52 protein-coding genes and 2 pseudogenes (2 of these 54 cut by a window edge) are annotated in these 56765 nt (G+C 61.9%); 27 read left to right on the plus strand and 27 right to left on the minus strand.

Features of this window, described 5'->3' with window-relative positions; genetic code table 11:
* From ACQK2M_RS00875 to ACQK2M_RS00935, 13 genes are all read right to left on the minus strand, one after another.
* Positions 1 to 15: the start of a carbohydrate ABC transporter permease gene (locus ACQK2M_RS00875; protein ID WP_223479003.1), read on the minus strand. Its footprint begins 912 nt before the window's first position; 15 of the gene's 927 nt are visible here — the first part of the coding sequence; its start codon is at positions 13 to 15; its stop codon lies off the left edge, out of view.
* Positions 16 to 31: 16 nt separating this feature from the next.
* Positions 32 to 499, minus strand: a complete 468-nt coding sequence (locus tag ACQK2M_RS00880; RefSeq protein WP_425416225.1) for a hypothetical protein — start codon at positions 497 to 499, stop codon at positions 32 to 34.
* A 7-nt stretch (positions 500 to 506) separates the two neighbouring features.
* Positions 507 to 2105 carry a GMC family oxidoreductase gene (locus ACQK2M_RS00885; RefSeq protein WP_425416226.1) on the minus strand — a complete coding sequence of 533 codons (1599 nt, stop codon included), beginning with the start codon at positions 2103 to 2105 and terminating at the stop codon, positions 507 to 509.
* A 43-nt stretch (positions 2106 to 2148) separates the two neighbouring features.
* Positions 2149 to 3375, minus strand: coding sequence for a mandelate racemase/muconate lactonizing enzyme family protein (locus ACQK2M_RS00890; RefSeq protein WP_425416227.1), 1227 nt, complete (start codon positions 3373 to 3375; stop codon positions 2149 to 2151).
* A gap of 183 nt (positions 3376 to 3558) precedes the next feature.
* Entirely contained in the window at positions 3559 to 4914 is a 1356-nt protein-coding gene (locus tag ACQK2M_RS00895; protein WP_425416228.1) for an ABC transporter substrate-binding protein, read from the minus strand.
* Positions 4915 to 5469: 555 nt separating this feature from the next.
* Entirely contained in the window at positions 5470 to 7362 is a 1893-nt protein-coding gene (locus ACQK2M_RS00900) for a bifunctional sugar phosphate isomerase/epimerase/4-hydroxyphenylpyruvate dioxygenase family protein (RefSeq protein WP_425416229.1), read from the minus strand.
* Positions 7359 to 8261, minus strand: a complete 903-nt coding sequence (locus tag ACQK2M_RS00905) for an isocitrate lyase/PEP mutase family protein (protein WP_425416230.1) — start codon at positions 8259 to 8261, stop codon at positions 7359 to 7361. The genes ACQK2M_RS00900 and ACQK2M_RS00905 overlap by 4 nt, the downstream gene beginning before the upstream one ends.
* The gene (locus ACQK2M_RS00910) at positions 8258 to 8965 is read right to left on the minus strand and encodes a GntR family transcriptional regulator (protein ID WP_425416231.1); all 708 of its coding nucleotides are present in this window, start codon (positions 8963 to 8965) and stop codon (positions 8258 to 8260) included. The genes ACQK2M_RS00905 and ACQK2M_RS00910 overlap by 4 nt, the downstream gene beginning before the upstream one ends.
* The gene (locus ACQK2M_RS00915) at positions 8962 to 10473 is read right to left on the minus strand and encodes a tripartite tricarboxylate transporter permease (RefSeq protein ID WP_425416232.1); all 1512 of its coding nucleotides are present in this window, start codon (positions 10471 to 10473) and stop codon (positions 8962 to 8964) included. The genes ACQK2M_RS00910 and ACQK2M_RS00915 overlap by 4 nt, the downstream gene beginning before the upstream one ends.
* Positions 10473 to 10940, minus strand: coding sequence for a tripartite tricarboxylate transporter TctB family protein (locus tag ACQK2M_RS00920; RefSeq protein WP_425416233.1), 468 nt, complete (start codon positions 10938 to 10940; stop codon positions 10473 to 10475). The genes ACQK2M_RS00915 and ACQK2M_RS00920 overlap by 1 nt, the downstream gene beginning before the upstream one ends.
* Positions 10941 to 11006: 66 nt before the next feature.
* Positions 11007 to 11987: a Bug family tripartite tricarboxylate transporter substrate binding protein gene (locus tag ACQK2M_RS00925; protein WP_425416234.1), complete on the minus strand. Its 981-nt coding sequence runs from the start codon at positions 11985 to 11987 to the stop codon at positions 11007 to 11009.
* Between the two features lie 46 nt (positions 11988 to 12033).
* Positions 12034 to 13440: an FAD-binding oxidoreductase gene (locus tag ACQK2M_RS00930; RefSeq protein WP_425416235.1), complete on the minus strand. Its 1407-nt coding sequence runs from the start codon at positions 13438 to 13440 to the stop codon at positions 12034 to 12036.
* A 405-nt stretch (positions 13441 to 13845) separates the two neighbouring features.
* The gene (locus ACQK2M_RS00935) at positions 13846 to 14313 is read right to left on the minus strand and encodes a DUF3237 domain-containing protein (protein ID WP_425416236.1); all 468 of its coding nucleotides are present in this window, start codon (positions 14311 to 14313) and stop codon (positions 13846 to 13848) included.
* A gap of 420 nt (positions 14314 to 14733) precedes the next feature.
* On the opposite strand from ACQK2M_RS00935, the gene ACQK2M_RS00940 reads away from it, so the two are divergent.
* The 13 genes from ACQK2M_RS00940 to ACQK2M_RS01000 all read left to right on the plus strand — a co-directional run bounded on the left by ACQK2M_RS00940 (position 14734) and on the right by ACQK2M_RS01000 (position 28421).
* Positions 14734 to 15753, plus strand: coding sequence for a TRAP transporter substrate-binding protein (locus ACQK2M_RS00940; RefSeq protein ID WP_425416237.1), 1020 nt, complete (start codon positions 14734 to 14736; stop codon positions 15751 to 15753).
* 46 nt (positions 15754 to 15799) lie between these two features.
* Positions 15800 to 16354 carry a TRAP transporter small permease gene (locus ACQK2M_RS00945; protein WP_425416238.1) on the plus strand — a complete coding sequence of 185 codons (555 nt, stop codon included), beginning with the start codon at positions 15800 to 15802 and terminating at the stop codon, positions 16352 to 16354.
* Positions 16347 to 17642: a TRAP transporter large permease gene (locus ACQK2M_RS00950; protein WP_425416239.1), complete on the plus strand. Its 1296-nt coding sequence runs from the start codon at positions 16347 to 16349 to the stop codon at positions 17640 to 17642. The genes ACQK2M_RS00945 and ACQK2M_RS00950 overlap by 8 nt, the downstream gene beginning before the upstream one ends.
* Before the next feature lie 8 nt (positions 17643 to 17650).
* The gene (locus tag ACQK2M_RS00955; protein WP_425416240.1) at positions 17651 to 19360 is read left to right on the plus strand and encodes a dihydroxy-acid dehydratase; all 1710 of its coding nucleotides are present in this window, start codon (positions 17651 to 17653) and stop codon (positions 19358 to 19360) included.
* On the plus strand, positions 19357 to 19812 hold the full coding sequence (locus tag ACQK2M_RS00960; RefSeq protein ID WP_425416241.1) for a nuclear transport factor 2 family protein: 456 nt from the start codon (positions 19357 to 19359) through the stop codon (positions 19810 to 19812). The genes ACQK2M_RS00955 and ACQK2M_RS00960 overlap by 4 nt, the downstream gene beginning before the upstream one ends.
* Positions 19813 to 20076: 264 nt before the next feature.
* A complete protein-coding gene (locus ACQK2M_RS00965) occupies positions 20077 to 21105 on the plus strand; it encodes a LacI family DNA-binding transcriptional regulator (RefSeq protein WP_425416242.1) in 1029 nt (342 codons plus the stop codon).
* Positions 21106 to 21223: 118 nt separating this feature from the next.
* Positions 21224 to 22546, plus strand: a complete 1323-nt coding sequence (locus ACQK2M_RS00970; protein WP_425416243.1) for an ABC transporter substrate-binding protein — start codon at positions 21224 to 21226, stop codon at positions 22544 to 22546.
* A gap of 78 nt (positions 22547 to 22624) precedes the next feature.
* Positions 22625 to 23572 (plus strand): carbohydrate ABC transporter permease, encoded by a 948-nt coding sequence (locus ACQK2M_RS00975; protein WP_425416244.1) that lies wholly within the window; start codon positions 22625 to 22627, stop codon positions 23570 to 23572.
* Positions 23569 to 24504, plus strand: coding sequence for a carbohydrate ABC transporter permease (locus ACQK2M_RS00980; protein ID WP_425416245.1), 936 nt, complete (start codon positions 23569 to 23571; stop codon positions 24502 to 24504). Before ACQK2M_RS00975 ends, ACQK2M_RS00980 begins: the two co-directional genes overlap by 4 nt.
* Positions 24501 to 24689: a hypothetical protein gene (locus ACQK2M_RS00985; RefSeq protein ID WP_425416246.1), complete on the plus strand. Its 189-nt coding sequence runs from the start codon at positions 24501 to 24503 to the stop codon at positions 24687 to 24689. Before ACQK2M_RS00980 ends, ACQK2M_RS00985 begins: the two co-directional genes overlap by 4 nt.
* A gap of 4 nt (positions 24690 to 24693) precedes the next feature.
* Positions 24694 to 25809, plus strand: coding sequence for an ABC transporter ATP-binding protein (locus ACQK2M_RS00990; protein ID WP_425416247.1), 1116 nt, complete (start codon positions 24694 to 24696; stop codon positions 25807 to 25809).
* Complete coding sequence (locus tag ACQK2M_RS00995; protein ID WP_425416248.1) at positions 25802 to 26806, plus strand: ABC transporter ATP-binding protein; 1005 nt, start codon at positions 25802 to 25804, stop codon at positions 26804 to 26806. Before ACQK2M_RS00990 ends, ACQK2M_RS00995 begins: the two co-directional genes overlap by 8 nt.
* 1 nt (position 26807) lies before the next feature.
* Positions 26808 to 28421, plus strand: coding sequence for a dihydroxyacetone kinase subunit DhaK (locus ACQK2M_RS01000; RefSeq protein ID WP_425416249.1), 1614 nt, complete (start codon positions 26808 to 26810; stop codon positions 28419 to 28421).
* A 203-nt stretch (positions 28422 to 28624) separates the two neighbouring features.
* Here the strand turns inward: ACQK2M_RS01000 and ACQK2M_RS01005 are convergent, their stop codons facing one another.
* From ACQK2M_RS01005 to ACQK2M_RS01025, 5 genes and pseudogenes are all read right to left on the minus strand, one after another.
* Complete coding sequence (locus ACQK2M_RS01005; protein ID WP_425416250.1) at positions 28625 to 29620, minus strand: dihydroorotate dehydrogenase-like protein; 996 nt, start codon at positions 29618 to 29620, stop codon at positions 28625 to 28627.
* 10 nt (positions 29621 to 29630) lie between these two features.
* Complete coding sequence (gene nifJ / locus ACQK2M_RS01010) at positions 29631 to 33230, minus strand: pyruvate:ferredoxin (flavodoxin) oxidoreductase (RefSeq protein WP_425416251.1); 3600 nt, start codon at positions 33228 to 33230, stop codon at positions 29631 to 29633.
* Positions 33223 to 34863 (minus strand): NAD(P)-binding protein, encoded by a 1641-nt coding sequence (locus tag ACQK2M_RS01015; protein ID WP_425416252.1) that lies wholly within the window; start codon positions 34861 to 34863, stop codon positions 33223 to 33225. Before ACQK2M_RS01015 ends, nifJ begins: the two co-directional genes overlap by 8 nt.
* 101 nt (positions 34864 to 34964) lie before the next feature.
* Positions 34965 to 35345, minus strand: a pseudogene (locus ACQK2M_RS01020) (nucleotidyl transferase AbiEii/AbiGii toxin family protein); the annotation flags it as partial.
* Positions 35338 to 35955: a type IV toxin-antitoxin system AbiEi family antitoxin domain-containing protein gene (locus ACQK2M_RS01025; protein ID WP_425416253.1), complete on the minus strand. Its 618-nt coding sequence runs from the start codon at positions 35953 to 35955 to the stop codon at positions 35338 to 35340. The gene ACQK2M_RS01025 and the pseudogene ACQK2M_RS01020, both read right to left, overlap by 8 nt.
* 332 nt (positions 35956 to 36287) lie before the next feature.
* Here ACQK2M_RS01025 and ACQK2M_RS01030 point away from each other — a divergent pair.
* A pseudogene (locus ACQK2M_RS01030) lies at positions 36288 to 36914 on the plus strand (FAD-dependent oxidoreductase); the annotation flags it as partial.
* 1380 nt (positions 36915 to 38294) lie between these two features.
* Here the strand turns inward: ACQK2M_RS01030 and ACQK2M_RS01035 are convergent.
* A complete protein-coding gene (locus tag ACQK2M_RS01035) occupies positions 38295 to 38771 on the minus strand; it encodes an RrF2 family transcriptional regulator (protein WP_425416254.1) in 477 nt (158 codons plus the stop codon).
* Positions 38772 to 38813: 42 nt separating this feature from the next.
* Positions 38814 to 38969: a hypothetical protein gene (locus ACQK2M_RS01040; RefSeq protein WP_425416255.1), complete on the minus strand. Its 156-nt coding sequence runs from the start codon at positions 38967 to 38969 to the stop codon at positions 38814 to 38816.
* Positions 38970 to 39095: 126 nt separating this feature from the next.
* Here ACQK2M_RS01040 and ACQK2M_RS01045 point away from each other — a divergent pair, with 126 nt between their 5' ends.
* Positions 39096 to 39455 carry a DUF6522 family protein gene (locus ACQK2M_RS01045; protein WP_425416256.1) on the plus strand — a complete coding sequence of 120 codons (360 nt, stop codon included), beginning with the start codon at positions 39096 to 39098 and terminating at the stop codon, positions 39453 to 39455.
* A gap of 71 nt (positions 39456 to 39526) precedes the next feature.
* The gene (locus ACQK2M_RS01050; RefSeq protein WP_425416257.1) at positions 39527 to 40216 is read left to right on the plus strand and encodes a 5-formyltetrahydrofolate cyclo-ligase; all 690 of its coding nucleotides are present in this window, start codon (positions 39527 to 39529) and stop codon (positions 40214 to 40216) included.
* Between the two features lie 204 nt (positions 40217 to 40420).
* Here the strand turns inward: ACQK2M_RS01050 and ACQK2M_RS01055 are convergent, their stop codons facing one another.
* Positions 40421 to 40666 (minus strand): hypothetical protein, encoded by a 246-nt coding sequence (locus ACQK2M_RS01055; protein ID WP_425416258.1) that lies wholly within the window; start codon positions 40664 to 40666, stop codon positions 40421 to 40423.
* Positions 40667 to 41566: 900 nt separating this feature from the next.
* Here ACQK2M_RS01055 and ACQK2M_RS01060 point away from each other — a divergent pair.
* Both ACQK2M_RS01060 and ACQK2M_RS01065 read left to right on the plus strand, forming a co-directional pair.
* Positions 41567 to 42244, plus strand: a complete 678-nt coding sequence (locus ACQK2M_RS01060) for a FadR/GntR family transcriptional regulator (RefSeq protein WP_425416259.1) — start codon at positions 41567 to 41569, stop codon at positions 42242 to 42244.
* Positions 42241 to 43521, plus strand: a complete 1281-nt coding sequence (locus ACQK2M_RS01065; protein ID WP_425416260.1) for a CynX/NimT family MFS transporter — start codon at positions 42241 to 42243, stop codon at positions 43519 to 43521. The genes ACQK2M_RS01060 and ACQK2M_RS01065 overlap by 4 nt, the downstream gene beginning before the upstream one ends.
* 311 nt (positions 43522 to 43832) lie before the next feature.
* Here the strand turns inward: ACQK2M_RS01065 and metB are convergent, their stop codons facing one another.
* The 4 genes from metB to ACQK2M_RS01085 form a co-directional block, all read right to left on the minus strand.
* A complete protein-coding gene (gene metB / locus ACQK2M_RS01070) occupies positions 43833 to 45041 on the minus strand; it encodes a cystathionine gamma-synthase (protein WP_425416261.1) in 1209 nt (402 codons plus the stop codon).
* A 2-nt stretch (positions 45042 to 45043) separates the two neighbouring features.
* A complete protein-coding gene (locus ACQK2M_RS01075; protein WP_425416262.1) occupies positions 45044 to 46072 on the minus strand; it encodes an XdhC family protein in 1029 nt (342 codons plus the stop codon).
* Complete coding sequence (locus ACQK2M_RS01080; RefSeq protein ID WP_425416263.1) at positions 46069 to 46662, minus strand: carboxymuconolactone decarboxylase family protein; 594 nt, start codon at positions 46660 to 46662, stop codon at positions 46069 to 46071. Before ACQK2M_RS01080 ends, ACQK2M_RS01075 begins: the two co-directional genes overlap by 4 nt.
* 442 nt (positions 46663 to 47104) lie before the next feature.
* The gene (locus ACQK2M_RS01085) at positions 47105 to 47512 is read right to left on the minus strand and encodes an RrF2 family transcriptional regulator (RefSeq protein ID WP_425416264.1); all 408 of its coding nucleotides are present in this window, start codon (positions 47510 to 47512) and stop codon (positions 47105 to 47107) included.
* Positions 47513 to 47599: 87 nt separating this feature from the next.
* On the opposite strand from ACQK2M_RS01085, the gene ACQK2M_RS01090 reads away from it, so the two are divergent.
* From ACQK2M_RS01090 to ACQK2M_RS01120, 7 genes are read left to right on the plus strand one after another with little or no spacing between them, the layout of a single operon-like run.
* Positions 47600 to 48049 (plus strand): group III truncated hemoglobin, encoded by a 450-nt coding sequence (locus tag ACQK2M_RS01090; RefSeq protein ID WP_425416265.1) that lies wholly within the window; start codon positions 47600 to 47602, stop codon positions 48047 to 48049.
* 16 nt (positions 48050 to 48065) lie between these two features.
* The gene (locus ACQK2M_RS01095; protein ID WP_425416266.1) at positions 48066 to 48554 is read left to right on the plus strand and encodes a hemerythrin domain-containing protein; all 489 of its coding nucleotides are present in this window, start codon (positions 48066 to 48068) and stop codon (positions 48552 to 48554) included.
* Positions 48547 to 48957, plus strand: a complete 411-nt coding sequence (locus ACQK2M_RS01100; RefSeq protein WP_425416267.1) for a DUF488 domain-containing protein — start codon at positions 48547 to 48549, stop codon at positions 48955 to 48957. The genes ACQK2M_RS01095 and ACQK2M_RS01100 overlap by 8 nt, the downstream gene beginning before the upstream one ends.
* On the plus strand, positions 48957 to 49955 hold the full coding sequence (locus tag ACQK2M_RS01105; protein ID WP_425416268.1) for an NAD(P)H-dependent flavin oxidoreductase: 999 nt from the start codon (positions 48957 to 48959) through the stop codon (positions 49953 to 49955). Before ACQK2M_RS01100 ends, ACQK2M_RS01105 begins: the two co-directional genes overlap by 1 nt.
* A complete protein-coding gene (locus ACQK2M_RS01110; protein WP_425416269.1) occupies positions 49952 to 50659 on the plus strand; it encodes a 5-formyltetrahydrofolate cyclo-ligase in 708 nt (235 codons plus the stop codon). The genes ACQK2M_RS01105 and ACQK2M_RS01110 overlap by 4 nt, the downstream gene beginning before the upstream one ends.
* Positions 50656 to 51855 (plus strand): NnrS family protein, encoded by a 1200-nt coding sequence (locus ACQK2M_RS01115; protein ID WP_425416270.1) that lies wholly within the window; start codon positions 50656 to 50658, stop codon positions 51853 to 51855. The genes ACQK2M_RS01110 and ACQK2M_RS01115 overlap by 4 nt, the downstream gene beginning before the upstream one ends.
* A gap of 3 nt (positions 51856 to 51858) precedes the next feature.
* The gene (locus tag ACQK2M_RS01120; RefSeq protein WP_425416271.1) at positions 51859 to 52530 is read left to right on the plus strand and encodes an NnrU family protein; all 672 of its coding nucleotides are present in this window, start codon (positions 51859 to 51861) and stop codon (positions 52528 to 52530) included.
* Positions 52531 to 52593: 63 nt separating this feature from the next.
* On the opposite strand, the gene ACQK2M_RS01125 is transcribed toward ACQK2M_RS01120, so the two are convergent.
* Positions 52594 to 52842: a carboxymuconolactone decarboxylase family protein gene (locus tag ACQK2M_RS01125; RefSeq protein WP_425416272.1), complete on the minus strand. Its 249-nt coding sequence runs from the start codon at positions 52840 to 52842 to the stop codon at positions 52594 to 52596.
* Between the two features lie 10 nt (positions 52843 to 52852).
* Positions 52853 to 53587, minus strand: coding sequence for a helix-turn-helix domain-containing protein (locus ACQK2M_RS01130; protein WP_425419962.1), 735 nt, complete (start codon positions 53585 to 53587; stop codon positions 52853 to 52855).
* Positions 53588 to 53809: 222 nt separating this feature from the next.
* Here ACQK2M_RS01130 and ACQK2M_RS01135 point away from each other — a divergent pair, with 222 nt between their 5' ends.
* Positions 53810 to 56533, plus strand: coding sequence for a nitrate/nitrite transporter (locus ACQK2M_RS01135; protein WP_425416273.1), 2724 nt, complete (start codon positions 53810 to 53812; stop codon positions 56531 to 56533).
* 63 nt (positions 56534 to 56596) lie between these two features.
* Positions 56597 to 56765 carry the start of a nitrate reductase subunit alpha gene (locus ACQK2M_RS01140; RefSeq protein ID WP_425416274.1) on the plus strand. Its footprint extends 3566 nt past the window's final position, so only the first 169 of its 3735 coding nucleotides appear in the window; it begins with the start codon at positions 56597 to 56599; its stop codon lies beyond the right edge, outside the window.

Genomic DNA, 56765 nt, shown 5'->3' on the forward strand with positions numbered 1-56765 from the left:
TTTCTCGGATGTCATCTCTCTTTCTCCCTGCCTATCCGGCATCGCGATAGATCTTGCCGCGCGCCCTTACGGGGTCGAGCAGCGACAGGTCGCCCTGCTCCACCCTGTAGCCCTTCGGAAAGGCGGGGCGCGCTTCCATTCCGATGGAAGCCATGACCCGATCGTCGCGATAGTAACAGCGAGCGACCACCGACTCGATCACGCCCGCAAGATCCGCATGCCGGGTGCGAAATTCGGCAAGCCGCTTTGCCTGCTCGGCTCTCGACAGCGCCAAGATCATCCCGTCCGAAAGGTCGTTCACGACCTGCAGCGCCTTTCCCAACGCCTCCCTGTCACGATCGATGGAGCGGGTGATATCCGCAAAAATACGCAGATCGTCTGCCCCGGGTACGCCGTACTCCACGCTCGCCGGGATCATGTGTCCCGCGACGCATAGCAGCGTCACCCTTTCGATATCGGTCAGCGGCGCCGGAGGCTGTTTGTCGCTCATCGTCGTCATTGATGCCTCAATCGAAGAGTTCGTATATGCGCGACTTGATCTGGTCGGCGACGTAAAGCGCAACCGCCTGGATCGTGGATGTGGGATTCACGCCGCCGGACGTGACGAAAACACTCCCGTCGACGATGAAAAGGTTCTTCACGTCATGGCTCCGGCCCCATTCATTCACGACGGACCGTTCCGGATCCCGTCCCATGCGCGCCGTTCCCAGAAGATGCCAGCCCGCATATGGCACCGGCGCTTTCGTCGTGATGTCGTGCGCGCCGGCTGCCTCGAGGATTTCCACGCCCCGCGCAACGGAATGCTCAAGCATTTTCCTCGTGTTGTCGGACAACCGGTAGGTGATCCTGGGTGCGGGGATTCCATTGCCGTCCTTCAGGTCGGGGTCGAGCGTGACGCGGTTCGTCTCTTCGGGAAGATCCTCGCATACCGACACCATTCCCGCGCTGCGCTCGAAGAGGCGCCGGAACGCGGCATGATGACCTTCGCCCCACGGCACCATTCCGTCGGCAAAGCCGTTGATCGCCGTGCGCGCCGGCCCGATACCCCGGGAAAACTGGTATGAATAGCCGCGCAGGAAATCCCGTGCCGGATCGGTCTCGTAGAACTCCATGCTCCAGACGCAGATCGGCGGGCCGCGATAACCGTCCAACCGTTCATCAAAATGGCCGCGAATCTGGGCATAGGGGTGAAGCATGAGGTTCTTGCCCACCAACCCGCTGGAATTGGCGAGCCCGTCCGGGAAGCGGCCGGAAGCGGAATTGAGCAGGATGCGCGGCGTACCGATCCCGTTGCACGCCATGATGACGATCTCGGCCGGCTGAAAGACCTCTTTGCCATCAGCGTCGAAATAATGGACCCCGGTCGCCATGTCCGCGTCATTGGTCTCGATGCGGCTGACACGGCATTTCGTGCGCACCTCGATCCGCGAGCGGATTGCCTCCGGCCAGTAGGTCACGTCGGTGCTCGCCTTGGCGCCCTGGGCACAACCCGATCCGCATTGGCCGAGATTGATACATGGCGCGCGGCCTTCATACTCCTCGGTGGCGATGGCGGCGTCCGACGGCCACCAATGCCAGCCAAGGCGGTTCATGGCGGTTCCGAGCACTTCGCCTGTCCGGCCCATCGCGATGGGCGGCATCACCGCTTCCTTTTGCGGATAGGCCGGATCGCCGGCCAGCCCGGAGACGCCCATCATACGGTCATTGAGCGCGTAGAAAGGTTCAAGCGTGCCGTAATCCAGCGGCCAGTCGTCCGCGACGCCATCCAGGCTTTTAACGCGGAAATCCGACGGATGCAGCCGCGGGAAATGCGCGGCGTAGAACACGGTCCCGCCGCCGACGCCGTTGTAGTTGGCGATCTTGATCGGCGAGTCGTCGTCATTGACCGGATAGTCCGCTTCCAGCGCTCGCCGGTTCGGACTGATCGCGTAGTCTTCCAGGGCCCTGGCTTCCCAGTCCGTTCCCGTGCTCGGGAAATCGTTACTCTTCGGCCAGTCGCCCTGCTCCAGGCAGACGATGCGCATGCGCGTCTCTGCGAGGCTCCAGGCCACCGCCGCGCCGGATGCTCCGGCTCCAATGATGAGAACGTCGACAGGCTCGTTCATGACACTCATGCAAGCTTGGGGTGACCAGATACGTCAGACATCGTCACACAGACAGACGCGGCACCGAAACACGTTTCGGCATACCGACATCCGGCAAGGGCGGGTATTTCGCAAGCGCCGCCTCGATCGGCTCCGTCCCCCAACCAGGCCGGTCGGGCACGACCATGTAGCCGTCCTTGATTTCAGGCACATGGGTGAAAAGCTCACTGTCCCATGCGATCCGATCGATATCGGTTTCCATGATGCGCATGTTGGGTACGACGGCGCTGAAATGCGCGTTCATCATCGTGCACAAGTGACCGTAGAAATTGTGGCTCGCCACGTTGATTTCATGCGCCTCCGCGGCCGCAGCGATCTTGAGCGACTGCCAGACACCGTTCCAGGGTGTGTCGATAATCGCAACATCGATTGCCTGTTCGCGGAAGAACGGCAGAAACTGCTGCAGGCCGATCAGCGTTTCGCATGAGGAGATCGGGTGCCTGCTCTTGGACCGGATATAGGCCAGCGCCTTGGGATCGAGCGTGTCGATCTCAATCCAGAAGAGGTCGAGGTCCTCGATCTCGCGGATCATCGACAGGAAGCCCTCGGTCTTGCCGTTGAAATTCAGATCGAGAAGGATATCGATATCCGGACCGGCTTCCTCCCGCATGATCTGGAGGTGCTTGCGCAGATCCTTGCGTGTCTTGCGCTCGACATTGCGCCCCGGCTCGTGCGGACGGCTGAAGCCTGGCGACCAGCCTTCGATCCGGCCTTCGTCGTCATAATGGAAAATGTTCGTCTTGAGCGCCGTGAAACCCTTTTCGCCGACCTCGCGGGCGATCTGACGGACGCCGCTTTCGTCTGTAATACCGGGCGGGAAATGTTCCGTCCGCGTGCGGTAAGACACGCAATGCGACCAGTAGACCCTGATCCTGTCGCGCACCTTGCCGCCGAGCAGGACGTGACACGGCACGTCCAGCGCCTTGGCCTTGACGTCGAGAAGAGCGTTCTCGATCGCACCCAGCGCCTGGCCGATCACGCCGCCCGATCCCGGCCGCGTCACGTTGCGCAGGTCTTCCCTGACATGCTCGTGATGCATCGCGCTCTGCCCGATCAGGCGATGCGCAAGTTCACCGATGACGGCGGAGACGCCGGGCGACCCGAAGTTCTCGTCATATTCGCTCCAGCCGACGATGCCATCCTCGGTGACGATCTTCAGGAAGTGGTAGTTTCGCCAGGAGTTGCTGCAAGAGAATGTCTTGACTTCGCTGACAATCGCTTTCGTCGGCATCGGGTTCCCCAGTCAAAATCGGGCACGGGCAATCCGTCCCGCAAGCGCGATGCGCAGTGCATCGCCAGGTTGGCGCCGCATTGCGTGATGCGGCCGTAATCTGTCGGTTGAAGAGCCATCCGGCGCTTCGCCCGGATGGGGCATGGGCGCGCGGGACGCCCATGCCAGTTATGCAGCAGCCGGTTATTTCAACGCTTTTTCGATTTTTCCGGCGGCCGTATCCAATGCCTCTTCGGCACTGGCCTGTCCGGCAAGACCGCGTGCGATCTCGTCTGCCAGGATCTGCTGAGCAGCATCGGATTTCGGGCTGCGGATGCGCCACATTTTACCCTTGGCGGCCACATCGTAAGCCTGCTGCAGCGTCTCATAGACAGGCCCGAGCCAAGGTTCGGCCGGTTCGCCATTGAGCGTCGACTTGCGTGCCGGGAAAGACCCCACCAGCGAGGCGTTGATGCTCTCGCCCTCTTTGGAGGTCAGCCATTCCAGAAACGCCCAGGACGCTTCAAGCTCCTCGGTCTTCGAGCTGACGCCGGCAATCCAGATACCGCGGTGCGCGCCGGCCTGGACGTCTCCAACGGGGAGCACCTGAATACCGACCTCATCCACTGTAAGCGTCGTGGACTTCGGGTCGACAGCCGTGGACTTGTACACACTGCCCCAGTTGAACATGTTGGCGACCAAGCCCTGGCGGAAAGCCTGAAGCGATTCCGAAAAACCGTGGCCGAGCGCGCCGGGCGGCGCATAATCCAGCAGGCGCTTGTGGGTTTCCAGAGACTTCGCGCCGGTCTCGTTGGCGAATGCCGGCACACCGGATTCATCGAGCAGGCTGCCGCCATTCGCGTTGAGGATCGATTGCCAGATCGTCGGCGTCAGCGGCTCGCGAACGAAATAGGTGTCGATTGCCCAGCGGTCGTCCTTGCCGTCACCATCGGCGTCGCGCACCAGTTTTTCGGCATCGGCGAAGAACTCGTCCCAGGTCTGTTCCGGCGTCGGCTCGGGCAATCCGGCTTCCTCGTAGAGCGTCCTGTTATAGAAGCGCAGAAGCATGTTCGAGCGCACGGGGACGGCGTACTGGACGCCCTGCCACTCGCCCGCCGCCAGAGGCGCGGCGTTGAAATCGCCCCAGTCGTAATCGTCGCCGGTCAGCGCGGCCACCTTCTCGCCCTTCAGGTCCACGAGCGCGCCGATTTCGGCAAGCTGCGGAACCCACGGATCGTCAACCAGAAGCACATCGTACTCCGGATTCGGGCTGGTGGCGTCCAGCATCATCTTGGCCAGAAGCTCCGTATAGGGCACGCCGTCGAAGACAACGCGCACGTTCGGATAAACCTTGTTGAACTCCGGGACGAGCAGCGTCTGCCAGGTGTTGGCAAAGGCCTCGTTGGCCATGATCCTGACTTCCACGGGATTGCCCGCGGTACCAAGCCCTTCCTGCGCATGCACAGAGGCCGCCGGCCCTGCCGCCAGCACCAGAGAGCCGGCCAAACCGGCCAGCATGCTCCGACGACTCGTCAATTTTCCGATCTGCGTCTTTTTCACGATTTCCTCCTCGTTGGTCGCAATGAAATGCAATTTCTATATTCTATAGAATATGGAATCGTTCGCGCTGTCAAGAACGGGCTTCGGCGTCTCGGGGCGCCAATTCATGAGGCTTCATGGGCAACCAATTGTCAGGGCCGCAATCCCGGCAAGGTGTTGGAGTCTCGATTTTCGAGTGATCCAGACTCGGTATTCTGTCCGGCTTCAGCGCCAATGAGTCAGTTTCGTCCTGACGAACGGAGGAGGATTCTGGAAAACGTTAGCTGTGGCTTACAAAATCAAAGATTGGATAAAAAGTGGGTCCTCTTAATGCCGGCGCAGTCGAAGGGCTGAGAGGATAGCCAAGACGAGCGGGATTTCCCTGTTATCGATTTTGAATCATTTCACGACGTCATGAATGTGGAGCAAACCGTCATCCAAGCGCCATCCCGAGAGCAATCATTCGTTCAATCGGGATGAGGGTTCATCGCCTGTTTCCCGTCGAAGGGAACATGATCGGTCCAAGTGCGCGATATCAAACACGGTTTGATAACCGTGGTCCCGCCTTGAAGGACCCTACACTTTCGGCATGCCCTTCGGGCGCATTTGACGTTTCTGGGCGGCGGTCCGGAATTGGGCGTTGGCCGCGCCGTAGCCGCGATAGCCGTTTCGACGCTCGACGATCTCGAAGAAGAAGCCCTCGCCGTAATTCGGGCTGTAGAGCTGGAAATATTCGCCGTTGTCGTCGCGGTCGTACAGGATGTTGTGGTCGCGCAGCCGGGTCAGGAAATCCGCTTCCAGGCCGAAACGGGCGTCGAGATCGTCATAATAATTCGGCGAGATGACGAGCGGCCGGAAGCCTTTCGCGCGCAAGGCGGTCGCGGTCGCGAAGATGTCGTCAGTCGCAAGGGCCAGATGCTGCACCGAAGAGCCGAAGCTTTCGGCCAGAAAATGCCCGGCCAGCGTGCGCCTGTTCTCCACGCCGTTCAGGGTGATGCGGAGCGAGCCGTCCTCGCTCTCAATCACCTGGCTGCGCACGAGCCCCGCCGGATCGACCACATCAACCATCGGCGATTTTTCGGTTGCGAAGATCGACGTGTAGAAAAGCACCCAGGTCAGCATCTCTTCGTAGTTCATCGTCTGCGCGACATGATCGATCCGGGTCAGGCCGGCATCGGCGGGATTATCGTCATCTGTGGCCGGCTCGAACTCGATCTCCCACACCCGCGCCAGATCGCTCTTTTCGTCGATGAAATGAACGATGCCGCCGCCGACGCCGCGGATCGCCGGTATCTTCAGTTCGCCCGGCCCCGCCGGCTGGTCGAAGAAATTCGCGCCGAGCGCCCGCGCCCGCTCCACTGTCGCCGACGCATCCTCCACCTTCAGTCCGATATCGCAGACATTGGCGCCATGCACGACATAGGACGAATGGGCGAAGCCCTCCCGCTCGGTATTGATGACGATATTGATCGCGCCCTGGCGCCACAATTCGACATCCTTGGCAATATGACGGCCGGCACGCCGAAAACCGAGCGTGTGGAGCAACCCGCTCAGTTCCACTCCCTCCACCTCGTCGGCGGCAAACTCGGCGAACTCGACGCCGCTCACGGGAATACGGTCCGGCATGTCGGGCACCGGGATTCGAATGTCCGGCTCGGCGCGGCGCACCTGATCCATCAGGTAGACCAGCGAGCGGTGGCCATCGACGGAGATCGATTTGGGCGATCCGCCGCGGAACTGGTCGTTGAAAATCTCCAACGACAGCACGCCGCCATAGCCCGTGGCGGCGACGGCGCGCATGAAGCCGGTGACGTCGAGATCGCCTTCGCCCGGCATGTTGCGGAAATGCCGGCTCCAGTAGAGCAGGTCCATGTCGATCTTCGGTGCGTCGGCGAGTTGGATGAAGAAGATGCGGTCGCCGGGGATGGAGCGGATTGTCTCGGGGTCGATCTTCTTTGCCAGCGTGTGGAAGGAATCGAGGATCAGCCCGACATTCGGATGGTCGGCGCGGCGCACGATCTCCCACGCATCGCGGTGATCGGACACATGCTTCCCCCAGGCGAGCGCCTCGTAGCCGACGCGAATGCCGCGTTTCGCAGCCCGCTCGCCCAGTTCGCGGAAATCATCGGCCGCACGGTCGATTCCGCCGAGCGAGATCGGCGAGACGTTGGAGCAGACCAACACGAGGTCGGTGCCCAACTCGCCCATCAGGTCGAACTTGCGCTCGGCGCGATCGAAAGCGCGGGCGCGTTGCGGCTCCGGCATGCCCTCGAAGTCGCGGAATGGCTGGAACAATGCGATTTCCAACCCGTGATCGCGCACTATCTGCCCAACTTCGCGCGGACCGCCGTCGAAGGCGAGAAAATCGTTCTCGAAGATCTCGATGCCGTCGAAACCGGCGGCGGCGATGGCCCCGAGTTTTTCTCGCAGGTCACCCGAGATCGAAATGGTCGCAATGGCGGTTTTCACGGGTGATCTTCGGTTTCATGGGTCTTAGCAAATGCCTGAAATCGGCCGAGATCGACGACGTCGCAGAATTCCGCGTAGCTCATTTGCCCGACGAGACCATCGGGCGTCCCCGCGTCGGACAAATGCGCCAGCGCTTCGCGGATCGCCGCTCCGGCGGCGAACAGGGTGGTGACGGCGTAAAGGACGATCGAGAACCCCATCTCGGCCAATTCGGCGCGGGTCAGTTGCGCCGCGTCTGTTCCATCGACCAGCGAGACGACCTTGGGCCCATCGAGCCCCGCAGCTATCCCCTCGACCTCGCTTCGCGTCTTCACGCCATCGACAAATGCGAGGTCCGCGCCAATATCCCGGTAACGCCGAGCGCGATCGATCGCCGATTCGATACCTTCGGACTGGAGCGCGTCGGTGCGGCCGATGATGATCATATCGGCGCCGATTTCGGCACGGGCGGCAACAGCCGCGGCAATACGCAGTTCCGCATCGCACCGGGGAACGATGCGCACGCCGGCGAGTTGGCCGCATCGTTTCGGGCTTTCCTGATCTTCCAGATGCAGCGCCGCCACGCCGGCCTGTGCATATTCCTCGACTGTCCGGCGCACATTGAGCGGCCCGCCGTAGCCGGTATCCGCGTCCGCGATCACCGGAATTTGCACGGCGCGCACCATGGCGCGGGCGTGGTCCGCCATCTCGGTTTGCGTCATCAGCCCGAGGTCCGGCTGGCCCAACCGCAGGGCGGTCGCGCCCAGACCCGTCATATAAACCGCTCCGAAACCGGCGCGTTCAACCATTCGCGCGGTCATGCAATCGGGCGCGCCCGGTGCGGCTAGCAGTTCGCCGCGCACCAGCAGATCCTTCAGGCGGCGCGCGCCGCCCATAAGCGTCGGTGCATTCGCGGTCATCGGGCCACCTTCCGTGATGCTTTTCGATCGGGGCCCAGATGGCCGTCGGCCAGCGCCTTCTGATAGACGTCGGCCGTGCGTTGAACATGCGCCGCGAGCGCGGCGTCAAAGGCAGCGAAGTCCTCGCGCGCGAGCATGTCGAGCATGCTCCTGTGCTCGTTCATCGATTCCTCGCGCCGCGCCTCGTAAGGCGCGGTGATGTTGGCCCTCAGGGTGGCGATGCGTCCGGCGACGAGAGCATAAGAGTCGCGCAAATAGGAATTGCCGCAATGATCGAAGGCGGCCTGATGGAAGGCGCTGTCGAGCTGGCCGTATTCGACGATTTCGCCATTCGCCAGCGCGGCCGCCATTTTTTCGACCACTGCGCTCAGCGTTTCGAGAAAACCGGTTCGATCCGTCCGCATCGCGGCGCGCGCGCCCTGCGCCTCAAGCATCTGGCGGTAGTCGCAGATCGCGGCAAGATCCTCCAGTGAGGTCTCGAAAACGAACGATCCGCGTTTGGGCCGCACATTCACCAGGCCTTCACGCGAGAGAATCGCCATCGCGTCTCGTATCGGCGTCCGGGAGATCCCCATCTGCGCCACCAGGCGATCTTCCGAAATGTTCTCCCCGAGCTTGAAAGCACCGGTCAGGATCGCTTCGCGGATCTCTTTCGCGGCGATCTCCGCCAGTGTTTTTTGTGGAGCGATCCTGCGCACATTCATACAAACGTCTCCCCTGACTTTTTCCGCCGCCGTCTGATCCATAGCACGACCGGCACGATCCAGATTATCGCGACCGTGAGGGCGAGGCCGGCCGCGATGGGGCGTTCGAAAAAACCGAGAGGCGATCCGTCGGACTTGATCAGCGACGTGACCAGATTCCGTTCGACGAGGAGACCCATGACGATACCGAGGATCGTCGGCGCGACCGGAAAGCCATTCTCCTCCATCAAGTAAGCCAGAACGCCGAGAACGACCATGATGACGACACCGGAAGCGCTGGCATCAATCGAATAGGAGCCGACGATGCAGAAGCCGAGGATCATCGGCGCAAGGACGAGTTTGGGAACCCGCAGAACCTGCGCCGCAAATCCAATCGCCAGAAGGCCGAGGGGAACGATGAGGATATTCGCCAGCAGGAACACCAGAAAGATGGCGGCGATCGTATCGGCGCTGGTCAGGAAGACCATGGGTCCCGGATTCAGGCCCTTGATATACAGAACACCGATGACGATCGCGGTAATGCTGTCGCCAGGGATACCGAACACCATGGCGGGCACATAGGCGCCCGACAGCGCCGAATTGTTGGCGGCACAGGCGTCAACCAGCCCTTCCTCGCTGCCATCGCCATAGACCTCAGGTTTTTTCGAGAACCTCTTGGAGACTGCGTAAGAAATCCATGACGCAATATCGGATCCCGCGCCTGGCAGGATTCCGATGATCGTCCCAATAGTGGAACTGCGCGCGAGGTTGGTCTTGTGCCGCCACAGCACACCGCCGAGGCCACGGAAGAGCGAGAATGGATTGCCAATCGGCGCGGCCGGAGGCGGTAGATCGCGATGCACGAAAGTACGGATCAATTCGGGAATGGCGAACATGCCGATGAGCGCCGGAACGAAGGCAACGCCGTCAAGGAGCGAGGTCAGCCCGAAAGTGAAACGCGGCAGGCCGGAGGTCGTATCCATGCCGACGCTGGCGATCATGAGACCGATGCAGAGCGCGATCAGGCTCTTGAGGATCGACGCCGAGCCCAGCATCACTGCAGCCGTGAGACCCAGAAGGGCCAGCCAGAAATACTCGAACGAGGTGAAATTCAGCGACACGAGAGCCAGTTCAGGTGCCGCGAAGATCAGGACGAGCGAGCCGAATATGCCGCCGATGGCCGAGGCTGTGACCGAAATGCCGAGGGCCCGACCGACTTTGCCGGCGCGCGTCAACGCGTTGAGGTCGCTCACATAGGCCGCGGAGGCGGCGGTTCCGGGAATGCGGATCAGAGCCGCCGGAATGTCCGACGCGAAGATCGCCATCGCCGCCGTGGTCACGATTGCAGCGATTGCCGGTACGGGATCCATGAAGAAGGTCAGCGGTACGAGCATCGCCGTCGCCATGGTTGCCGAAAGGCCCGGGACCGAGCCGACGAACAGGCCAAACAGGGCGCAGGAGAACATGATGAGGAACATGTTCCATGTCAGAACGAGTTCGAATGCAGCGCCGAGATGCTGGAAGATCATCACAAAATGCCTTTCAACAGCCCGGCCGGCAGAGGCACGTAGAGGAGACGCGTCATCGTCAGGTAGACCGCCAGAACGAAGACTGCCGACGCTGCGATCCAGGTCGGGCTTCTGTACCCCGACAAGATGAACAGCGCGGTCAAGAGCAGGAAACCTCCGATGGGAAAACCGACAGTTTCGAACACGATCGCGAAAACCACCACGCCGGCGGTCGCGAGAATCGCAGCGGCAAACCGGGCCGGAAATCGCCAGCCGGGATCGATCATAACAAGTCCCATGCCGCGCTCGCGCAATCCCGCGATCGCCAGCAGAACACCGCCGGCCATGAACAGGGCGCCCAGCACGCTGGGAAAGGTTCCCGGCCCGATGCTCTGACCGGGCATTTCCGGATAACTCCACGCCGTCGCCAGCACCCAAAGGCCGAAGGCGAACAAAAGCGCACCGATCACGCTGTCATGAACCTTCATGGCTATCAAACCCTCCCTGGCAACGAACGACGGCAGGGGAGGACGTGAGTCCTCCCCGCGCCTTCTTTACTGCTTGGCCAGTCCGACGGCCGCGAGGCTCTGCGCCAGCGCCTTGTCCGAATTCTCCATGAACGACTCGAACTCACCGGACGGCGTCCATTGCGTCGCGTAACCCCGATCCTTCATGAAGGCCAGATATTCGGGATCGTGGACCACGTTGTCGACAGCCTCCACCAGCTTGGCTGCAACCTCATCGGATACGCCGGCGGGCGCAACAACCCCGCGCCAGGATCCGAGAGAGAAATCGTTGCCCGTCGCCTCCTTGAATGTCGGCAGGTCCTTTGCATCGTCGAGGCGCGCATCCGCAAAGACGGCGAGCGGCTTGATCAGCCCGGCCGACATCAGGGCGGCGGCTTCAGGCAGCGACGCCGTCGCGATCTGGACGCCTCCGGCAGCAAGGTCCTGCAGGCCGGGAGCGGCACCTTCCGAGGGAACCCAGGCAACGCGCTCGACGGGCAGACCCGCCGCAAGAAGCATACCGGCCAGTGCCAGATGGTTCACGCCGCCCTGCGCCGAGCCGGAGGCCTTGAATTCACGATCCGGCGCCGCTTCCAGAGCCGTCAGCAGGCCCGCCATATCGTCATACGGGGCATCGGCGCGCACGAAGATTGCGGCGGGATCGGAATTATAAAGACCGATGGGCGTGTAGGCCTTGTAGGTTAGGTCGGTCAGACCGAGCGTGTGCATCGACCCGATCTCAAGGGTGGCCACACCGATAGTCTGGCCATCGGGAGCGGCATCCGCAATGGCCGAATGACCGATAACGCCGGACCCGCCCGTGCGATTGACCACCGGAACAGGAACTCCGAGTTCTTTTTCGAGCAGCGTGCCGATCATGCGCGCCGTGGCGTCGGTGCCGCCGCCCGCGCTCCACGGCACGATCAGTGTGACCGGACCGCTCGGCCAGTCCTGCGCGACGGCCGGAGCGGCCACGCCAAGCACCACGGTTGCCGCGAGTGCCAGAATATTTCGTCTGTTGAAGCTCATGCTTTCCTCCCAGGGTTAGCCCTTCGCGACACATGTCACGACAGGGTCAGTCGAAAATCTTAGTCGGATTGAGGGTCAGAGCCGGGTCGATGCAGCGCTTGATGCGCCGCATCAACTCGATTTGGGCCTGATCGCGCGTGTGTTCGAGATAGGGCTTCTTGAGAAGTCCTATTCCGTGTTCGGCTGAAACCGTGCCGCCGAGATCGCCGACGATTTCGTAAACGACCCGGCTGGCGTTCGCCAAAGGCTGGATCTTTGCGCCGGGTACCCACGCCACGATGTGGATGTTGCCGTCGCCGACGTGACCGTAATGCACCGAATGGCATCCAAGCTCGTCCTTCAGTGCCTGCTTGGACCGGTTGACGAATTCCTCGATCCTGCGGATTGGCAGCCCGATATCGAAGGATATGTGCGGGCCGATCACATCCGGATTGGCGAACTCGACCGCGGCGTCGCGCGTGCCCCAGAAATCGGCCATGTCGGAGAGGTTTTGTGCGATGGCGCCGTCACCGATCACACCGCTCTCGAACATCTGCTCCAGCCATGCGCTGAAACGCGCGCCGTCGATCTCCTCGTCCAGGCCCTGCATCTCGACGAGGACGACATGCGTCCCCTCACCAATCCTTACAGGCGCCTTTGCGTTGGGCACCCGCTCGGTCGCCTGGGTCCAGTAATCGGCCCACATGACCTCGAAGGCCGAAAGGAAGGGTCCGAGATTGCGGCGGGCGGTGCCGAGCAATTCGAGCACTTTGTCATAGCCAGTCACCACACACATCGCGGCGCATACGCATCCAGGTTTGGGATGCAAGCGCAGCACCGCGCGTGTAATCACGCCGAGCGTGCCTTCAGCTCCGACGAATAGCTGCTTGAGGTCGTAACCGGCGTTGTTCTTCAACATCCGGTTGAGCATTGGCAGGACGGTTCCGTCGGGAAGCACAACTTCCAGCCCGAGCACGAGATCACGGGCCATTCCGTAGCGAATGACGCGATTTCCACCCGCGTTGGTGGAGAGATTACCGCCGATCACGCAGGAGCCGCGCGCGCCAAGGTCGAGCGCGAAAAAGAGGCCGGCGTCATCCGCGGCCTTCTGAATGGTTTCGAGCGGCGTGCCGGCGCGCACGATCATCATCATGCCGTCGCTATCGATACTGTCGATACCGACCATCCGCTCCATTGAAAGGCCGACACCGCCATCGAGCGGCCGCGCCCCGCCGCACAGACCGGTCATGCCACCCTGCGGGGTCACGGCAATGCCGGCCTCATTGCAGGACCGCAGGATCAAAGCGACTTCTTCGGTGGAGGACGGCCGGAACACCGCGAAGGGCGCGGTTGCGGGAAGGAAGCTCCAATCGGTCCGGGCGCGATCCGGAATGTCCGCACCGGCAAGAACCGCGTTGGGGCCGAGCTTCGATGCGAGATCCTCGACAAGCTTGCCGCGCGCCTGGACCTCCATCATTTTTCTCCCAATCTCTGTTATATGTAACACATAACAGAATTGAAGCGACATGCAAGACGGTGCATTGACTCACGTGTCGGTTCACGGATCGACGCAGGAGATGGGGGGAATTTTTGGGCGAATGCACTGTCGGCGTTGAACCGGCACGTTCGCGACGAGGTGTCAGAGATCGAGGGGATTATTAGGTTGAGCGGGGCCGGTCGTCAGGAAGCCCACACGACGCTGAACCCACACGAAGAAATGGGGAAAGCGTTAAGTTTAGAAAGACGGAGGATCGAGGATGCCCAACGAGCGGCACAAGCCGTACGATACAGTCACGAAGTCAGGGCAGGTTGAGGCGCTTGTCGGCCGCCGGTGATCGTTTCGTCACAGTGCTCCAGCGACCATAACGGCTCGCGACAGCTATCCAATTGCATAGAGGGTGACGACGACCTTCTCGGCAAATCGAGCCCCTGAACCCACGAACAGTGTCCGGTTTACCCAGTCATAGCGGGAATCGCCGGTTTCAAGCCGCGCATGCGTTCGCATGTAGTAGTCGTCGGTCGCGACAGCCTCACCTCTTGCGAGCGCAGAAATCACTTCGGGCGGACCATGGCGATAGCCGTAATTGACGATCTCTATCGTCGCACCGTCGTTGGTTTCGATCGCGTAGCGGGTATCGAGCTCAGCGAGACCGTCAGCGAATATCGTTTGCCAGTCCGCGCCGAGGTTAAGAATGCGACCATTCAGACGCGGCCCTTGAACTGTTCCGCCGACGATCGGGATAATACGGCGCTTTCCAGCGCGTCCCATGCCCATTTCGCGGATTGGATCGAGCTCAACGGTGAGATCGCATATGTGCTCGAGTCTCGGTTCCGGGGGTTTGTTCATGAAACAGCGGCTCCATGTCGATGGTTGGCTCTATTTGCGTCTATCAATTCAACATCAAGCGTAACAACAGCAAGTATCTCGCTCTGCAGGAAAGCCGGCCAGGACATAGCCGCGACGAACATCAATGGTTGGGTCGTGTTCAGCGCGATTTCCTCACCGCAATTTGTCCGGGCGCGGGACTTGGAGCACCTCCGGAACGTTCGCCGTCGGAATTTTGCCCGCTGCACTGCATCTTGTCCATCCAAAGGGCGCGCTGTCTCGCGCAAACCGGGTTCGTAAGTATGCATGAAGGGCCTAAGGCATAGACAAACATGCCAATACCATGGCTAATTGCATACAGAGAGAGTCAACGGAGTGATCGTGCCAAGGCACGACACCTCGGCTGGAGGATTGCCTCTCTCGATTGACAGGGAGGAAAACATGAAAATCAGTCAATTCATCACCGGTGTGGCAGCATTTGCGCTTTCGGCGGGCATGGCGCAGGCCCAGGAGGTCACGTTTCGTCTCGCCCACTGGGTGCCGCCAACGCATCCGATCCAGACACTCGGTATCGAGCCGTGGGTCGAGTCGATCAAGGAAGCCTCGAACGGCCGCATCGACATCACGATCTTTCCGGCTCAGCAGCTCGGCGCAGCGCCGGACCATTACGACATGGCCCGCGACGGTATCGCGGATATCAGCTACGTGAACCCCGGTTACCAGGCCGGCCGTTTCCCGATGTACAGCCTGATCGAAATCCCGTTCCACATGAACGACTCAATCGCCGGTGCGCAGGCCATGCATGAATGGTACGCGCCGATTGCCGAAACAGAGATGTCGGACGTCAAGTTCTGCATCGCCAATCCGCACGACCCCGGCACCATCCACTCCAAGGACCCGATCATGGTCCCGAGCGACGTCAAGGGCAAGAACGTGCGGCCGGCGCACGCGACGATGTCGCGCTTCATCAGCATGCTCGGCGGCGGCCCCGTCCAGGTGCCGGCACCGGAAGCCCGCGAGGCGATCGCCAACGGTACAGCCGATGCCATCACCTTCCCGTGGAACTCGATCTATATCTTCGGCATCGACTCGGAAACGAAGCAGCATCTCGACATGCCGTTCTACGTGTCGGCGCAGCTCCTGCTGATCAACAAGGCAAAATACGAGGGCTTGCCGGACGACCTGAAACAGGTGATCGACGACCACTGTACGCCTGAATGGTCGAAGAAGTTTTCAGCCGGATGGGCCGAGAACGAGGCGTCCGGCCGGCAGAAGATGCTCGACTCGGACGAGCACACGGTGAATGTCCCGACCGCGGAGCAGGTGCAGATGTGGCGCGACGCCGCAGCGCCGCTGATCGACCAGTGGAAGGAAGACGTGAAGGCTGCCGGCGGTGATCCGGACGCGATCTACCAGAGCTATCTGGACGCGCTCGACCGTCACAGCGCCCGTTTCGACTAGCACAGGAAAGGCCGGGGCGGCGCCAAGCCGCCCCGGCTCCGTCATCTTGTCCAGTTTACAGAATTTCCTCGAGTGGTTTTCTCTGGCCATCGAGAAGGTCGCAGGGGTGCTGATGGCCCTGATCACGGTCGTCGTCGTGGTCTCGGCGGTCAGCCGCTATATGTTCTCGTTTCCGATTCCCGACGCTTTCGACCTGTCGCGGCTGTTGCTTGGCGCGGCCATCATGTGGGGCTTTGCCAGCGTCGGCTATCGCGGCTCGCACATCAAGGTCGATATCGTTGCGGAGTTCCTGCCGAAAAGCGTGCGCCGATGGATCGACACCTTCGCCTGGACGGTCCTGCTCATCTTCACATGCCTGCTGACATGGAAGCTATTCGACCGCGTGCTCAGCGCCAGCCGTAGCGGCGAGGCGACGATGGATTTGCGCATTCCGGCCTGGTGGCTGATGGCGCTGATCTGGGCGGGCGTCGCCGTCAGCATCCTGACGATTCTCGCACGCCTGATCCTGGTTGCCACCGGGCGCGGCACGCTTGACCATTTCGACGCCGTCGATACCGAAGAGAACGTCGCCGCCGAAACAGGGAAAGTCAGTCATGATTGATGGCGACCTTATCGCGGTAGCGGGTTTCCTCGCACTCTTCGCCATGATGATTCTGCGCGTGCCGATCGGCATTGCAATGGGCCTGGTCGGTATCGGCGGCTTCGCGGCCGTTGCCGGTTGGGGCCCGGCGTTGAACCTGCTGGCGCAGTCACCGATCCGCACGGTCACGGACTTCAACCTGACGCTGATCCCGTTCTTCGTTCTGATGGGCGTGCTGGCAACCAATTCCGGCATGTCCGCGGAACTGTTCCGGACGGGACAGTCCTGGTTCGGGGTGTTCCGCGGCGGCATGGCCCTGTCGACCATCGGCGCCTGCGCGGGGTTCGCGGCGATCTGCGGCTCTTCGGTCGCGACCGCGGCCACCATGACCAAGATCGCGTTGCCGGAAATGAAGCGGGTCGGCTATCGCGACGACATCTCGACCGGCGTGATCGCTGCCGGAGGTACGCTCGGCATCCTGATTCCGCCGTCAGTCGTGCTCGCCGTCTATGGCTTCATCACCGAGCAGGATGTCGGCAAGCTCTTCATTGCCGGCATATTGCCCGGCATGCTGGCCATCATCATGTACATGCTGGCGCTTCGCATCGCCTATGCGCGCAGCCTTCCGGAAGGCACTCGGTTTGACCTTGGTGAGGCGCTCCGTTCGCTGGGCGGCGTCTGGGCCGTCATGCTGCTGTTCATCGCGATCATCGGCAGCATCTATTTTGGCGTCGCCACCGCGACCGAGGCTGCCGCCGTCGGATCTTTCCTGACCGCCTTGATCGGCATCCTGCGCGGACGGCTGAACGCGCGGAAACTCATGGACAGCCTCGTCGAGGCGCTGCGGACATCCGTCTCGATCTACACGATCCTGATCGGCGCGATCCTGTTCGGCTATTTTCTTGCGGTGACACAGACACCGCAGAAGATCACCAAACTTCTGACCAGCCTCGATCTCGGGGCACACGGCACGCTGGCGCTGATCCTCGTCTTCTTCGTGCTGATGGGATGTATCCTGGACGCCATGGCGATGATCATCCTGCTCGTGCCGATCGTATATCCGGTGATCGTGCAGCTTGGCTTCGACCCGATCTGGTTCGGCGTCATCATCGTCATGACCGTCGAACTGGGACTGATCACGCCGCCGGTGGGCATGAATGTCTTCGTCATCAACTCGATCGCGCGGGATATCAGCCTGCCGACGATTTTCCGCGGTGTGCTGCCATTCGTCGGTGCGGACCTTATCCGGCTCGCGCTGTTGATCATGTTTCCCTGGATCGTTCTGTACCTGCCGACAACAATGCGATGAGGGAGTACATGAGCCGCCAACGCCGCCGATTTCCAACGATCTATTCGACCCTGATGCGGGAGAACTCCAAGGCCTTCCTGAAGGGCATGGGACTGACGGACGAGGAGATAGAGCGCCCGCATATCGCCGTCGTGCATACGGGCGGCGACATGAGTCCGTGCAACATGAACCTGCGCGACCAGGCTCAGCACATCAAGACGGGGATCTATGGCGCCGGCGGTTTTCCGCACGAGACCCCCGTCGTCTCCGTCTCCGACGGTTTGACAATGGCGCATCCGGGCATGCGGTTCTCGCTGGTGTCGCGCGAACTCATCGCCGACAGTCTCGAGACGACGATGCGCGCGCACTGCTTTGACGGCGTGATCGGCCTTGGCGGTTGCGACAAGAACCTGCCCGGCCTGATGATGGGAATGCTGCGCGTCAATGCGCCGGGCGCTTTCGTTTTTGGCGGGGCCGCCATGCCCGGCCGCGTCGGCGGCAAGGACGTTACGGTTCTCGACGCATTCGAAACCGTGGGCCGGATGATTGCCGGGGACGCGACCAGGGACGAACTGGAAGACTTTCAGTGTCGCAGCATCCCGACGGCCGGCTCCTGCGCAGGGCAATTCACGGCAAACACCATGGCGATGGTGGCCGAGGCATTGGGGCTTTCCCCTGTTGGACTGTCCATGATGCCGGCGGTCTACACTGACCGGCAGGGGCGGCTGCGCCAGATCGGCAAGCTGGTCATGTCTGCGATTGCGGGGGATACGCCGCTACCGCAGGAGATCGTCACCCGCACCGCACTCGAAAACGCCTGCGCGCTGGTTGCCGCGACGGGCGGGTCGACAAATGCGGCGCTGCACATTCCGGCCATCGCGCATGAAGCGGGAATAGATTTCGGATTGGATGATGCGGCGAGGGTATTTGCGAGAACCCCACTGATCGGAAACCTGTCGCCAGGCGGCCGGTATCTCGCGCGCGACGTCTATGAGATCGGCGGTACCGGTGTGATCATCGCCGAGCTCATCCGAAGCGGCCATATCGACGGGTCAGCCTTGACGCTAACCGGTCGGACGCTGGAGGAGGAAGTTTCCGGCTCAGATGCGCCGGATGGCGAGGTCGTGCGCGGCACCGACAATGCGATCGCACCCAATGGCGGGGTCATTGTGCTGAAAGGCAATCTCTGCCCCGAGGGTTCGCTGATCAAGGTCGCGGGCCTGAAGAAACTTCGCCACCGCGGCCCGGCCCGCGTTTTCGACGGCGAGGATGCCTGCCAGAGCGCGATCGAGAACCGGAACTACGATCGCGGAGACGTTATCGTCGTACGCAATGAGGGACCGAAGGGGTCTCCGGGCATGAAAGAGATGCTCGGCATCACCGCGCTTCTCTACGGTCAGGGCATGGGCGAAGAGGTCGCGCTTCTGACGGACGGACGCTTTTCCGGTGCGTCGCGCGGGCTGTGCATCGGGTATGCATGTCCGGAGGCCGCCATCGGCGGGCCCATCGCGCTTGTACGTGACGGAGACATGATCGCCATCGATGCGTCTCCCGATGCCGCATCCATAACGCTGGAAGTGGACGAAGAGACGCTGGAAAGGCGACGTGCAGAACTGCCTGAACCAGATTTTCGGCGCCTGGGCGGCGTCCTGGAGAAATATGCGGCTGTCGTCGGCGGCGCCAACAGGGGCGCGGTCACGCATTCCGGCGCAGTCGATACGAGCGGAGACATCGATTGACCGAACCGAACCCCTATGATCCGTGGCAAAGGACCGACCTGACGGCAAATGAACGGACCTTGCTGACCTTCATGCGCGACTGCATGCACGGCGACGATCTTTCGCTGATCGACACGCTTGTCGCCGAGGATTACATCCAGCACACACCCGGTATCGCACAGGGCCGCGAAGGCCTGCGGCGCTACATCATGGAGGTGGCGCGCAAGAGGCCGAACCGCACGCAGTGGCGCGCAGTTCAGATCTTTGCCTCCGGTGACATGGTGATCCTGCACAAACTGATCTCCAGCCACGCGATCGCCGATTTCGTCCGCTTCAACGCGGACGGCCAGATGGCGGAGCACTGGGACGTCGTCGCGCCGCTGTCAGAGCCGGACTATGACCCCATGCGTACCTCCAAAGAAGATCTTTCAAGGTTCAGCGCCGTGTTCGACTTCGATTCCGGACGTGACTGAAAAAGAGGTGACGCGGCAAATCACTGCGCCGCGAAACGTTCGCTTTTTTAAACCCAAGCGGACATTTCTTATGAACAAGTCTGAGATGCGAAACGATGGCCGATCAGCCTTCACGCATCTCGATGGGCGGCGCCGCGAGCATTCATGATAAGCACGCATGGCGCGTTTCAACTCAAAATGCCCTCATGCGGTTTGACGGTGAACGCTCCGAATACTGATTGACGTACCTCAGAAGCTTTCCCTATCTAAGGGCAGGAGGAAGGTATGTCACGCCCGACCGTCAACGACCTGGCGAAAGCGGCCGGTGTAAGTCTTGCAACAATCGATCGGGTGCTCAACTCTCGGCCGGGCGTTCGCGAGCAGACAATCAGGCGCGTCAATGAGGCGATCGAACGCATAGGATTCGTGCGCGATGTCACTGCGGCCAATCTTGCCCGCCAACGTCGCTACAAGTTCGCATTCGTGCTCCCGGACGCGCCGGGCGAATTCGTGACGCTACTGCGCTCTGCGGTGAACGAGGCTGCCGCGGGCCCGATCGTCGACAGGATGGATCTGACCGTTGCGACGGTGCCGCCCAACGATCCCCATTTCCTCGTGAAGACCCTCCGGCGGTTGGGCGCCTCGCAGATCGACGGTATCGCGATTTTCGCACCGGAAACTCCGCATGTGCGCGACGAGATCGCACATTTGAAGGAGAGCGGCGTCGCGGTCGTCGCGCTGGTGTCCGATCTGCCGAACACGGGCCGCGATCATTTTGTTGGCATCGACAACATCGCTGCTGGCCGCACCGCCGGGGTTCTTATGGGCCGATTCATGCGGAAAATCAGGGGATCCGTCCTTGTGCTGGCAAGCTCCATGCAGGCGCGGGCCAACGCGGAGCGGCGGCTCGGTTTCGATCAGGTGATGGCGACGCAGTTTGGTGCGATCGAGGTGTTGCCATCGCTTGAAGGGCACAATGATCCGGAAACAATCAGGAGGATCGTTTCCGCCGTTCTGGATAGCAGGAAAGACATCACCGGCATCTACTCGGTGGGAACGGGAAATGGCGTGCTGGTCGATCTGCTCAAGGAAATGGGCCGCGACCAGGATCTCGTTGTTATCGGGCACGAACTGACCCGGAACACACGGCGCGCGCTTGAGGACGGCGCACTCGATGCGGTGATCAACCAGGATACCGGCCACATTGCGCGCAGTGCATTGCGGGTGTTGCGCGCGAAGACTGACGGCATAGACATCTTGTCGTCACAGGAGCGCATCCGCATAGAAATCATCATTCGCGAAAACCTCTACTGACGGCCGGATTTCCACCGGGTCCCGTTTTCAAATTCCGCCATGATTGACATGAGGTACGTACCTCATTTAGGATTGCATCCGGATCGAACGATCCCGCTATCGATTTGGGAGGAATAAGATGAAATCCATTGGATTGGCGTCCGTCGCCGCTGCATCCCTTGCCGTCGCCTTTTCGGGCTCCGCCAAGGCAGAAGACCTCACCCTGTGCTGGGCATCCTGGGACCCGGCGAACGCGCTTGTCGAACTCTCCAAGGATTTCGAAGCCGAATCCGGCCACTCGATGAGCTTCGAGTTCGTGCCGTGGCCGAATTTCGCCGACCGCATGCTCAACGAGCTGAACTCGGGCGGCAAGCTGTGCGACCTGATGATCGGCGACAGCCAGTGGATCGGCGGATCGGCGGAGAACGGCCATTACGTGAAGCTCAACGATTTCTTCGATGCCGAGGGCATCAAGATGGACGACTTCATCGACGCGACCGTGACAGGCTATTCCGAGTGGCCGAAGAACACGCCGAACTATTGGGCCCTGCCCGCTTTCGGTGACGTGGTTGGCTGGACCTACCGCAAGGACTGGTTCGAACGCCCCGAGCTGCAGGCCGAGTTCAAGGAAAAATACGGCCGCGATCTCGGCGTACCCGCAACCTTCGCCGAACTGAAGGACATCGCCGAGTTCTTCCAAGAGCGCGAGATCGACGGCAACACGGTCTACGGCGCCTCGATCTACACGGAACGCGGTTCCGAGGGCATCACGATGGGCGCGATGGACGTGCTCTACTCCTTCGGCTTCAAGTATGAGAATCCCGAGAAAGCCTATGACATGGAAGGCTTTGTCAACGGCCCCGGCGCGGTCGCCGGGCTGGAATACTACAAGGAACTGTATGAGTGCTGCACGCCGCCCGGCTCCTCGAACGGCTACATGTCGGAGGGCATCGACGCCTTCAAGTCGGGCCAGGTGGCGCTGCAGATGAACTTCGCCTTCACATGGCCGGGCTTTGAGAGCGACGCCAATGTCGGCAACGGCAAGACCGGCTACTTCGTCAACCCGGCTGGACCAGACGGCGAACAGTTCGCGCAGCTTGGCGGCCAGGGTATTTCGGTCGTATCCTATTCCGACAAGCAGGACGCGGCGCTGGAGTACATCAAGTGGTTCGCGCAACCGGACGTACAGGCCAAGTGGTGGGAAATGGGCGGTTTCTCCTGCCTCAAGGCCGTGACGCTCGCGCCCGATTTCCCGCAGAGCCAGCCCTATGCGCAGACCTTCCTCGACTCCATGGCGATCGTGAAGGACTTCTGGGCCGAGCCGAGCTATGCGACGCTGCTGCAGGACACCCAGAAGCGCTTCCACGACTACGTCGTTGCCGGCAACGGCACCGCACAAGAGGCGCTGGACGGTCTTGTTCGCGACTGGACCGAAACCTTTGAGGATGACGGCAAGCTCTAGCAGCCTGGCCGCACTCTCCCGGCGGAGCCGCCACGGCCCCGCCGCTACGACCGAACACCCTTCAGCGGAATTGGCAACATGACGGACGAAACGACCAGCCGTTCTCCGGCGGTGGCGCCGGCTGGCTTTGCACGGAAATACAGAGGGCTTTCTGACCGGGCCGTGGCCTGGTTGTTCATCGGCCCGTCGATCTTCCTGCTGCTTGCGATCAACATCTTTCCGCTGATCTGGACGATCCGTCTCAGCCTGACGAACTACCGGGCCAACCGCACGAACGCGGATATCGACTGGGTCGGGCTGCGCAATTACGAGCGCATCCTCACCGATCCGGATATCTGGAACTCGATGCAGGCGACAGCGCATTTCCTGATCTGGACGCTTGTCCTGCAGGTCCTGATCGGCTTCGGCCTCGCCTACCTGATCAACAAGAAGTTCAAGGGTAACGATCTCTGGACCACGATCATCGTGCTGCCGATGATGCTGAGCCCCGCCGTCGTGGGCAACTTCTGGACATTTCTCTACCAGCCCCAAATCGGCCTGTTCAATTACGTGGTCGCCTTTCTGTCGGGCGTCGATCCGTCGTCCTTCTCGATGATCGGCGATGTCAATCTCGCCCCTTGGGCGATCGTGATCGTCGACACCTGGATGTGGACGCCTTTCGTGATGCTAATCTGTCTCGCCGGGCTGCGCTCGATCCCCGACTCAATCTACGAGGCGGCCGAGTGCGACCGCGCCAGCAGATGGCGGCAGTTCTGGACAATCACCGTCCCCATGACGCTCCCCTTTCTCATGCTGGCCGTGCTCTTCCGCGGCATAGAGAATTTCAAGATGTTCGATCTCGTGGTGCAGCTCACCGGTGGCGGCCCGGGCAGCATAACCGAGCTGACCTCGATCAACCTGAAACGCGAAGCCTTCGAGAAATGGCGTACCGGCTATGCCAGTGCCTACGCGGTGATCCTTTTCGTCACCGTCTTCGGACTGGCATCGATCTATGTGAAGGCCCTGAACAAGGTGAAGGAACGATGAGCTTTTCGGTCACCGAACCCTCCCGGCTTCAGAAGTCGGTGGCAGGCGCGCTGGTCGTCATCTATGCGCTGGTGACGATCATGCCGCTGGCATGGATCATCGCTACGGGCTTCAAGTCTCCCAACGACGCCATCGCCTATCCGCCCAAGGTAGTCTTCGAGCCAACGCTCGAAGGCTATGTGAACCTGTTCACCACGCGGACACGCATGTCTCCCGACGCACTGGAGGAAATCGGCCCGCCGGAAACGTGGTACGACAAGATCGTGCGCCAGTACGACATGGTGATCTCCGGCCCGAGCCGCTACGGCGAACGGTTCCTGAATTCCGTCATCATCGGGTTCGGTTCGACCTTCCTGTCGGTCTTCCTCGGCACCCTGGCGGCCTATGCCTTCTCCCGCTTCAAGGTGCCGCTGAAGGACGATTTGATGTTCTTCATCCTGTCGACGCGCATGATGCCGCCGATCGCGGTGGCGATCCCCATCTTCCTGATGTTCCGCCAACTCGGTCTGTCGGACACGCATCTGGGCATGATCCTGCTCTACACGGCGGTGAACCTGTCGCTGTCTGTCTGGCTGCTGAAGGGGTTCATCGACGAGATCCCGGTCGAATACGAGGAAGCTGCGCTGATCGATGGCTACACGCGGTTCCAGGCATTCTACAAGGTCGTGCTGCCCCAGGCGACGACGGGCATCGCATCGACGGCGATCTTCTGCCTGATCTTTGCGTGGAACGAATACGCCTTCGCGGTGCTGCTCACCTCCGGTACGGCGCAGACCGCGCCGCCCTTCATCCCGACCATCATCGGCGTCGGAAAGGACTGGCCGGCGGTCGCCGCCGGCACCACGCTCTTTCTCGTCCCCGTCATGGTTTTCACCATCCTGTTGCGCAAGCATCTGTTGCGCGGGATCACATTCGGAGCCGTTCGCAAATGACCGATTTTTTCTCCGGCCTCGCTCGCCTGCGCCGCGGCCCCTGGGAAATGCTCGCCACCGTGCTCATCGCGCTGGGCGTCGTCATGCTCATGCAGCCATTCGCGATGTGGGCCTACACATGGTCTTTCATCGTCACGCTCGTCGGCACCGTGATGTTCATCATCGTCAGCCATTTCCCGGAGTAACCAGTTGGCCGAGATCGTCATACGAAATCTCCGCAAGGAATTCGGCGCGTTCGTCGCGGTGCAGGAGTCGACCTTCAACGTCGCCGACGGAGAGTTCTTCATGCTGCTCGGGCCCTCCGGCTGCGGCAAGACGACGACGCTGCGCATGATCGCCGGGCTCGAACTGCCGACATCCGGACAGATCCTGCTCGACGGCAAGGACGTCGCCCAGATGCGCGCCAGCGCTCGTGACATCGCCTTCGTCTTCCAGATGTTCGCGCTCTATCCGCACATGAACGTGCGCAAGAACATCTCCTATCCACTGCTCAGCCAGGGCATGTCGCGCCGCGATGCCCGCAGCAAGGTCGAGGAGGTGGCAAGGATCCTCGATATCGAAAGCATCCTCGATCGTCCGGTGGGCGGCCTGTCGAGCGGCGACCGCCAGCGCGTGGCCCTCGGCCGCGCCATCGTCCGCCAACCGAAGGCCTTCCTCATGGACGAGCCGCTCGGCGCGCTCGATGCCGAGTTCCGCGAGCGCATGGCCGAGGAGCTTCGTGCGCTCCATGACCGCATGGGCGCGACCACCATCTACGTCACCCACGACCAGCTCGAAGCCATGCAGATGGGCGACAAGATCGTCGTGATGAACCACGGCGTCGTCGAGCAGTGGGGCACGCCGCAGGAAATCTACGACCGGCCGGCCACCATGTTCGTGGCCAACTTCATCGGGTCGCCGCCGATGAACTTCCTGCGCTTCGAGGCAACGCTCGAACCGGGCGCAGCCACCGCCCGCCTGTCAGGCGTGGACATTCCGATCCCGCCTCTCGAAACCGGCGTTTCCGGCCGCGAACTCGTCCTCGGCGTGCGACCGGAACACGTGCGTCTCGGAACCGACGGCGCCTACCGTGGGGAAGTGATCGCCACCGAATATCTTGGAACGACGCAGATCGTGACGCTGAAGTCTCCGAACGGAACCCTGCGGGTCCGCGCGCCCTCGGGCCAGCCGGTTCATGTCGGCGAGACGGTCTCGCTCGACTTCAACACCGCGACGCTTTCCCTTTTCGATGCCGGCTCGGGGCAGGCGATGAAGGTCGACCGGGCGGCCGTGCGCGCTGCGATGAAGGAGCAATCCTATGGCTGAAGTCGTTCTGTCCGGCCTTTCCAAGCGCTTCGGCATGACCACCGCCGTCGACGACGTATCAATGACGATCCCCGACGGCGCCTTTGTCGTCCTGCTCGGGCCGACGGGCGCCGGCAAGACCACGACGCTTCGTCTCATCGCCGGTCTTGAAAGGCCGGATGCTGGAAGCGTGTCCATCGGCGCAAACGATGTCGGCGAATATTCGCCGGCCCAGCGCAATGTTGCGATGGTCTTCCAGCAATATTCGCTCTACCCGCACATGACGGTGCGCGAGAACCTCACCTTCCCCCTCAAATCTCCGCTGATCAACGCGCCCGAGGACGAAATCGAGCGCCGTGTCGGCGAGGTCTCCTCGGCTCTCCAGATCGCGCACAAGCTCGACAACAAGGCAACCGCGCTTTCGGGCGGCGAGATGCAGCGCGTATCGATCGGCCGGGCGCTGGTGCGCCGGCCCGACATTTTCCTGATGGACGAACCGCTGAGTTCGCTCGACGCCAAGCTGCGCGCGGATCTTCGGCTGGAACTGAAGCGTATTCAGGCCGTTCTCGGCGCGACACTTCTCTACGTCACCCATGACCAGATCGAGGCCATGACGATGGCGACCCATATCGGCGTGCTCGAGGAAGGCAGGCTGGTGCAGTTCGGCTCACCGCGTGAGATCTACGAAAATCCGTTTAGCATCTATGTTGCCACGCGTCTCGGGCAGCCACGCATCAACACCCTCCCCGCTGCCTTGTTCGGGGGCGCGCCGGCAGGCGCCGAATTGATCGGACTGCGCCCCGAACACATCCGCCAGGGCGAAGGCCGAGATGCCAAGGTCGTTCGCGTCGAGCACCTGGGCGACCAGACACGCCTGCACCTTTCGCTCGAAGGCCATGCGCTGATCACGCTCACCGACCCGCACACCCCGCTCGCGTCCGGCGACACGATCGCCATTCGGCCGGACAACCCGCTTTATTTCGCCGCCGATGGCGCGCGCATACTACAAGGAGCCTGACATGCCCCAGTTCGTGAATTCGAGGGAAACGGTCGTCACCGAGGCGATCGACGGCGTCTTGCGCGGCGCCGGCGGGCGGCTGGCGCGGCTCGACGGATATCCGCATATCAAGGTCGTCGTGCGCACCGACTGGGACAAGTCGAAGGTCGCGCTCGTCTCGGGTGGCGGCTCCGGCCATGAACCGGCACATGTCGGCTTCGTCGGACAGGGTATGCTGACGGCCGCGGTCTGCGGCGATGTCTTCGCCTCGCCGTCGGTCGACGCGGTGCTCGCCGCGATCCTGACGGTCACGGGCAAGGCCGGCTGCCTGCTGATCGTCAAGAATTATACCGGCGACAGGCTGAATTTCGGCCTGGCGGCCGAGCGTGCCCGGACCTTCGGTCTCAACGTCAACATGGTGATCGTCGATGACGATGTCGCGCTGCCGGACCTCCCGCAGGCGCGCGGCGTCGCGGGCACGCTTTTCGTTCACAAGATCGCCGGCGCTCTGGCCGATGCGGGCGACGACCTCGACACGGTGACGGCCGCCGCGCAGAACGTTATCGACGGCGTCGTGTCGCTCGGCATGTCGCTCGACACCTGCACGATTCCCGGATCGCCGAAAGAAAACCGTATCCTTGAGGGCCACGCCGAACTCGGCCTGGGGATCCACGGGGAATCCGGAGTGGAGCAGGTGAGCTTCGAGGGCGCCCGCAAGGCGGTCGAGACCGTCGTCGGCCGCCTCGCCTCCAATATCAAGCCCGGCCCCCACGCGCTCCTTCTCAACAATCTCGGTGGAACCACGCAGCTCGAAATGGCGATCCTCGCGGAGGAACTGGCAAAGTCCGAGATCGCGGACCAGTTGCGCTGGATTGTCGGCCCCGCCGCCATGATGACCTCTCTCGACATGCAGGGGTTCTCGGTCTCGCTTATGCCGATGACAAAAGACGCGGAACGCGCCTTGCTCGCTCCCGCCGCGCCCACGGCCTGGCCGGGGCTCGATCCGTTCGGCGCCATCGAGATACACCCCCTGCCTGACGGGCTGACACCGATTCAGGCCATGCCCTCGGCCAACCCGGCGCGGCGCGACCTTATCGAACGTTGCTGCGACATCCTGATTGCCGCCGAGGCGGATCTCAACGCGCTCGACGCGAGATCGGGAGACGGCGACACCGGCACCACGCTCGCAACCGCCGCGAACGCTCTCAAATCGGCGCTGGACCGGCTTCCCCTTGCCGACACGACCCAACTCTACCGTGCGATCGGCATGGAGCTGTCGCAGACGATGGGCGGCTCGTCCGGCGTCCTGCTGGCGATCTTCTTCGCGGCGGCGGGCGACGCATCGGCCGGCGGAAAAGACTGGATCGACGGACTGGCGGCCGGCCTGGAACGTATCCGTCAGGTCGGTGGAGCCAATCCGGGCGACAGGACCATGATCGACGCACTCGCCCCCGCCCTCGGCAGCCTGAAGGACGGCGTTGGCGCCGCCGCCAGATCGGCGCGCGAGGGAGCCGACTACACCGCCACCATTGCGAAGGCCAAGGCCGGCCGTGCAAGCTACATCTCCGAGGACAAGATCCTCGGCCACAACGACCCGGGCGCTGAAGCCGTGGCCCGTTTGTTCGAGAGATTGTAGGAACCGGACGCGGCGGCCTCGGGGTCGGAATTGCCAAAAATTCAGAGCCCGATTGGCGGTTCATCACCGGCTCGCCAGCTCGGTGAGGTATGAGCTATGGCGCGGCTGTGTTGGTGCACAGGCGCTGGAGTGGTCATCGAGGCTTCTTCCAGCGATCGACCGGTCTTGAGCGGAAAGCGAGCGTTTGCAGACGCTGCGCTCGACTACCGGCCGGCGAAATCCTGCAGTACACGGATGTAATTCGCCCGTTCATAGGCTTCGGGATTGGCGATGTTGCGGTGACTCATTCTGCCACGAATATCGGCAGGCGAGGATAGATCGCGGGAGACGAGCCAGTCGCCAAGCCCATCGACCAGCGTTCGCATGTGATCGACGCCATGGCGCAGCAGTGCCGATGTGGTCATGACCACGTCGGCCCCGGCAAGCAGGTATTTCACCACGTCCTCGGCGCTCTCCACCCCGGTGGTCGCCGCCAGCGACGCCTTGGTCTGACCGGAAAGCACGCCGATCCACAACAGCGGCAGCCGCATCTCGTAGCCGCTCGACAATTCGATGCTGGGTGTGACTGTCAGCGTCGCCGGGTCGATGTCGGGCTCATAGAAGCGGTTGAACAGCACCAGCCCCTTCGCCCCTGCCTTGACCAGTTCGCCGGCCATGTGGCCGGGCGACGAGAAATAGGGCCCGATCTTGACCGCCACCGGGATATCGACTGCCGAACTGACCGACCGGACAACGTCCACATAGCGCGCTTCGACATCGCGCCCACTCAACGCAAGATCGGAAGGCACGAAGAAGACGTTGAGTTCGATCGCCTTCGCGCCGGCTTCCTCAATGTCGCGGGCATAGTCGACCCAGCCACTGTCTGTGACGCCATTGAGGCTGGCGATCACCGGCACGCTCAGCGCTTGCGTCGCCTCCTCGATCAGGGCGAGATGAGCAGATGTGTCGAAAGCGAAGGCCGTCTGAGAGGGAAAGTAGCTCAGTGCCTCACCGAAGCTCTCCGCCCCCCTGTCGATCAGTGCGTCGATGATCTCCTGTTCGTGCTCGATCTGCTCCTCAAAGACCGAGGGCAGGACGACCGCGCCTGCGCCGCATTCTTCGAGGCGCTTAAGATTGTCGATGTCACGGTTGAGCGGGCCGGCGCTCGCCACGATGGGGCTGCGCAGTTCGATGCCGAGATAGCTGGCGGTCAGATCCATGTCCGGCTCCTCACAATTTGCGCGCCGCGCCCATGGCTTCGGAAGGGTCAGGGCCTGTTTTCATCTGCGCGAACTCCTCGTAGGAGCGGTATTTGTCGCGGATCGCCTCCTGCGCTTGCGTCATCAGCATAGCGGCATCTTCCGGCCGGCTCGCGGCCAAGGCGCTGTAGCGCAGTTCGTTATAGGCGTAGTCCTTGAATGGCAGCGTCGGCCGAGGCGAATCGAGCCGAAACGGTGCCTCGCCGACATCGCGCATCGCAGGGTCGTAGCGCAGCAGCGGCCAGTAGCCGCTCGCCACCGCCTTGTCCTGTTGCGACAGACCTTTGCGCAGGTCGTAGCCATGCGCGATGCAATGGCTGTATGCAAGAATCAGCGACGGCCCCTCCCAGGCTTCCGCCTCGCGGAAGGCCTGCAGGGTCTGTTGCGGATTGGCGCCCATCGCCACCTGCGCGACATAGACATTGCCATAGGCGATTGCCTGTAGCGCGAGATCCTTGCGCGCGGTGCGCTTGCCCGCCGCGGCGAATTTGGCGATGGCGCCGAGCGGCGTCGCCTTGGAGGCCTGGCCGCCCGTGTTGGAATAGACTTCGGTGTCCATCACCAGAATGTTGACGTTGCGCCCGCTTGCGAGCACGTGATCGAGCCCGCCATAGCCGATATCGTAGGCCCAGCCGTCGCCGCCGACGATCCAGATCGAGCGCCGGACCAGATGATCGACGACCGACAGCAGGTGATCAGCCGCCGTGTTGTCCTTCAGCGCCAGCAGCTTCGTCTTCAGCACCGCCACACGCTCGCGCTGCACGCGGATTTCCGATTCCCTGATCTGCGGCGCGTCGAGAATGGCGGCCGCCAGTTCCTCGCCGATCTCCGGCGCCAATTGGCGCAGCAGGTCGTGCGCGAGCCCCAGATGCTTGTCGGCCGCGAGACGGAAGCCGAGCCCGAACTCGGCATTGTCCTCGAACAGCGAATTCGACCAGGCCGGCCCGCGCCCCTCGGCGTTTTTCGTCCATGGCGTCACAGGCAGGTTACCGCCATAGATCGACGAGCAGCCGGTGGCGTTGGCGACCATCAGCCGGTCGCCGAACAGTTGCGAGAGCAGCTTGACGTAAGGCGTTTCGCCGCAGCCGGCGCAGGCGCCGGAGAATTCGAACAGCGGCTCCAGGAACTGGACGCCACGGACATTGGCGAAATCGACGCGGGAGCGGTCGTTGATCGGCAGGCCCTCGAAGAAGGCGATATTCTCGCGCTCCCTGTCCACAAGCCCGGCCTTGTCTTCCATGTTGATCGCCTTGATCCCCGGCTCGGCAGGGCTTTGTGCCGGGCAGGTCTCGACGCACAATCCGCATCCCGTGCAATCCTCGACATAGAATTGCAGCGAGAACTGCGCGCCGGGATAGCCGCGCGCATTGACCGGCGCCGACTTGAATGATTCCGGAGCGCCGTCCAGTTGCGCCTCGTCATAGTGCTTCGCCCGGATCACGCCGTGCGGGCAGACAAAGCCGCACTGGCCGCACTGGATGCAGAGATCCTCACGCCAGACCGGCACCTCCTCGGCGACGTTGCGTTTTTCCCACGCCGCCGTGCCGGACGGAAACGTGCCGTCGACCGGCATCGCCGAAACCGCGATCTCGTCGCCCAGCCCCTCCATCATACGCGCCGTGACCCGGCGCACGAAATCCGGCGCGGACGGGGGAACGATCGGCGGGCGCTCGAATTCGCTCGTCGCGCTCGCGGGCACGGTTACCTCGTGCAGACGCGCCAGCGCACCGTCGACGGCGGCCCAGTTCTGCTCGACGATTCGTTTGCCCTTGCGGCCATAGCTCTTGGCGATGGCCTGCTTGATCGCGTCGATCGCCTCGTCGCGCGGCAGAACGCCGGAAAGCGCGAAGAAACAGGTTTGCAGAATTGTGTTGGTGCGGTTCTTCAGCCCCACCTCGCGCGCCGCCGTCGTGGCGTCGATGACATGGAACTTCAGCTTCCGCGAAATGATCTCCTGCTGAACGCTGCGCGGCAGATGGTCCCAGACCTCGTCCGGCCCGTAGGGAGAATTTAACAGGAATGTAGCGCCCGGCGCGGCGAGCCGCAGTACATCGGTCTTCTCCAGAAAGTGGAACTGGTGGCATGCGACGAAATTCGCCGAGCGGATCAGGTAGGGCGAGCGGATCGGGTTCGGCCCGAACCGTAGATGCGAGACCGTCTGCGCGCCCGACTTGTGGGAATCGTAGACGAAATAGCCCTGGGCGTAGCGCCCGGCGTCTTCCGCGATGATCTTGACGCTGTTCTTGTTGGCGCCGACCGTGCCATCCGCGCCGAGGCCGTAGAAGACGGCGCGAACGACGTCATCCGGCTCGGTTGTATAATTCGCATCGACCTCGAGGCTGGTGAAGGTGACGTCGTCATTGATGCCGACGGTGAAGCCGTTGCGCGGTTCCCCCTTCCCGAGTTCGTCGAACACCGCCTTGACCTGGGCCGGATCGAAATCCTTGGACGACAGGCCGTATCGCCCGCCGACAATCCTCGGCATGGACGCCCGCGCGCCGCGCGCGACTGCGTCGGCCACACCCGAGACCACATCGAGATAGAGCGGTTCGCCGCTCGCACCCGGCTCCTTGGTGCGGTCGAGCACGGCGACAGCCTTGCAACTCGCGGTCAGCGCCGCGAGAAGGTGTTCTGCGGAAAACGGCCGGAACAGACGGACGGCAACGAGGCCGACCTTCTCGCCATGCGCGTTGAGATCCTCTACCGTCTGGCGCACAACTTCGACGCCAGATCCCATCGCGACGATAACGCGTTCGGCATCGGCGGCGCCGAAATAGTCGAACAGCCGGTATTGGCGTCCGGTGAGACCCGCGAATGTCTCCATCGCTTCGGCGACGATGCCGGGCGTTGCCGCGTGAAAGCGGTTGGCGGCCTCGCGCCCCTGGAAGAACACGTCCGGATTCTGCGCCGTTCCGCGCACGAACGGATGCTCGGGATCGAGCGCTCGCCCGCGATGCGCGATGACGTCATCGTCGTCGATCATCGCGCGGATCGTGGCATCCGGCACGAGCGTCACCGTGTTGACCTCGTGCGAGGTTCTGAACCCGTCGAAGAAATGCACGAACGGCACGCGCGCCTTCAGCGTCGCCGCCTGTGCGATCAGCGCCATGTCATGGGCTTCCTGCACCGAGTTCGAGGCCAGCATGGCGAAGCCAGTCGGCCGGATCGCCATGACGTCGGAATGATCGCCGAAGATCGACAGCGCCTGCGTCGCCACCGAGCGCGCCGCGACATGGAACACCGCCGGCGTCAGTTCGCCGGCGATCTTAAACATGTTCGGCAGCATCAGCAGCAGGCCCTGCGACGCCGTGAAGGTCGTCGTCAGCGCGCCCGCCTGCAGCGAACCGTGCAGCGCGCCCGCGGCGCCGCCTTCGCTCTGCATCTCCTGGATGACCGGGATGTTGCCCCAGATGTTGGTAATGCCCTTCGCCGTCCACTCGTCGGCAAGCTCCGCCATCGGCGAGGACGGCGTGATCGGATAGATCGCGCAGACCTCGTTGACCCGGTAGGCGATGTGGGCGACGGCGGCGTTTCCGTCGATCGTCGCCTGTACGGCAGAGGCGTCAGCCATGGGTCGAAACCTCCGGGACCATCTCGATGGCGTGGCACGGGCACTGCTCGAAGCAGGCCGCGCAGCCGGTGCATTTTGCGTAATCGTATTCATAGCGCTTGCCGGGCCCGAGCTTGATAATCGCACCTTCCGGGCACGCGGCATAGCAATTGTCGCATTCATAGCAATCGCCGCAGGAATAGCAGCGCTGTGCTTCGAACCGCGCTTCCTTGTCGCTGAAACCAGAGACAATCTCGGCGAAACCGTCGAGCCGTCCGGCAGCGTCGAGTTTCTTCTGCTTGCCCGGCTCGGCATCGGAATAAACCGGAAGATGCAGCATGTCGAAGGAGACCAGATCGGCGGCGGTCGGCTCAGCATATTTGCTGCCGCTCAGCCAGGCGTCGATATGGCGCGCCGCTCGCTTGCCGTGGCCGACCGCTATCGTCACCGATTGCTGGCTCGGCACCATGTCGCCTCCGGCGAAGACACCGTCCGCGCCAGTCATCAGGTCGGGGCTGATCTCCACGGCGCCGTCGGGCGTGAAGCGGATTCCGGGCACGTTGGCGAGGAACCGGCTGTCGCTCTGCTGACCCAGCGCGAGCACGACCGCATCGGCGCTCAGCGTCTCGAATTCGCCGGTCGGCTGCGGCCGGCCATTCTCATCGAGCGCCATGCGTTCCACCGTCAAGTCCGATCCCGAGATCTCCTTGATCGTGGTCAGCCATTGAATCTTGACGCCTTCCTCGATCGCTTCGTCGGCCTCGAAGGCATGCGCCGGCATGTGTTCGCGATCGCGCCGGTAGACGATCAGCGCTTCTGTCGCTCCCAGCCGCTTGGCGGTCCGGGCGGCATCCATCGCCGTGTTGCCGCCGCCATACACGACGACCCGACGTCCGAGCAGTGGCGGATTGTCTGCGCTCGTCTCATGCAGCACGTCGACAGCATCGAGCACCCTCGTGGCGTCGCGCGCCGGAATCTCCACATGTTTGCCGCGGCCCGCTCCGATCGCCAGGAACACCGCGTCGAATCCGCCTTCGCGCTTTTCGGACAGAAGATCGGTCACCTTGTGGTTGGTAACGATCTTCACGCCGAGCGCCACGATGCGCGCCACTTCATGCGCCAGTTCGGCGCGCGGCAGCCGATAGGCCGGAATGCCGAAATGCATCATGCCGCCGGCGACCGGCCCGGCCTCGCGAATCTCGACCGAGTGACCGAGCCTTGCGAGATGATAGGCGGCCGACAAGCCTGCCGGCCCCGCGCCGACGACCATAACCTTTTTCCCGCTCTGCGGGCGGACGGGTTCGAAAGCCCAGCCTTCTGTGGCGGCCATGTCGCCGAGGAACCGTTCGACGGCATGGATCGACACCGGCGCGTCGACTTCACCGCGGTTGCAGTTGCTTTCGCAGGGGTGGTAGCAGACCCGGCCGTGCACGGCCGGCATCGGATTCTGCGCGGTCAGGATGTCCCACGCCTCCCGGTACCGGCCGGCTTGCGCCTCCGCCAACCAGCCCCGAATGTCCTCGCCAGCCGGGCAGGCATGGCTGCACGGCGGCGTCAGCGTCACATAGTTCGGTTTTCGATTGCGCACAGGACCTGCGCCGCGCGCAAAGGTCAGATCAACTGATGGCGTGAAATCCGGTAGCTTGGTGTTCAAGTTTCCGCGCCCCTCTTCCGTCATGTGCGATCCAGTCTCGCTCGCGTCGCCCCGTTCCGCCTTGATCGGCGTCAAGACCGACACGAATATATGACGGAACGACGCGGGCGATCCGGCGCGTAGTCGAGCTCCTCGCGAATGCGGTCGACACGCAGCGTGTCCAGATCGAACACGACGCCGTCTTCGTCGTCCTGAGCGAGGATGTCCCGGAATGTCGCCAGCATCGCGGCTTCGCTCGGGTCACCGAAACCCAGCAGATCGAGATCGCGCGTCCCGCGGTGCGGATCGTCGAACCAGCTCATCATCAGCATGGCCCCTTTCAGCACGAAGCGGTCGGCATGGGGTGACTGGCTGAGCCGGAACAGGAGGCGCTCCAGCGCGAAGCGGGTGAGCACGAGATCGAAGCTCTGTCCCTTCGCCTTGGAGAGGTTGAGGAGCCGGGCGCGCACCGAGGCGCCAATATTCCTGATCTCCTTAGCCATTGGCGGTCAGCGCCTCCAGATAGGGGCGGATCACCGTGCCGACCCCGCCTGTATCCGCCGCCCTGGCGATCTCTGCCGGCGTGGCTTTGCGTTGGCGCAGAGCCTCCTGCAGGCCTTCGAGCGCGACGGGGAGACCGATCTTGCCACGATGGCGGAAGCAGTCCGCGACGGTCTTTGCCACGCCGAACACCTTTACCGACACGCCTTCGATCACATGGGTCTCGACGCTGTCGGCAAGCAGATCGTCCGAGAAACGCAGCACACGGATCGGCATGTCGCTCGGCTTTGGGGTCCAGTCGTTCCGGCCGATCGCCATCCACACCTTCTTGGGAAGCTGATCCGTGATTCCGTGAAAGGCGAGTGCCGAGACGAGGCAGATCACGCCCTTGGGGAAACGCTTGGCCGCTTCGGCGAGGCTGTGGTTTGCGTCAAGCTCTGCGTCAGGAAGCTGGTAGAGCCCGCGCGCAAGGCGGATGACCTCGCCATCCTTTTCCATGCGGCTGACGGTTGCGGCGGTGACGCCGGCATCCCTGAGTTCCGCAAGGCGCAGAATCCCACGCGCCGCGAGGAGATCGCGGGCTATCTCGCGCTGGGACCGGGTCTGCGGCATAGATATATATTCTCGCACTTCAGCATGCATAGTGCGAGGTTTTGTATCACAGAGAACAATGAAGGAAAAGACCAACGAGGTTGTTGAACCGGCTGATTGGAAGCCACCGCGCCGCTGATTGGAAGCGTACGGAGCGCGACGTGGAAAGCCCGGGAGGGGAAGGCCTTCCCCTGCGGCCGAGCCTGTAGTCTCGGCCGACCCCTTCTGCGGGGACACCCCGCAACGCCCCGAGAGTGAGAGTGCGGACCGGTTTGCCGTGACGGGTTGAAAGCCGAGGGAGAGGTCCGAACGGGAAAGTGACCGCGAGCCGGACGGCCAGAAAGATAGCCATCGTGAAAGTCGTCGTGTTCTGGGCAGGAGCCATCGGAGTGACAACGGCCTACTACCTCGCGCGTGCCGGGCATTGCGTCGAGGTATTGGAACGCCGCGAGAACGTTGCCTGCGAGACAAGTTACGCCAACGCCGGGCAGGTGTCTCCCGGCTATTCCGCTCCCTGGGCCGGGCCGGGGATACCCTTAAAGGCGTCGAAGTGGCTCTCCATGCAACACGGCCCGTTGGTCATGCGCGCGTTGGCGGATCCCGCGATGTGGTCCTGGCTCTCCCGCATGCTTCGCAACTGCACGAGCGCGCGATATGAGGTTAACAAGGGACGCATGCTTTCGCTCGCGGAGTACAGCCGGGACTGCCTCCGGGAACTCCGTGCGGAAACCGGTATCACCTATGACGAGCGAAGTCTCGGAACGCTCCAGCTCTTCCGGACGGCAAAGCAACTCGACGGCGTCGCCCGCGATATCGAGATCCTCAGAGAATTCGGCGTCGAACACAGGCTGCTTGACCAAGTTGGATGCATATCGGCCGAGCCAGACCTCGCCCATTCGTCGGCTCAGTTCGTTGGAGGACTCCCTCTTCCGGGCGACGAAACGGGTACCCTCCGGTACTGGGTTCCGTGTCTTGCGCAGCATGTCGATTGCCGCGACAAGGTCCTCGAGGCCGTCATACCTGAAATGAGACAGCACGCCGTCCCAGGGCCCCTACAAGGCTTTGCGGGTCGATATTTCAGGCCCCGACGGGGTGAAACGCGCCGCTGGCGAGAGTTGAGCGGATCGGAAGGACTCGCCGACGGCCGGATCAGCCTCGCGACCCGGCTTTCGCCGCGAGCCGCCACCGAGCCGAGAACGTTGCCGCGATGCTGCTTCATCGCCATCAGGAAGCGTAGCGTTCGGCCGGACGACCGGGACGGGTAAGAACGTGTCGGTCAAGCCTCAAGGGCCTGCGGACATTTGGAACTGGGCTCATCGGGACCTGCTTTTGCCGAGGCCGTGGCCACAGGGACTGCCTGTGTTCATTCAAGGAGTGCATTGCGGCGTGGCGTCGCAACCCTTAAAGATATATTGAGTATATATCTTTAAGGGTCTAGGAAGGTTCCAGACCGTTCCCGCCGACAGGCACCTTGATCGGAAAGTCATCATGAACTTGAAGCCGGAATCCTTTCCCGCCGCCGTTTCAGCTAATATCTGTTCGGCGGGAACGGAACACCTTCGGATCTCGCCTCTGTCTGCTGCGGCGAATGGGCAAACAAACGTAAGCGCATCTGAACTAGCCGCCGGCCTCCTGGCGGCTTTTCGCGCCCACGGCCATGTGTGCAATATCCTGACCCACGTGTCCGGAGGCAACTGGGGAGAGGTCGAACGAACCTTGCTTTTGATTCTCGATCCTTCGACGAGCCGGGCGGATCTAACTCCGCTTGCCGAGAATGTTCTCGACCTCTTGCTGGCCGAAAACGGCGTGGCGGGCCGCGTGGCGGCACCGTACTTCCAGCAGACTCTTCTTCGCCTCCTGCCGCGGAACGCGGCTGGACGGATATGGACACATGTCGCAAGCCTGCTGGCAGGCGGACTTTTCCCGGACGATGCTGCGCTATCGTGGCTATGCGGCGAAAGCGGCCCAAGACCCAAGGTACAAGCCGGTCAGCGACCGCTTTGCCCGCAACGCAGGTCCGCGCGTGCGGCGCCGACAGGCGGCCCGGCACCAGTCCTTCCGGCCTAGATGACGGGGAGAAGCCAAGATGATGCGCCTTTCGATATCCGCGCTTGGATTAAGGCTGCCTATAGGGCCCGATGATCCGCAGAGCCTGCGCTACCATGAGACACTGATAGAAGCCGATTACGCACGTTGCCGTCCTGGCGATACCCTCGCCGACCTGAAACACAGGGCCGTATTCTCGAAGGAAGACCAAGGTCTGCTCCGCGACTGGATGGCTGTTGCCGCGGAACGGGCCTCTGAGCGCGCACGAGCCAGGCAGAGAACAAGGGCTCGACAGGCCGACACTTGCGACATGGCTATGTCGAACTTTGCGCCGTCGCCACAGAAGGCCCCCGTTGCCGAAGCCGGCCACTGCCGACAGCGGAAAACCAGTTAGGGTCTACCGCAAGGTCCGCGAGCGTATGCCTGTCGAAAACCGACACGAAAGCGTTGAGGCCCTCGTTCAGAAGGTTCGGCAGCTTGCATCGGTTCGAGAGGATGCATCCATTCTCAGGCGAGAAGCACTCCACGAGCGTGAAGTCCGGCTCGGTAATACGGAGCACGGCTCCCAAGTTGATGTCCTCTGGCGCTTTTTGAAGAGTGAACCCGCCAGAACGTCCCCGGATGCCTCTCAGATACCCCTGCTTCACAAGGACGTGCACGACCTTCATGAGATGAGCGCGCGAAATATCGTACAAGGCTGCCGTCTCATCGATTGTTATCAGACGTGGTCGCTCCGCTGCAGCCAACATCAGAACGCGCAGGGCGTAATCGGAGAATGTGGTTAGCCGCATCGATTCCTTCTTCTCGGGTAGTCCGAATCTTCCTTGTGTCGGTCAAACGAACGCCATCACAAGTACCGCGCCAACGAGTATGAGCACCAGACCCCAAATTAGCATGGGCACCAACGTATTTTCCTGTTCAGCATCGGCGGCGATAAAAATGTTCGGTGCTGACCTGTGTTCGCCTTCGTTCGTTTCGTCTTTTAGCATTGGGCCTCTGACTTCTCCTTCCGATCGAACCATCCACGTCGGTTTGACCGCTGTTTCACAATATAAGATATAGATCATATATATCTTTTATGCAAACATGGCGCAACACGATTGGGGAACACCCGAATGACCACGAATCATGACGACAAAGTCGACTCAGCCGTAGCGATCGAAACCGACGGCACGACGGTAACGGTCGATGCGCACGAATTGGCACCGCTATTGGGTATCGGGCCTTATGAAGTTCCCGACCTCATGAGAAATGGGGAGATTACGTGCCTGTGCGAAATGGGGGCGGGCGAGGACGAGGGAACGCTCCGCATTTCCTTCTTTTACCGCTCCAAGCGCGCGAGGATCATTGTCGGTCCTGTAGGCGCGATCCAAGCGCGTACTGTCATCGATTTCGGCGACAGGCCGTTGCCGCAAGGATTGAGGCGCCCCTCCGACCGGCTGCCTAAAGCGGGTAGCAAGAATAGTGATAGCTGACAACAACTTGTTTCATTTGTCTTTGCAAGCGCACCTGTACCATGACGAGCGGCAGAGAGGAAAGTCCCGCAATGACCGTACGCGATATCCCCGGCACCGTGGCGTCGAGTACCCAAATGAAACTGCTAAGCCACTGCTCGACAGGTTATCCGAGGACTGCTACGGAAGTCGAATGGTGGCGGAAGACCGAACGCAGACGATTGATCGACGCACGGCTCGCCTTGCCGGCGGATACGCGGCTACGCGTTGCCCGCCGGGTCACGGAGCAGCTGGACGGATTGCTTGCGTCCTTTCCTGACGCAGTCCTTGCTCTGTATTGGCCTTTCCGGGGAGAGATTGACCTCCGCGACTGGATGACGGGCTTGCCGAAACGCGGCGTCCGAATCGCGTTGCCTGTTGTTGTCGGGCCGGGCGAACCGCTCGTGTTCCGGGAGTGGGGGCTAGCCACGCCGATGGTTCGAGGACCCTGGAACATACCCGTTCCTGCCGAAGACAGGCCGCTTGTTCCGGAGATCGTTGTCGCACCCCTAATCGGCGTGGATCGGCGAGGGTATCGCCTGGGATACGGTCGGGGCCATTACGACCGCACGCTCGGTGCGCTTCCGCATCGCGCTCTCTCGATCGGCATCGGGCACCCGGTTGCGGAGATCCCGACCGTCTTCCCTCAATCGCACGAACGCCCCCTCGACTGGGTCATTCTCGGCAAGTCGTCATGGGAACGTCCCCGGGAGTGCGACCCAGCCGGTTATGGCCTATCCTGAAGTGCCGTGGCATGGCTGCCTTCACAGGCAGGATACCGCCGAGCCTCCCTGTCCTCCTTTTACAGGAACGCGGCGGACCGGGCAGCATCGGCTGCCTACCCCGGGAGCTCGGCCCTATACGGGAATGACTATCACTGGAAGCGTCCATTGATCACACTGGCCCAATTACCGCAAACGTCCGCGACAACGCGGCGTTCCTTGAGGTTACCGCGGGGTGCTGATGGATTGGATAAGCGCCAGCCCCGAGTGTAGGTTGACGATTATGGCGCGGATATCGGGAAGGATCTGCCCGGCCTGCGCATCGGGGTGATCGGCGAGGGCTTCGGGCATGAGAATTCCGAAGCTGATGTCAACGCTGCCGCGGTGCTGGCGCAGCGTGGCGCAGAAGTAGAGAATATCAACATCCCGATGCACGCTTACGGATTCAGTATCTGGTCGGCGTTCGTCCATGATGGCGGCTATTGGGCCATGCAGACCAACAGAATGCGGCTCGGGTCTCAGCCCCCTGTTTGGACAGGTCTTCCCGACAATGCCGGCAACTGGCAGCAACGTGCAGATGAGATGTCTGACCCGTTGAAGATCATGGCGCTCTTTGGAGCTTATCGTCACCTCTGAATACCCGATTTCCGGGCTGTCGTAGGTTGGCTAGCGGCGATGCTCGTTTTAGGCTGAGCGGCCTCCGGCATGGCGTCAACCATGAAACCGGTCTGCCGCTCACGTTCCAGCCATATCTTCACAAGCGGGATGAATGTTCGCTATGGCGCGACGCTTCGCCTACGACGAATTCACACTTGCCCAACTGCCAAACTGGCGCGTGGCGGCGATCAGGTTGTTCTGGGATTTGCCCGCCCTCGGCAAGCAGATGTTGTCTTGAGCGGGTTGTGAAGTCGATTGCCCTGGCTCCGGGATTGGGCAGGGGCCTGCAAAACACTCGCGACAGATTGAAGACGGTCGATCGTGCAACAGGATGCCTGATTCGAAGCCGATGCTGACGGTTGGCGACAGGGATTCATGAAGCATCGGAATCCTGTGCCGTTGTAGGTAGTGCGACGTTACAAGAACGCCTCGGCCTCCCGGCGCCAACCCTGATGGGACTTCGAGTTCCGGGACGTCGGCAGACCGACTTGGAACTTTCGCTAATGCAAAGTCGGCTGCCGGCCGTGCTCCTGCATGGCGAAGGCCGCCTGTAGTGGCACAGCGTGTTCGCTTCCGGCCGTAGCTTCCTGTCGGCCGTGCGCCTTGGCTCGTTCTTCTATCGCATCCAGAGTTCCCGGTAGTGACCCGGGGCACGTAGACAAGGACGCCTAATCACATTATGACCAAATCATCTGATGAATTGGTTGGCCAGTGATGCAGTCTCTTATAAAAACGAGCCTCGTGGATAATGCGGTCGATGCTATTCGCGCGGAGATAGTCGGAAACCGCTGGGCGGTGGGGGAGAAGCTCCCGAACGAAGCGAGACTTTCGGAGTCTCTCTCCATTAGCCGGGGTACGGTTCGAGAAGCCGTTCGCGTGCTGGTTTCAGAAGGCTACCTTGATACGCGTCAGGGTTCCGGCACTTACGTCCTTTCCACTGCCGATGCTTCTCGGCCTCTGACCATGGCAAGGCGCGCGGATTTGCGTGACCAGTTCGAGGCGAGGCTTGCACTCGATGCCGAAGCCGCAAGGCTTGCCGCCGTCCGCCACAATCCCGCGGTGATTTCTGGACTCCGTAGCCTGCTTGCGGAGCGCGGTAACTTCGATGGCAGCAACAAGGCGGAATTCGTCGCTCGCGATCTGTCGTTCCATAAGGCGGTAGTGGCAGCATCCCGGAACTGCGTGCTCGTCAACATGTACGAGTTCTTCTCGACGCTCATAAGCGAGACGATCGAGGCAACGCTAAGGGAGGAATTGCAAGAGCCGGACATGGCTGCCCACGCCGCGATTGTCGATGCGATAGCTTTCGGCGATCCTGATCAAGCGGAAGCGGCCGTACGTCGATTCATGGCCCCGGTGCTCAGCGATCTTGAGCGGCTGCTGACGTCATGAGTCGCGCGACGCTCGCTAGTGCCTCCTCGGCGGGAACGGAAGCCCCAGACGAGGCTAGCGGAGTCCTGGCCTGCGAACCGGTTCTGAAGACGGGTCGCTTGGTGCGGTTCCTGCTTGGCGCCAGCCTGGTGCTGGTTGCCTTCAACCTACGCCCGGTATTCTCCAGTGCCTCGGCGTTGCTGCCGGAGATCCAGGCAGTCTTCGGACTCTCGCCGGTGGGAGCGAGCGTGCTCACCACGCTTCCCGTCGTCTGCCTCGGCTTGTTTTCGCCTCTCGCGCCCCGCTTGACCGGAAGGATGGGTACAGAACGTACATTACTTGCAGTTGTCCTGTTCCTGGCACTTGGTACCGCGGCGCGCGGATTCGGAACGGTGCCTGCGCTCTTTTTCGGTACGGCGCTGGCGGGCGCGTGCATCGCAGTTGGAAACGTGCTTCTGCCCGGGCTTGTCAAGCGTGATTTTCCGGACAAGGCGGCCCTTGTAACCGGCTGGTATACAATGGCTCTCTGTGCCGGCGCAGCGGGAGGCGCCGGCCTGACCGTACCGCTGCAGAAAACGCTGGCGGGCTCTACCGAGGGGGCGCTTGCGCTCTGGGCCGTACCCGCGCTTCTTGTTGGCCTTCTCTGGTTTCCCCAAGTCATGGCGGCGCGCAAGCGAGCCAAACCCGAGCGTTTTGTTGTCAAAGGAATGTGGCGGGACAGGCTTGCCTGGCATGTCACGCTTTTCATGGGGCTCCAGTCGGCGCTCGCGTACAGTGTCTTCGGATGGCTGGTGCCGATCCTGCGTGCTCGGGGCTTCGATGCGGTTACCGCAGGCGGGATAGCTTCGATATCCGTGATGGTACAGGCTGGAGCCTGCTTGGTCGCACCGCATCTGGCTGTCCTGGGGAAGGACCAGCGATTAATAAACGTGTCCCTTTGCTTCCTCGCCGTGGGAGCGCTCCTGGGGCTGCTTTTTGCGCCGCTATCGACCGTCTGGCTCTGGGCTGTGCTGCAGGGTATCGGCCAGGGCGGCTTGATCGCCGTTGCACTCACAGTGATAGTGCTGCGGACTCGGGACCCTCATGCCGCCGCCCATCTTTCTGGCATGGCGCAATGCGTGGGCTACGCGCTTGCCGCAGTCGGCCCGTTAGTCGTCGGCTTAATACGGAGCTGGACAGGAAGCTTTGCGTGGAGCGCTGCGCTGTTCGTACTCGTCGGCGGCATGGCTGCCGTCAACGGATGGTTCGCCGGCCGGGCGGTTTTCGTCGAAGCGGAGACCGCGAAGGTTTCGCTCTAGGTCCGAGCGAAGCTGAGCGCCAGAAGGAATCGGTTTTCCCCGGCGTTTTTGGCAAGGTGTTTGTCTTCGATCAAAAGGATTGGCCAGTCCACAGGAGCACGCAGTCCGGGTTACCGCGCCCGTTCCGCGCTTCGTCGACTACGCTGAAAAAGACCCTTCATCCCAAGATGCTTGGTTCAGATATCGCCGAGTAGCTCGGCGCATATGGCAGGCAACGCCTTCGCTCACGACCAGAACAGGCAAGGAGACCGCGTGAACCGTCGCGCGCGCTTACGAAGCGGCTGGTGACCAGACGCATCGATATGAGCGCCCTATCCGGCGCAAGTCTCGAGCGCGCAGGCGAGATCTCCAATCAGGTCGTCCGGATGTTCCAGGCCTATCGAAAGGCGCAAGAGGTCGTCCGTCACGCCTGCAGCACAACGCGCTTCCGTACTCATCCCCGCGTGGGTCATCGTCGCAGGATGGGCAACAAGGCTTTCCACTCCGCCAAGCGATTCGGCGAGGCAAAAGACGCGAAGGGTCGCTACCAGCCGCCGCAAGGATTCATCGCCGCCAGCGACACGGAAGCTCAGCATGGATCCGAAGCCCGTTTGCTGCTTCTTGGCGACTGCATGTTGCGGGTGAGATGTCAAGCCGGGGTAATTCACGGCCGCTATTCCCGGATGGTCGGACAGGAATGCAGCGACGGACCTAGCGGTCTCTTCTTGTCGCGCTGTCCGCACGAACAGCGTACGGATGCCGCGCAACGCAAGGTAGGAGTCGAACGGCGCTCCGCCGGTGCCGGTCGCATTGGCCCAGGACTGCAGCCATTCCATCTGCGTCGTCTCGGCGGCTACAATGGCGCCTGAGATCACGTCTGAGTGTCCGTTTAGGTACTTCGTGGTGGAGTGCACGACAAGGTCGGCGCCCAAGAGGATGGGCCGCTGGAGAGCAGGCGACAGGAACGTGTTGTCGACGACGGAAAGCGAGCCGGCCGCTCGGGACTTCGCTGCTACCGTTGCGATGTCCGTGACCCGAAGGAGCGGGTTGCTTGGCGTCTCGATGAACACGATTGCGGGCCGTCGTGCCAGGGCTGCGTCGAGGGCGGCGGAATTTCCCATGTCGACATACTGCACATCGAAGTGTCCTGCCTCGGATCGCATGGACAGGAGACGGTAGGTACCCCCGTAGCAATCGTGAGGGGCCACCACCAGGTCTCCGGGCTTCGCCGCGTAGAGGGCGAGGTTTATGGCTGCCATTCCGCTGGACGTAACAATCGCCCCCGCTCCTTCCTCGAGTGCGGCGATGGCTTCTCCCAGAGTGTCGCGGGTCGGGTTCGACGTTCTGGAATACTCGTGCTCGTTCGGCTTGCCGAGTCCGCGAAAAGCGAACGTGGAGGAGAGATGCAAGGGCGGAGCGACCGCGCCTGAACGATCGGCGGCTACGCCCACTGTGGCGGCCAGCGTCTCCGGCTTCAGCCCGGTCCGGCGTCCCCTGAGAGCGTTCCCGTGCCGTGCACTCGAATCCTGGGAGCCGGTCATGCCTAAGCCTCTTCGCGCCCGGATCTCGACCGAGCATAGGTACCAGCGGCGTCACCGGCGAAGGCGCAGAAGAGCTGGCACGCGTCCACGGCCGCCGCTTCCGCTTCAGCCATTTCCGCGAGAATCGAGACCGAAATCTCGGACGCCCCCTTCGCGTGTGGGAGGAGGCCGGCCGGTCCACGGATGCGGCGTTGCCCCTCGGAACGGAGTCCTTTCTCTGCCAGCCGCTCTATTCGCAGCTCATGCGTACGTTCGCTCCCGAGAGCGCCCACGTAAAAGGCGTCCGATGCGAGAATGCGAGGAAGGAGGTTCGCTTCCCATTCGTGGTCGTGAAACGCCAAGGCGACCGCAGTGCGGCCGTCGATGACGACGTCGGCCATGTCGCTGGACGGCCCCACCGGGAGCTTGGCGAAGCCCGGTCTCGACGGAGCCGTCAGGGTCCGCTCGTCCGGTGAGGCGAGCACCACCTCGTAGCCGGCCGCATGGCTCAGCCGGGCCAGCGAGGCGGCGATCGGTCCTATGCCTGCCACAACGAGACGCTTGCGGGGCAGGTATCGCCGCAGGAAAGGGCCAGAGGCGCCGTCCGGCCCGACGGAACCAGGATCCGGAACCGCGATTGCCGCCTGGCGGCGCTGGCGATGCCGGTCGTCGGCTTTCTCCAGTTCTTCCGTTTCCAAATGCACGTCCACGACCAGTTCGATGGCGCTACCGCACGGCAGCCGAATGTCCATGTAGGGCGATCCGGCACCGTACCTGATCCGCCGCGAACGGCGATCGGCCATTGCCTGGACCGCTTCGGCCGCCACCGCGCGTTCTATGCAACCGCCAGACAGATATCCTGCCCACTCTCCTGATTCCGAAACAGCCATCTGCGCGCCGGGCCGCCAAGGCGAGGACCCGTCCACGTCGACGAGCGTGACAACAGCCACCTGCAGGCCTCGCTTTGCCGTCTCGAGCGCAAAGCCAAGCACATAGTCATCGCAGTCGTCCCCCGCATGTTCCATCTCCGTGTGGACCGTTGTGGGAGTCATGAAGCGGTCCCGTCCGCCAAGGCTGCGATCGCCAGTCTCGAATGCGCATAAGGAGCGCCCGCCCGCATTTCTGCGGCAACCCATATCGCCTCCATGATTTCCTTCGGCGATGCTCCGGCCGTTGCAGCGCAACGGGTGTGCGATTTGATGCAGTCGGGGCATTGGGTCACGTGCGCGACCGCGACCGCGACCGCGATGAGTTCCTTCGTTTTCTTAGGCAGTTCGCCATCCGCGAAGACCGCCTCCGAGAAATTCCGGAACGCATCATACGGGACCGACGCCAACGCCGCCCGCCCCGACCGAGTGGTGCTTCCTGCGGTCGCATTCTTTCGGTTATTCATGGCCGGGTTCTCCTTTGTGTCTGGCCGTCGGCGAGCCTTTGCCTGCGTTCGCCCAGCAATTCGGCGTTCGCCTGGAAAATTCTCGCGCAGAGGGGCGCTCGGCCTGATTGGATGGCGAAGGTAGCCACCACGGCCACTGCGGCGACAATTGCTTCTTCTCCACCGAAACGGTCGGCCGCGCGGCGCATGGCCCGCGACAGAAACGTGATGGCATCCTCTCCGTCTAGCCCCTCGGGGTCGCTCGGGCATAGCACGTGTGCATCCTCGAGAATCCCGGTAGCCGGAGATCGCATGGCCTACGTCCCACGGCACAAACTATCGCGGGCTGACCATGCCTGTGCGTCGGCCACCAACTGAACGGTACGCGCTCGCTTGACTAATAGGCAAATGAAATTAAATGCGGCTTTAACGCAACAAAATTGCATTGACGAACGGTCGCCCTCATGCGTTGGAAACGTCGGGATTACGACTCGGCGAGACATGTCGACGATGATCGAGGTTAAACCCCAAGCAAGCTGACGGTCTAAGTAGGCGTCCCCAAGGCTTGGGACCAACGGTCGGATTTCTCCAATTAGCTCCGAGAAGCGTTGCATCCTCGGGCTCGATACCGTCGAAACCTTGCCAAGGCAGAAGGTTGGACCATCACTTCAGAGAGCGAGACATCGGCATGTAATGTCACTCGCGCCGACGTCTAGATGTTCAGTCCCGGGATGTCGGCCAGCGTCGATCGGTCGAGATCGGCCAGGAATGCCCGTTCGGCAGATCGGAGCCGTGCCTTCAATCGACACTGTCCGTCGATCGAACAATCGCCGCCATCCGTGCCCAAACATTCAACGAGAGGCTGTCCTTCTTCCAAATGATTGATGACATTGCCAAGACGGATCTTGTCCACTGGCCGGGCAAGAACAGCGCCACCACCACCACCACGGCGTGTCTCGACAAACCCGGCGCGGGCCAGATGCTGCATGATCTTGGCGAGATGGTTCCGTGACAATCCGAACTCTTCGGCAAGATCGGCCGTGGAGAAAGCCCGGTCTGGCTCGTTCGCCAGGCGCATCAACATGCGAAGCCCATAGTCGGTAAAGGTGGTCAGGCGCATATCTCTCCGGTCTTCGTTTGAATGGGTATTTACAATACCTATTAAGCGAACTAGGAGTTTTTGCAACCGAAAACCGGAGAGACTCTCGTGACTTCGCCAGAACTGTCCATCGTTTCAGCCAGACCGCAGCTAACGGCGGGTCTGATGGCGCAGACCGGGCTGAACGAAGAGATTCTCCGCGAGCTTGTGCATCGATTTTATGGCAAGGTTCGACAGGATCGGCTTCTTGCTCCGATCTTCGAGGAGCGCATCTCAAACTGGCCGCCTCATCTGGAGCGCATGGTCGCGTTCTGGTCCTCTGTCGCGTTGATGACCGGGCGCTATCACGGACGTCCGGTATCGGCGCATGCCACGCTGCCTGTCGATACGCAGCATTTCGGGCGATGGCTGGAACTCTTCCGCGAGACGGCGGGAGAAGTCTGCACCCCCGCCGGCGCGGCGCATGTCATCGAGCGTGCCGAGCGGATCGCGCGATCTCTGCAGGTCGCGGTGCGAGAAGCGCAGGCCAGGTCTGGCGTGATTGCCGGCCTGGAATGACGGAAGGAGAACGCCCATGAGCAAAGCTGTCCCACTCGACGACGCAGGTGCGCTGACTCACTATATCGAAGAGCGCTATCATGCGCACCATCGGATGCTGCTTCCGCCGCTGGTCGCGATGGCCGAGATGGTGGAGGATCTGCATCTCGACGACGCAGGTGTGCCGGACGGACTGTCCGATCTGCTGCGGCGGATGATCGGCGAGATGGAAGTGCACATGAAGAGGGAGGAACTGATCCTCTTTCCCGCTATACGCGAGGGCGGCATGCCCGGTATCGAAAACCCGATCGCAGTGATGCGGGCCGATCACGACGATCATGATCGCGAGGTTCAAGAGATCCGACGCCTGACGCGGGAGCTAAGCCTTCCCGAAGGTGCCTGCACCACCTGGAAAACCCTCTATGACGGGCTCACCGAATTCATCGACGACCTCACCGAACATATGCGGATCGAGAACGATATTCTGTTTCCGCAATTTGAACCTGCGCGGCAGATCCATGGCTGACCTGAGCCGACCGAGCGTTTCCGACGATCCGGCTGAGAGGATTCGCGTCAAGCGGATCTACCGGGCCGCTCGGGTCTCGGATGGACGACGCATCCTCGTTGACAGACTTTGGCCGCGCGGCATCTCAAAAGACCGAGCGCGCCTGTTCGCATGGGAAAGAGGCATCGCACCGAGCGACGGGCTTCGTCGTTGGTATCACGAAGACCTGGATCGTTGGGAGGCCTTCAAGGACAGATATCGCAGCGAGCTCGACGCGGCGCCGGAACTGGTTGGCAAGATCACCGGTTATGCCAGCGACAGTGTCGTGACACTGATCTATGCCGCGAAAAACGAGGATCGCAATCACGCGCTCGTCTTGCGGGATTACCTGAGCCAATGGCTGAGAACCGAGGGGCGAGCCTGATGGCGAAAGGAATCCGGGCCCCACTGCACACCCCGCTTTGCGACTTGCTTGGATGCGATGTGCCCGTTCTGCTCGCGGGGATGGGGGGCGTCTCGCGCTGGGAACTGGCGGCCGCGGTGGCCAACGCGGGGGGGTATGGCATACTCGGCATGGTTCGCAAGGCGCCCGAACTCATCGCCAAGGAAGTCACGGCCCTGAAGACGGCGACCGAGCCGCGATTGCTTGACGCTCAAATCTCCTGCTGCTTCGATCTTGGTGTGACCGCATTCAGCTTCTTCTGGGATGTGATGTCGGAAATCGTTGCCCGTGTGAAACAGGCGGGATGTCTCGTTCTGCATCAGGTCGGCACACTTCAAGCTGCGCGCCTTGCCGAAGAAGCCGGTGCGGACGTGATCATCGCGCAGGGCATCGAAGCCGGTGGCCACGTCCATGGGCGCACTCCGGCGTTCGCTCTTGCCAGGGAGATACTGGATCGGACGGAATTGCCTGTCGTCGTGTCGGGCGGAATTGCGACCGGCGCGGGGCTCGCCGCCGCGTTGGAGAGCAAGGCAAGTGGCGTGCAATGCGGGACTGCATTCCTGGCGACCGAGGAATCCTTCGCCCATCAATATCACAAATGGCGTGTGGTCAGCACCACCGGCGAGGACACGGTGCTTACGGATGTGTTCGTGCTGAACTGGCCGGCGGGCGCGGCGGTGCGGGTGATCTCCAACAGTGTGACCGATGGCCTGGAAGGCAGGTTTATCGGCCACGATCCCGAAAACCTGCAGCGGGAAGTTATCGCTTGGGACGGTAATCATCCGCGCCTGCGCTTTAGCACGGATTCGCCGCTTCGCACGACAAGCGGCGACCTTGAGCCAATGGCGCTCTATGCCGGTCGCGGCGTTGGCGACATCCTCGACATCCCCTCCGCTGCGGTCCGTTTGACCGAAATGGTCACGAATGCTGCTCATCTCCTGGAAAGCTCTTATCGGACGAATTGCGAGGCAGTCTCATGAGTGATGATTCCGACAACCCCGGTGGCCATGGCCGATTCGCCTCGCCGCCCTGCTATGCCGGAGAGATCGCGCCGGATTACTTCGATCCGCTCGCGGTCGATCCCGAACAGGCGCGTGATGTCGCGCGCTGGCGCAAGGCGGAGCGGACGCGCCTGCGCGCCGAACGAATGGAACTGTCGGTCGCCAACCGCAAGGCAGCCGGGGAGGCGCTGGCAGGGCATCTCCGGCAACTTCTGCTGAACCAATTCGACGGCGCGAGGGGCATGATCCTGTCGGCCTATTGGCCGATCAAGGGCGAGCCCGATCTCCGCTCGCTGATAGGTGAACTGCATGAGGCTGGCGTGGCGATTGCCTTTCCGGTGGTTGAGACCCGGTTTGCCCCGTTGATCTTCCGCCGCTGGACGCCTGAGACGCGCATGGTGCGCGGTGATTGGAACATTCCCGTTCCACCGTCAGACTCACCCGTTGTGACGCCGACGATTGCGCTTGCGCCGCTCGTCGGTTGGACTGAGGACGGGTATCGCCTGGGATATGGCGGGGGGTATTTCGACCGAACGCTGGCAGCGTTGAAGCCAAGACCCTTTGTTATCGGTATCGGTTTTGACGAAGCGCGGCTCTCCACCATCTATCCGCAACCCCACGACATCCGCCTCGATATGATTCTGACCGAGGCCGGCGTCCGTGCGCAACGAGACATCGCATGACGACCAGCGCGGAACGGATTCGGGCCTGGACCGGCCCAGCCATCCTGACATACGGGTTTCGCCCTTTCTTTCTCGGCGCCGGACTGTGGGCCGCTTGCGCGATGGTGGTCTGGATTCCGCTCCTGTCGGGATTGCTTGATCTGCCGACGCGCTTCGATCCGGTGACGTGGCATGCGCACGAGTTTCTCTTCGGCTACCTCGGAGCGGTTGTAGCCGGATTTCTGCTCACCGCGGTGCCAAACTGGACCGGGCGTCTTCCTGTGGTTGGGTGGCAGCTTGGGACACTTTTTACCCTATGGCTTGCAGGCCGCATGGCGGTTGCCATCTCGTTATATCTGCCACCCTGGACCGTAGCATTGGCGGATCTGTCCATGCCCCTTGCGCTGATCGGTTTCCTGGCGCGAGAGATCGTTGCGGGCAAGAACTGGCGCAATTTGATCGTTCTGGGAATGCTCATCGCCTTCACCTTCGCCAATGCTGTGTACCATTGGCAGGCGGCAGCGGGGGATTTCGCCGGTGGCGGTCCGGGGCTGAGAATTGGGCTCGGGGCCGGGATCATGATGATCGCAGTCATCGGCGGGCGCATTGTACCGTCGTTCACCCGAAACTGGTTGGTCAAACGAGGCGGGACGAGGTTGCCAACTCCTCCGATGCAACCATTTGATCGCGTGGCTTTGCTGATCCTTCTGGCGGCGCTTCTGCTCTGGGTGATCGTTCCCGACGGGTCCGTCACCGGCGCGATGCTGATAGCAGCTGGTGTGGTCCATTGTGCGCGTCTCATCCGCTGGGCCGGATTGCGTACCCTCGCGGAGCCATTGGTATGGGTCCTGCATGCCGGCTATGCATTCCTGCCGCTGGGGGCGTTGGCTCTCGGACTCTCGGCATTCTGGCCCGATCTGGTGGGCCAAGGCGCGGCGCAGCATGTCTGGATGGTTGGAGCCATCGGGTTGATGACGCTTGCCGTGATGACCCGCGCGACGCTGGGACATACCGGCCGCGACCTGACAGCGGGAACCGGAACGCTGGCGATCTATCTTTGCCTGATCGGAGCGGTCCTGGCGAGGCTGACAGCCGGATTTGCACTTGGGTTTGCCGGATCTCTCTACATGATTTCGGGCCTTTGCTGGATCGCCGCCTTTGGTGGTTTCGCCATTCTGTATGGGCCGATGCTTCTCCGCTCTCGCATCGGGGACTGAGGCATGGAATGGTCAGGCTTTGCGCTGGCGTTCGTGGCGTTTTTTCTCGGCCATTCCGCACCGGTGCGTCCGCCATTTCGGCCGATCCTGGTGCGCGTGCTGGGCGCGGCTGGTTTCGGGCTCGCCTATTCCGCCTTGTCGGTTGCGATACTGACGTGGCTGATCGTGGCGGCAGAACGAGCGCCGTTCGTACCGGTCTGGAACTGGATGCCGTGGCAGAACTATCTCGTCCTGGCCATCATGCTGCCAGTCTGCCTGATCGTTGCCCTGTCGATCGGCTGGCCCAATCCGTTCTCGTTCGGCGGCGCGCGAAACGCTGCTTTTGATCCGGCGCGACCGGGCATAGTCCGGCTGGCTAGACATCCGCTCCTTGTTGCGCTGGCGCTCTGGTCGGGCGCGCACCTGGTCGCCAATGGCGATCTGGCCCATATCCTGCTGTTCGGGACATTTTTCGTTTATGCGCTTTTCGGGCGCCGGCTCGTCGACAGGCGCAAGCGACGCGAGATGGGACAGAATTGGGATCTACTGTGGGAAAGGGTTCTCGCTCATCCCCCAGGGGAGACGCTATTCCCGCTCTCGTCCGAGATCGTTCTGCGCGCGACGTTGGGCGTTGCGATCTATGCGATCCTGATCGTGCTCCACCCGATTGTCATCGGCGTAGATCCGATGCCGTGATTCAGTCACCGTAATCTTCGATCCAGGTCTTCGCCGCCACGGCGCGTGGAAGTCCCAGTGGGCCTATTGCCAGCAGCGCGACCTGACGGAGCGCGGCTTTTCGATACCTTCCGATTTCGCGCGGCGCGCATGCGAATGGACAGCACCTTCGGAATTCGCTCCGATGGCCAAGGCCAGCTTGACGAGCCGACGCTCGCGTTCATTAAGTGGCCCGCTGTCCGATGCGGCCTTGCCAAGCGCAGAGTAGGCGGCCCAGATATCGGGGTGTTGCTCCGCGAGATCTCCGGCCGCCCCTGGTAAAGCCTTTGCCATTGTCTTCTCCTCAGGAATGTGGGTCATCAATAAGCCGGTTGGGTTTCGCGAACCGTTCGAGATCCTGCTGATCGCTGATGGTGATGCGATTGCCGTGCACCGCAACGCCATAGGCCTGCAGCCCCTTGAAGGCGCGGCTCAGGTTCTCCGGCGTCATGCCGAGGTAGGACGCCAGGCGGCGCTTCTCGAATTCGAGGTCGAATTCGCTCTCACCGCCGACGCGTGACTGTTGTCGAAGAATGTAGTTCGCGAGCCGCTCCAGCGACGTCCGCAATTTCAGGTCCTTTTGGGTCTTCACGACGGACCGGTAACATGTCGCCAGTTCCGTCACGATGGAGCGAGCAAAGGCGTTGTCTGCATCAAATATGGCGCGCACATCCTGGCTTGGGATAAGCGCAATCCGGCTTTTCTCCAGAGTACGCGCCGACATCAGGTAAGGTGCGTTCCTGATCGAGGCGGCAAGAATAAATGTCGAAACGGGCCGGGCGGTTGCCATGCTGGTTTCCCTGCCGTTCCAGACCGAGAAGAGATCGACGGCTCCCGACAGGATGACGTGCAGGAAGTCGCTTGGTTCTCCTTCGGTGATCAGTTCGATCCGTGGCGGGAAGTTCTGCACATAGGCACCGCACATGAGCGCATTGAAATGCTCGTCTGCCATATCCGAGAAAAGTTCAAGCCTCCGGATATCGGGATAGTCTGAATCTGGCATGCCTGGACGCATCAAAAAACCCCTTTTGAAATTCATCGCCCCCACGATTGATAAATATCAATCTACCCGTTGCCATCAATAATAACACTGCAATGCAAATGTCAAATGTTGAAGTGATATTATTCTATAACCCATTTATTTCATTGTGATATTCCCAGTATTATGATCTAGATCAAGTCGATTGGCCGCTCTGGGCCGCATGTGTGGTGCCGACCCCTTTTCGGGACCGGACGCAGTGATAAAACCGGAGACCTTGCCATGCAGACCACAGCCACAGCCTCGCGCGCGGACCAAAATCGCGCACTCGGGCTGAGCACGATCGCCTTCACTGCGTGTTTTGCTGTCTGGACGATTTTCTCCATCATCGGTGTCGCAATCAAGGGAGAGCTGGGCCTGACTGAATCCCAGTTCGGTCTGCTGGTCGCGACCCCCATTTTGACCGGATCGGTCACGCGCCTGTTTCTGGGCGTCTGGACGGAGAAGTACGGCGGACGCCTAGTCTTCTCGGCGCAGATGCTGTTGACGGCGCTGGCGACCTGGTTACTGACGCTTGCCGATAGTTACGCCATGTACCTGGTCGCGGCTTTGGGTATCGGTCTTGCTGGCGGCTCATTCATTATCGGCGTCGCCTATGTCAGCCGCTGGTACGATGCCGGTCATCAGGGCACCGCGCTCGGCATCTTCGGTGCGGGCAATGTCGGCGCGGCGGTGACCAAGTTCGTCGCGCCCTTCGTCATGGTGGCATATGGCTGGCACGGTGTCGCCTATGCCTGGGCAGCGGGTCTGGCCATCATAGGCATCCTGTTCTTCCTCTTCGCCAAAGACGACCCGGAGCTCGTTGAACGCCGGGCCAAGGGCACTCGCGCGCCGTCGTTTGCGGAGCAGTTCGCGCCCTTGAGAAATCTCCAGGTGTGGCGCTTCTCGCTTTACTACTTTTTCGTCTTCGGCGGTTTCGTCGCTCTTGCGCTGTGGATGCCGCACTACCTGATCGACGTCTATGGCGTCGATGTGAAGACAGCCGGCATGGCGGCCGCCTCTTTCAGCCTGTCGGCCTCACTGTTCCGGGCCTATGGCGGACATCTCAGCGACAAGTTCGGCGCGCGGACGGTGATGTATTGGACCTTCGGCTTCAGCCTGATCTTCCTGTTCATGCTGTCCTATCCGCCGACAGATTATGTCGTTCAGGGCAAGGACGGGCCGATCGCCTTCTCGACCGAACTGGATTTCTGGCCTTTCATCATCATGCTGTTTGGCCTCGGCTTCTTTATGAGCCTTGGCAAGGCGGCCGTCTACAAGCACATTCCGGTCTACTATCCCGGGCATGTGGGTGCGGTCGGCGGTCTCGTCGGCATGATCGGTGGCCTTGGTGGCTTTGTTCTGCCGATCATATTCGGTGCGGCGCTCGATCTGACGGGGATTTATACCTCGTGTTTCGCGATCCTCGTCGGCCTGGTAGCGATCATGCTGACCTGGATGCACCTGTCGATCCGCGCAATGGAACGCGCCGCGCTTGGCAAGGAACTCGATACGCTACCGACGGTCCCGGAACTGCAGGAGGTCCATGTTCCGGGCAAGACGGAGATGCCGCGGGTCCTGCAAGATTGGCAGCCCGAAGACGAGACTTTCTGGGAGGAGAAGGGCCGCAAGGTCGCCCGCCGCAATCTGTGGATCTCGATCCCGGCGCTTCTCCTCGCCTTCTCGGTCTGGATGGTCTGGTCGATGGTCGTCGCCCGGCTGCCCGCCATCGGGTTCGAATTCTCGACCGGACAGCTGTTCTGGCTGGCGGCGCTTCCGGGCCTGTCAGGCGCCACGCTCAGGATATTCTACAGCTTCATGGTGCCGATCTTCGGTGGCCGGCTGTGGACGACGCTCTCGACCGCCTCGCTGCTGTTGCCTGCAATGGGTATCGGATACGCGGTCCAGAACCCAGACACGCCCTACCTGATCTTCCTCACCCTGGCGCTGTTGTGCGGCTTCGGAGGCGGCAACTTCGCCTCTTCGATGGCGAATATCGCCTTCTTCTTCCCGAAGGCGGAAAAGGGCAACGCGCTGGCCTTGAATGCGGGGCTGGGCAATCTCGGCGTCTCGGTCATGCAGTTTCTCGTGCCGATCGTCATCACCGCCGGCGTATTTGGCGCCATGGGCGGCGCGCCGCAGACATTGACGGACGGTGGCGAACTCTGGATGCAGAACGCGGGCTTTGTCTGGGTGCCGTTCATTCTGCTTGCCACGGTCGCGGCCTGGCTTGGCATGAACGACATCGCCGACGCCAAAGCGAGCTTTCGCGAGCAGGCGATCATCTTCAGCCGCAAGCACAATTGGCTGATGTGCGTGCTCTACACCGGCACCTTCGGTAGCTTTATCGGCTACTCGGCGGGCTTTCCGCTGCTGACCAAACTCGCTTTCCCCGAGGTGAACGCCCTGCAGTATGTGTTCCTCGGACCGCTTGTCGGCGCGCTCAGCCGCGCGGGCACCGGCTGGATCAGTGACCGGTTCGGTGGCGGGCGAGTCACGTTCTGGACTTTTGCGGGCATGATCGTCGCGGTGTTTGGTGTGATCGCATCGCTTGGCGCGGACAGCTTTGTTGGCTTCTTCGCCGCCTTCATGGCGCTGTTCTTCCTGACCGGGGTCGGCAACGCCTCCACGTTCCAGATGATCCCCGCGATCATGGGCCGTGAGGTGCCGCGCCTGATGCCGGAACTGGAAGGCAACACGCTGCGGCGGCAATCGGAGCGCGAAAGCGCGGCAATCATCGCCTTCACCAGTGCGATTGCCGCCTATGGGGCCTTCTTCATCCCCAAGGCTTACGGCACCTCGATCGCGATGACCGGGTCGCCCGTCGGCGCGCTTTGGGCCTTCCTGATCTTCTACGTGGTCTGCCTGGTCATCACCTGGGCCTATTACACCAGGCGCGGTGGTCTGCTGCACGATCTGGAACGGCACGGTCAGCCAGCCATGCCCGCCCCTGCGCCCGCTCAATAACCATGCCCGATCCGGGCGGCTGCCAAGGCCGCCCGGACCCTCGCCCCACGAAAGGAAAGCCAGATGAGCCATCTTCTCGACAGATTGAACTTCCTCCAATCGAAGGGAACGGAACAGTTCTCCAACGGGCATGGCCAGGTCACGCGCGAGAATCGTGACTGGGAGGACACCTACAGAAACCGTTGGCGGCACGACAAGATCGTGCGCTCCACCCACGGTGTGAACTGCACCG

The organism is Oricola indica, from assembly GCF_965227485.1.
Taxonomy (GTDB): Bacteria; Pseudomonadota; Alphaproteobacteria; order Rhizobiales; family Rhizobiaceae; genus Oricola; species Oricola indica.

What these genes read in the sequence shown, in the direction of transcription:
- ACQK2M_RS00880 (WP_425416225.1), bottom strand. Translation starts at nt 499, where the DNA reads ATGACGACGATGAGCGACAAACAGCCTCCGGCGCCGCTGACCGATATC.
- ACQK2M_RS00885 (WP_425416226.1), bottom strand. Translation starts at nt 2,105, where the DNA reads ATGAACGAGCCTGTCGACGTTCTCATCATTGGAGCCGGAGCATCCGGC.
- ACQK2M_RS00890 (WP_425416227.1), bottom strand. Translation starts at nt 3,375, where the DNA reads ATGCCGACGAAAGCGATTGTCAGCGAAGTCAAGACATTCTCTTGCAGC.
- ACQK2M_RS00905 (WP_425416230.1), bottom strand. Translation starts at nt 8,261, where the DNA reads ATGACCGCGAATGCACCGACGCTTATGGGCGGCGCGCGCCGCCTGAAG.
- ACQK2M_RS00910 (WP_425416231.1), bottom strand. Translation starts at nt 8,965, where the DNA reads ATGAATGTGCGCAGGATCGCTCCACAAAAAACACTGGCGGAGATCGCC.
- ACQK2M_RS00915 (WP_425416232.1), bottom strand. Translation starts at nt 10,473, where the DNA reads ATGATCTTCCAGCATCTCGGCGCTGCATTCGAACTCGTTCTGACATGG.
- ACQK2M_RS00920 (WP_425416233.1), bottom strand. Translation starts at nt 10,940, where the DNA reads ATGAAGGTTCATGACAGCGTGATCGGTGCGCTTTTGTTCGCCTTCGGC.
- ACQK2M_RS00925 (WP_425416234.1), bottom strand. Translation starts at nt 11,987, where the DNA reads ATGAGCTTCAACAGACGAAATATTCTGGCACTCGCGGCAACCGTGGTG.
- ACQK2M_RS00930 (WP_425416235.1), bottom strand. Translation starts at nt 13,440, where the DNA reads ATGGAGGTCCAGGCGCGCGGCAAGCTTGTCGAGGATCTCGCATCGAAG.
- ACQK2M_RS00935 (WP_425416236.1), bottom strand. Translation starts at nt 14,313, where the DNA reads ATGAACAAACCCCCGGAACCGAGACTCGAGCACATATGCGATCTCACC.
- ACQK2M_RS00940 (WP_425416237.1), top strand. Translation starts at nt 14,734, where the DNA reads ATGAAAATCAGTCAATTCATCACCGGTGTGGCAGCATTTGCGCTTTCG.
- ACQK2M_RS00950 (WP_425416239.1), top strand. Translation starts at nt 16,347, where the DNA reads ATGATTGATGGCGACCTTATCGCGGTAGCGGGTTTCCTCGCACTCTTC.
- ACQK2M_RS00955 (WP_425416240.1), top strand. Translation starts at nt 17,651, where the DNA reads ATGAGCCGCCAACGCCGCCGATTTCCAACGATCTATTCGACCCTGATG.
- ACQK2M_RS00965 (WP_425416242.1), top strand. Translation starts at nt 20,077, where the DNA reads ATGTCACGCCCGACCGTCAACGACCTGGCGAAAGCGGCCGGTGTAAGT.
- ACQK2M_RS00970 (WP_425416243.1), top strand. Translation starts at nt 21,224, where the DNA reads ATGAAATCCATTGGATTGGCGTCCGTCGCCGCTGCATCCCTTGCCGTC.
- ACQK2M_RS00975 (WP_425416244.1), top strand. Translation starts at nt 22,625, where the DNA reads ATGACGGACGAAACGACCAGCCGTTCTCCGGCGGTGGCGCCGGCTGGC.
- ACQK2M_RS00980 (WP_425416245.1), top strand. Translation starts at nt 23,569, where the DNA reads ATGAGCTTTTCGGTCACCGAACCCTCCCGGCTTCAGAAGTCGGTGGCA.
- ACQK2M_RS00985 (WP_425416246.1), top strand. Translation starts at nt 24,501, where the DNA reads ATGACCGATTTTTTCTCCGGCCTCGCTCGCCTGCGCCGCGGCCCCTGG.
- ACQK2M_RS00995 (WP_425416248.1), top strand. Translation starts at nt 25,802, where the DNA reads ATGGCTGAAGTCGTTCTGTCCGGCCTTTCCAAGCGCTTCGGCATGACC.
- ACQK2M_RS01000 (WP_425416249.1), top strand. Translation starts at nt 26,808, where the DNA reads ATGCCCCAGTTCGTGAATTCGAGGGAAACGGTCGTCACCGAGGCGATC.
- ACQK2M_RS01005 (WP_425416250.1), bottom strand. Translation starts at nt 29,620, where the DNA reads ATGGATCTGACCGCCAGCTATCTCGGCATCGAACTGCGCAGCCCCATC.
- nifJ (WP_425416251.1), bottom strand. Translation starts at nt 33,230, where the DNA reads ATGGCTGACGCCTCTGCCGTACAGGCGACGATCGACGGAAACGCCGCC.
- ACQK2M_RS01025 (WP_425416253.1), bottom strand. Translation starts at nt 35,955, where the DNA reads ATGCCGCAGACCCGGTCCCAGCGCGAGATAGCCCGCGATCTCCTCGCG.
- ACQK2M_RS01035 (WP_425416254.1), bottom strand. Translation starts at nt 38,771, where the DNA reads ATGCGGCTAACCACATTCTCCGATTACGCCCTGCGCGTTCTGATGTTG.
- ACQK2M_RS01040 (WP_425416255.1), bottom strand. Translation starts at nt 38,969, where the DNA reads ATGCTAAAAGACGAAACGAACGAAGGCGAACACAGGTCAGCACCGAAC.
- ACQK2M_RS01045 (WP_425416256.1), top strand. Translation starts at nt 39,096, where the DNA reads ATGACCACGAATCATGACGACAAAGTCGACTCAGCCGTAGCGATCGAA.
- ACQK2M_RS01050 (WP_425416257.1), top strand. Translation starts at nt 39,527, where the DNA reads ATGACCGTACGCGATATCCCCGGCACCGTGGCGTCGAGTACCCAAATG.
- ACQK2M_RS01055 (WP_425416258.1), bottom strand. Translation starts at nt 40,666, where the DNA reads ATGGACGAACGCCGACCAGATACTGAATCCGTAAGCGTGCATCGGGAT.
- ACQK2M_RS01060 (WP_425416259.1), top strand. Translation starts at nt 41,567, where the DNA reads ATGCAGTCTCTTATAAAAACGAGCCTCGTGGATAATGCGGTCGATGCT.
- ACQK2M_RS01065 (WP_425416260.1), top strand. Translation starts at nt 42,241, where the DNA reads ATGAGTCGCGCGACGCTCGCTAGTGCCTCCTCGGCGGGAACGGAAGCC.
- metB (WP_425416261.1), bottom strand. Translation starts at nt 45,041, where the DNA reads ATGACCGGCTCCCAGGATTCGAGTGCACGGCACGGGAACGCTCTCAGG.
- ACQK2M_RS01075 (WP_425416262.1), bottom strand. Translation starts at nt 46,072, where the DNA reads ATGACTCCCACAACGGTCCACACGGAGATGGAACATGCGGGGGACGAC.
- ACQK2M_RS01080 (WP_425416263.1), bottom strand. Translation starts at nt 46,662, where the DNA reads ATGCCCGAGCGACCCCGAGGGGCTAGACGGAGAGGATGCCATCACGTT.
- ACQK2M_RS01085 (WP_425416264.1), bottom strand. Translation starts at nt 47,512, where the DNA reads ATGCGCCTGACCACCTTTACCGACTATGGGCTTCGCATGTTGATGCGC.
- ACQK2M_RS01095 (WP_425416266.1), top strand. Translation starts at nt 48,066, where the DNA reads ATGAGCAAAGCTGTCCCACTCGACGACGCAGGTGCGCTGACTCACTAT.
- ACQK2M_RS01100 (WP_425416267.1), top strand. Translation starts at nt 48,547, where the DNA reads ATGGCTGACCTGAGCCGACCGAGCGTTTCCGACGATCCGGCTGAGAGG.
- ACQK2M_RS01105 (WP_425416268.1), top strand. Translation starts at nt 48,957, where the DNA reads ATGGCGAAAGGAATCCGGGCCCCACTGCACACCCCGCTTTGCGACTTG.
- ACQK2M_RS01110 (WP_425416269.1), top strand. Translation starts at nt 49,952, where the DNA reads ATGAGTGATGATTCCGACAACCCCGGTGGCCATGGCCGATTCGCCTCG.
- ACQK2M_RS01115 (WP_425416270.1), top strand. Translation starts at nt 50,656, where the DNA reads ATGACGACCAGCGCGGAACGGATTCGGGCCTGGACCGGCCCAGCCATC.
- ACQK2M_RS01120 (WP_425416271.1), top strand. Translation starts at nt 51,859, where the DNA reads ATGGAATGGTCAGGCTTTGCGCTGGCGTTCGTGGCGTTTTTTCTCGGC.
- ACQK2M_RS01125 (WP_425416272.1), bottom strand. Translation starts at nt 52,842, where the DNA reads ATGGCAAAGGCTTTACCAGGGGCGGCCGGAGATCTCGCGGAGCAACAC.
- ACQK2M_RS01130 (WP_425419962.1), bottom strand. Translation starts at nt 53,587, where the DNA reads ATGAATTTCAAAAGGGGTTTTTTGATGCGTCCAGGCATGCCAGATTCA.
- ACQK2M_RS01135 (WP_425416273.1), top strand. Translation starts at nt 53,810, where the DNA reads ATGCAGACCACAGCCACAGCCTCGCGCGCGGACCAAAATCGCGCACTC.